At 45.5% G+C, this 57671-nt stretch carries 43 protein-coding genes, 9 tRNA genes and 3 rRNA genes (2 of these 55 only partly in view); 25 read left to right on the top strand and 30 right to left on the bottom strand.

Annotated features, from left to right (window positions below; translation table 11 throughout):
• The 8 genes from HQN60_RS02515 to HQN60_RS02480 form a co-directional block, all read right to left on the bottom strand.
• Nucleotides 1-606, bottom strand: the 5' portion of a protein-coding gene (locus HQN60_RS02515; RefSeq protein WP_254456668.1) for a B12-binding domain-containing radical SAM protein. The gene continues 1389 nt to the left of window position 1, outside the view; only the first 606 of its 1995 coding nucleotides appear in the window; the start codon lies at nucleotides 604-606; its stop codon lies off the left edge, out of view.
• A 563-nt stretch (nucleotides 607-1169) separates the two neighbouring features.
• Entirely contained in the window at nucleotides 1170-2489 is a 1320-nt protein-coding gene (locus tag HQN60_RS16350; protein ID WP_173532200.1) for a methyl-accepting chemotaxis protein, read from the bottom strand.
• Nucleotides 2490-2789: 300 nt separating this feature from the next.
• Nucleotides 2790-2874: transfer RNA gene (locus HQN60_RS02505), tRNA-Leu, on the bottom strand.
• A 55-nt stretch (nucleotides 2875-2929) separates the two neighbouring features.
• Nucleotides 2930-3003 (bottom strand) — tRNA-Cys (locus HQN60_RS02500).
• A 47-nt stretch (nucleotides 3004-3050) separates the two neighbouring features.
• Nucleotides 3051-3126, bottom strand: a tRNA-Gly gene (locus HQN60_RS02495).
• Between the two features lie 36 nt (nucleotides 3127-3162).
• Nucleotides 3163-3238 (bottom strand) — tRNA-Gly (locus tag HQN60_RS02490).
• 37 nt (nucleotides 3239-3275) lie between these two features.
• Nucleotides 3276-3351: transfer RNA gene (locus HQN60_RS02485), tRNA-Gly, on the bottom strand.
• 46 nt (nucleotides 3352-3397) lie between these two features.
• Nucleotides 3398-3473: transfer RNA gene (locus HQN60_RS02480), tRNA-Gly, on the bottom strand.
• Between the two features lie 228 nt (nucleotides 3474-3701).
• On the opposite strand from HQN60_RS02480, the gene nadA reads away from it, so the two are divergent.
• Entirely contained in the window at nucleotides 3702-4616 is a 915-nt protein-coding gene (nadA, locus tag HQN60_RS02475; RefSeq protein ID WP_173532199.1) for a quinolinate synthase NadA, read from the top strand.
• A 359-nt stretch (nucleotides 4617-4975) separates the two neighbouring features.
• On the opposite strand, the gene HQN60_RS02470 is transcribed toward nadA, so the two are convergent.
• The 13 genes from HQN60_RS02470 to HQN60_RS02410 all read right to left on the bottom strand — a co-directional run bounded on the left by HQN60_RS02470 (nucleotide 4976) and on the right by HQN60_RS02410 (nucleotide 17430).
• Nucleotides 4976-5467, bottom strand: a complete 492-nt coding sequence (locus HQN60_RS02470) for a type II secretion system protein (protein ID WP_254456667.1) — start codon at nucleotides 5465-5467, stop codon at nucleotides 4976-4978.
• A gap of 4 nt (nucleotides 5468-5471) precedes the next feature.
• Nucleotides 5472-5846 carry a type II secretion system protein gene (locus HQN60_RS02465; protein ID WP_254456666.1) on the bottom strand — a complete coding sequence of 125 codons (375 nt, stop codon included), beginning with the start codon at nucleotides 5844-5846 and terminating at the stop codon, nucleotides 5472-5474.
• Entirely contained in the window at nucleotides 5836-6309 is a 474-nt protein-coding gene (locus tag HQN60_RS02460) for a type II secretion system protein (RefSeq protein WP_173532196.1), read from the bottom strand. Before HQN60_RS02460 ends, HQN60_RS02465 begins: the two co-directional genes overlap by 11 nt.
• Nucleotide 6310: 1 nt before the next feature.
• Nucleotides 6311-8311, bottom strand: coding sequence for a secretin GspD/PilQ domain-containing protein (locus HQN60_RS02455; protein WP_173532195.1), 2001 nt, complete (start codon nucleotides 8309-8311; stop codon nucleotides 6311-6313).
• Between the two features lie 11 nt (nucleotides 8312-8322).
• Nucleotides 8323-8856, bottom strand: coding sequence for a hypothetical protein (locus HQN60_RS02450; protein ID WP_173532194.1), 534 nt, complete (start codon nucleotides 8854-8856; stop codon nucleotides 8323-8325).
• A complete protein-coding gene (locus tag HQN60_RS02445; protein ID WP_173532193.1) occupies nucleotides 8856-9380 on the bottom strand; it encodes a hypothetical protein in 525 nt (174 codons plus the stop codon). Before HQN60_RS02445 ends, HQN60_RS02450 begins: the two co-directional genes overlap by 1 nt.
• Complete coding sequence (locus tag HQN60_RS02440) at nucleotides 9380-9982, bottom strand: hypothetical protein (protein WP_173532192.1); 603 nt, start codon at nucleotides 9980-9982, stop codon at nucleotides 9380-9382. The genes HQN60_RS02445 and HQN60_RS02440 overlap by 1 nt, the downstream gene beginning before the upstream one ends.
• Entirely contained in the window at nucleotides 9979-10779 is an 801-nt protein-coding gene (locus HQN60_RS02435) for a hypothetical protein (RefSeq protein ID WP_173532191.1), read from the bottom strand. Before HQN60_RS02435 ends, HQN60_RS02440 begins: the two co-directional genes overlap by 4 nt.
• The gene (locus HQN60_RS02430; RefSeq protein WP_173532190.1) at nucleotides 10760-12412 is read right to left on the bottom strand and encodes a GspE/PulE family protein; all 1653 of its coding nucleotides are present in this window, start codon (nucleotides 12410-12412) and stop codon (nucleotides 10760-10762) included. The genes HQN60_RS02435 and HQN60_RS02430 overlap by 20 nt, the downstream gene beginning before the upstream one ends.
• Entirely contained in the window at nucleotides 12409-13587 is a 1179-nt protein-coding gene (locus HQN60_RS02425) for a type II secretion system F family protein (RefSeq protein ID WP_173532189.1), read from the bottom strand. The genes HQN60_RS02430 and HQN60_RS02425 overlap by 4 nt, the downstream gene beginning before the upstream one ends.
• A 3-nt stretch (nucleotides 13588-13590) precedes the next feature.
• On the bottom strand, nucleotides 13591-14019 hold the full coding sequence (gene gspG / locus HQN60_RS02420; RefSeq protein ID WP_173532188.1) for a type II secretion system major pseudopilin GspG: 429 nt from the start codon (nucleotides 14017-14019) through the stop codon (nucleotides 13591-13593).
• Nucleotides 14020-14282: 263 nt separating this feature from the next.
• Complete coding sequence (locus HQN60_RS02415; protein WP_173532187.1) at nucleotides 14283-16256, bottom strand: glycosyl hydrolase family 18 protein; 1974 nt, start codon at nucleotides 16254-16256, stop codon at nucleotides 14283-14285.
• A gap of 580 nt (nucleotides 16257-16836) precedes the next feature.
• Entirely contained in the window at nucleotides 16837-17430 is a 594-nt protein-coding gene (locus HQN60_RS02410) for a superoxide dismutase (RefSeq protein WP_173532186.1), read from the bottom strand.
• Between the two features lie 169 nt (nucleotides 17431-17599).
• Here HQN60_RS02410 and HQN60_RS02405 point away from each other — a divergent pair, with 169 nt between their 5' ends.
• Nucleotides 17600-18520: a CobD/CbiB family protein gene (locus HQN60_RS02405; RefSeq protein WP_173532185.1), complete on the top strand. Its 921-nt coding sequence runs from the start codon at nucleotides 17600-17602 to the stop codon at nucleotides 18518-18520.
• Between the two features lie 3 nt (nucleotides 18521-18523).
• Nucleotides 18524-19171: a fumarylacetoacetate hydrolase family protein gene (locus tag HQN60_RS02400; protein WP_173532184.1), complete on the top strand. Its 648-nt coding sequence runs from the start codon at nucleotides 18524-18526 to the stop codon at nucleotides 19169-19171.
• Nucleotides 19172-19330: 159 nt separating this feature from the next.
• On the opposite strand, the gene tsaD is transcribed toward HQN60_RS02400, so the two are convergent.
• Nucleotides 19331-20347: a tRNA (adenosine(37)-N6)-threonylcarbamoyltransferase complex transferase subunit TsaD gene (gene tsaD, locus HQN60_RS02395; protein ID WP_173532183.1), complete on the bottom strand. Its 1017-nt coding sequence runs from the start codon at nucleotides 20345-20347 to the stop codon at nucleotides 19331-19333.
• Nucleotides 20348-20523: 176 nt separating this feature from the next.
• Here tsaD and rpsU point away from each other — a divergent pair, with 176 nt between their 5' ends.
• The 5 genes from rpsU (at nucleotide 20524) to HQN60_RS02370 (ending at nucleotide 25476) form a co-directional block, all read left to right on the top strand.
• Entirely contained in the window at nucleotides 20524-20736 is a 213-nt protein-coding gene (gene rpsU / locus HQN60_RS02390; RefSeq protein WP_157670867.1) for a 30S ribosomal protein S21, read from the top strand.
• A gap of 205 nt (nucleotides 20737-20941) precedes the next feature.
• Complete coding sequence (locus HQN60_RS02385) at nucleotides 20942-21382, top strand: GatB/YqeY domain-containing protein (protein ID WP_173532182.1); 441 nt, start codon at nucleotides 20942-20944, stop codon at nucleotides 21380-21382.
• 48 nt (nucleotides 21383-21430) lie between these two features.
• Complete coding sequence (dnaG, locus tag HQN60_RS02380) at nucleotides 21431-23341, top strand: DNA primase (RefSeq protein ID WP_173532181.1); 1911 nt, start codon at nucleotides 21431-21433, stop codon at nucleotides 23339-23341.
• 102 nt (nucleotides 23342-23443) lie between these two features.
• Nucleotides 23444-25384, top strand: coding sequence for an RNA polymerase sigma factor RpoD (gene rpoD, locus HQN60_RS02375; protein ID WP_173532180.1), 1941 nt, complete (start codon nucleotides 23444-23446; stop codon nucleotides 25382-25384).
• 15 nt (nucleotides 25385-25399) lie between these two features.
• Nucleotides 25400-25476, top strand: a tRNA-Ile gene (locus HQN60_RS02370).
• A 288-nt stretch (nucleotides 25477-25764) separates the two neighbouring features.
• Here HQN60_RS02370 and HQN60_RS02365 read toward each other — a convergent pair.
• Nucleotides 25765-26643, bottom strand: coding sequence for an HDOD domain-containing protein (locus HQN60_RS02365; RefSeq protein ID WP_173532179.1), 879 nt, complete (start codon nucleotides 26641-26643; stop codon nucleotides 25765-25767).
• A gap of 889 nt (nucleotides 26644-27532) precedes the next feature.
• On the opposite strand from HQN60_RS02365, the gene HQN60_RS02360 reads away from it, so the two are divergent.
• Both HQN60_RS02360 and HQN60_RS02355 read left to right on the top strand, forming a co-directional pair.
• Complete coding sequence (locus HQN60_RS02360) at nucleotides 27533-28729, top strand: autotransporter strand-loop-strand O-heptosyltransferase (RefSeq protein WP_173532178.1); 1197 nt, start codon at nucleotides 27533-27535, stop codon at nucleotides 28727-28729.
• Between the two features lie 16 nt (nucleotides 28730-28745).
• Entirely contained in the window at nucleotides 28746-32114 is a 3369-nt protein-coding gene (locus HQN60_RS02355) for a hypothetical protein (RefSeq protein WP_173532177.1), read from the top strand.
• A 216-nt stretch (nucleotides 32115-32330) separates the two neighbouring features.
• Here HQN60_RS02355 and luxS read toward each other — a convergent pair whose 3' ends face one another.
• Nucleotides 32331-32843, bottom strand: coding sequence for an S-ribosylhomocysteine lyase (luxS, locus tag HQN60_RS02350; RefSeq protein ID WP_173532176.1), 513 nt, complete (start codon nucleotides 32841-32843; stop codon nucleotides 32331-32333).
• Between the two features lie 602 nt (nucleotides 32844-33445).
• On the opposite strand from luxS, the gene HQN60_RS02345 reads away from it, so the two are divergent.
• The 7 genes from HQN60_RS02345 (at nucleotide 33446) to HQN60_RS02315 (ending at nucleotide 41889) form a co-directional block, all read left to right on the top strand.
• Nucleotides 33446-34979: ribosomal RNA gene (locus HQN60_RS02345) — 16S ribosomal RNA — on the top strand.
• Nucleotides 34980-35043: 64 nt separating this feature from the next.
• Nucleotides 35044-35120 (top strand) — tRNA-Ile (locus HQN60_RS02340).
• Nucleotides 35121-35127: 7 nt separating this feature from the next.
• Nucleotides 35128-35203, top strand: a tRNA-Ala gene (locus HQN60_RS02335).
• A gap of 360 nt (nucleotides 35204-35563) precedes the next feature.
• Nucleotides 35564-38456 (top strand): 23S ribosomal RNA (locus HQN60_RS02330).
• 226 nt (nucleotides 38457-38682) lie between these two features.
• A 5S ribosomal RNA gene (gene rrf / locus HQN60_RS02325) occupies nucleotides 38683-38796 on the top strand.
• Together the 16S, 23S and 5S rRNA genes with 2 tRNA genes alongside form the textbook arrangement of a ribosomal RNA operon.
• A gap of 613 nt (nucleotides 38797-39409) precedes the next feature.
• Nucleotides 39410-40738 (top strand): APC family permease, encoded by a 1329-nt coding sequence (locus tag HQN60_RS02320; protein WP_173532175.1) that lies wholly within the window; start codon nucleotides 39410-39412, stop codon nucleotides 40736-40738.
• Nucleotides 40739-40803: 65 nt separating this feature from the next.
• A complete protein-coding gene (locus tag HQN60_RS02315; protein ID WP_173532174.1) occupies nucleotides 40804-41889 on the top strand; it encodes a calcium:cation antiporter in 1086 nt (361 codons plus the stop codon).
• Between the two features lie 133 nt (nucleotides 41890-42022).
• On the opposite strand, the gene HQN60_RS02310 is transcribed toward HQN60_RS02315, so the two are convergent.
• The 6 genes from HQN60_RS02310 to HQN60_RS02285 all read right to left on the bottom strand — a co-directional run bounded on the left by HQN60_RS02310 (nucleotide 42023) and on the right by HQN60_RS02285 (nucleotide 48424).
• Nucleotides 42023-43243 (bottom strand): EAL and HDOD domain-containing protein, encoded by a 1221-nt coding sequence (locus HQN60_RS02310; RefSeq protein WP_173532173.1) that lies wholly within the window; start codon nucleotides 43241-43243, stop codon nucleotides 42023-42025.
• Nucleotides 43244-43311: 68 nt separating this feature from the next.
• A complete protein-coding gene (locus HQN60_RS02305; RefSeq protein WP_173532172.1) occupies nucleotides 43312-45213 on the bottom strand; it encodes a chemotaxis protein CheA in 1902 nt (633 codons plus the stop codon).
• Between the two features lie 29 nt (nucleotides 45214-45242).
• A complete protein-coding gene (gene cheZ, locus HQN60_RS02300; RefSeq protein WP_173532171.1) occupies nucleotides 45243-46001 on the bottom strand; it encodes a protein phosphatase CheZ in 759 nt (252 codons plus the stop codon).
• 38 nt (nucleotides 46002-46039) lie between these two features.
• Complete coding sequence (cheY, locus tag HQN60_RS02295) at nucleotides 46040-46429, bottom strand: chemotaxis response regulator CheY (protein WP_173532170.1); 390 nt, start codon at nucleotides 46427-46429, stop codon at nucleotides 46040-46042.
• Between the two features lie 68 nt (nucleotides 46430-46497).
• Nucleotides 46498-47445 (bottom strand): chemotaxis protein, encoded by a 948-nt coding sequence (locus HQN60_RS02290; protein ID WP_173532169.1) that lies wholly within the window; start codon nucleotides 47443-47445, stop codon nucleotides 46498-46500.
• Between the two features lie 28 nt (nucleotides 47446-47473).
• Nucleotides 47474-48424, bottom strand: a complete 951-nt coding sequence (locus HQN60_RS02285) for a chemotaxis protein (RefSeq protein ID WP_173532168.1) — start codon at nucleotides 48422-48424, stop codon at nucleotides 47474-47476.
• Between the two features lie 196 nt (nucleotides 48425-48620).
• Here HQN60_RS02285 and HQN60_RS02280 point away from each other — a divergent pair, with 196 nt between their 5' ends.
• The 8 genes from HQN60_RS02280 to HQN60_RS16420 form a co-directional block, all read left to right on the top strand.
• Nucleotides 48621-49796, top strand: coding sequence for a sensor histidine kinase (locus tag HQN60_RS02280; RefSeq protein WP_173532167.1), 1176 nt, complete (start codon nucleotides 48621-48623; stop codon nucleotides 49794-49796).
• 96 nt (nucleotides 49797-49892) lie between these two features.
• Nucleotides 49893-50198 (top strand): STAS domain-containing protein, encoded by a 306-nt coding sequence (locus tag HQN60_RS02275; RefSeq protein ID WP_173532166.1) that lies wholly within the window; start codon nucleotides 49893-49895, stop codon nucleotides 50196-50198.
• Nucleotides 50199-50203: 5 nt separating this feature from the next.
• Nucleotides 50204-51931, top strand: a complete 1728-nt coding sequence (locus HQN60_RS02270; RefSeq protein WP_173532165.1) for an ATP-binding SpoIIE family protein phosphatase — start codon at nucleotides 50204-50206, stop codon at nucleotides 51929-51931.
• 114 nt (nucleotides 51932-52045) lie between these two features.
• The gene (locus HQN60_RS16345; protein WP_173532164.1) at nucleotides 52046-53215 is read left to right on the top strand and encodes a methyl-accepting chemotaxis protein; all 1170 of its coding nucleotides are present in this window, start codon (nucleotides 52046-52048) and stop codon (nucleotides 53213-53215) included.
• A 36-nt stretch (nucleotides 53216-53251) separates the two neighbouring features.
• Nucleotides 53252-53617 carry a response regulator gene (locus HQN60_RS02260; RefSeq protein WP_173532163.1) on the top strand — a complete coding sequence of 122 codons (366 nt, stop codon included), beginning with the start codon at nucleotides 53252-53254 and terminating at the stop codon, nucleotides 53615-53617.
• A 24-nt stretch (nucleotides 53618-53641) separates the two neighbouring features.
• A complete protein-coding gene (locus HQN60_RS02255) occupies nucleotides 53642-55780 on the top strand; it encodes a chemotaxis protein CheW (protein WP_173532162.1) in 2139 nt (712 codons plus the stop codon).
• Between the two features lie 6 nt (nucleotides 55781-55786).
• Nucleotides 55787-56257 carry a chemotaxis protein CheW gene (locus HQN60_RS02250; protein WP_173532161.1) on the top strand — a complete coding sequence of 157 codons (471 nt, stop codon included), beginning with the start codon at nucleotides 55787-55789 and terminating at the stop codon, nucleotides 56255-56257.
• Between the two features lie 10 nt (nucleotides 56258-56267).
• Nucleotides 56268-57671 carry the 5' portion of a methyl-accepting chemotaxis protein gene (locus HQN60_RS16420; RefSeq protein ID WP_373281538.1) on the top strand. It continues 1371 nt past the right edge of the window, so 1404 of the gene's 2775 nt are visible here — the first part of the coding sequence; the start codon lies at nucleotides 56268-56270; the stop codon falls past the right edge of the window.

The following is a 57671-nucleotide window of genomic DNA, read 5'->3' as shown; positions in this document are numbered from 1 at the left end:
AAAGCGTGAATCCACGGCTTCGCGGATTACATCGGCGATATCGTTTAAATACAGCGTACCCAAATGTCGCGCGCGGTCTTGCATGCCGAGCGCACCAAATGCCCACGCTAGCGGATCGCCCCCCTCATCGTCGACGTAGGCATCGAGCTGGGCAAAACGCTCGCCCTCAGGCAAAAAGTTACGGCTGCAAATGCGGTGGCCGATGGTGGAATCGCGGCCCTGCAAAAACGCCATGGTCGGAGTAATGGTGCTGAGGTAGCGATCAAACGTCGCGTCAAATAGCGCTACCTGTGGCGTGCGTTTTTTGGGCGGAATTTTGTCGATCTTTTTGCGAATGTCGAGCAAACCGTCTTTGGAAAAAAGCTTGAGCATCAAGGCCAGTGCCAGATCGCTTTGCTGCGCTTGAACACCTTGCGAGCGCAAAAAGCCCGTTAAATACGCGGTGGAAGGATAGGGCGTATTCAATTGCGTCATCGGTGGGATGATAGATAAAACGCGGGCGGTATCGATCTTGCTCATATCAGGCCTAGAGTGGGTATCTGCTGCTAAATAAGGTATATCAAAATCTAGCCGCAAATACCCAAAGGTATTGGCAACTAAATCCATCAGAAAACAAAAAACCCCAGTCGCCATCGCGGTCTAGGGTTTGTGAGCGTTTGCTTTCTTGCTGCGCTGGTGCGGTTTAAATCGCTGCACATTCAGCCAGCTAGAGCGCGAATTCTACCTTGTTATCCGCCGAGTGTATTGATTTTGGTCGGATTTTCTATTGAACAATAATAACGCTTGAGGTTCTGTTTTTTATCATCGTATTCAGCGAGTATTTGCCCGGCGGCTATCCGCGAGCTGCCGACGGCGGAATTTGGCCGGTGCTGGCGATTCACGACAATCCTTTAAATGCTTGTCGAGGATTTTTAGCGACCAGTGCTTGGTCACTGAAGATGATTTAAATCGGGTGGTTCATCATTCATCGATGAGGGATAACATTGGCTTGGCTGATCGGTGAGTAGGCAAGAAATAAGGGCTTAGCTTTTCCGCTAAACCCTTCATCTTCATTGTGGTGCTTGGAGATTGCGTTTTATAACCGCCGCAATGGTGGCAAGTATCCGGCTGCAAACACCAGCATGGCATCGACGCTAGTTCGTCATCGATGCCATGATCGCGCCACTGGCTTACTTGCTCTGCCTGACAAGGCTTTCTACATCCAGCGTTGCGGCGCTGGTTCTCTCGGCTAGTTTTCGGACTTCATCGGCCACCACGGCAAAGCCACGGCCAGCTTCTCCTGCGCGGGCGGCTTCGATGGCCGCGTTCAGGGCCAGCAGATTGGTCTGATCGGCAATCGATTTAATGGTGCCGACAATGGTGGCAATTTCGGCAAGGCTTTTTTCTAGACTCTGCCTTTGCGTGCTTTCACCGCTTAGCGCTTCGGATTTCTTTTCAGCATCAATGGCAGCCAATGCCCCCACCACGCGTAATGGCGCGCCATTGCTGTCACGGCGGGTTTTGCCTCTAGCGCGAAACCAGTGGTATTCATTGTTTTTACACTTCAGGCGGTATTCGATGTTGTAGGGGGTGTTGCCGGTTTTGTCGTTTAAATGCGCGGCAAATGCATCTAGCACGCCTTGCTTTTCATCCGGGTGTAAGCGGCTGGCCCAGCTATCCAGTACATCTGGAAACTCGTTAATCGAATTAAAACCCAATAAAGCCCTGAATTGCTCTGACCACCAAAAGGCATTTTGCGGATTCACTGGGTTATCCACATCGACTTCCATATCCCACAAGCCTTCAGATAGCATTGCGCTGCTTAGCTCGAATCGGGTCAATGTTTTACTCAGCTCGGCCTCGTTTTTTTTGCGCAGGGAAATCCCCTCCAAAGAGCCGGCCACTCTAAGCGGTACGCCTTCGCTATTACGCTGTGTCGCGCCTCTTGCCCGGAACCAGCGATATTGCTTATCTTTGCATTGCAGGCGGTATTCAATGTCGTAAGGGGTGCGCCCGCTTTTGTCATTTAAGTGATCAGCAAAGGCCGTGAGTGTGGTGTCTTTATCTTCTGGGTGCAAAAGGTTGGCCCAGCTCCCCAGTACATTCGGAAAATCTCGCTCATCGGTAAACCCGAGTAAACGCCTGAAGGTCGGTGACCACCAAAATACATTGGCAGGATTAAGCGGATCTCCTGCCACGACACTCATATCCCAAAGCCCTTCGCTTGATGCCTGATTCACCAGATCAAAACGTTTTTCTAAAGCACTGTACTGCGTTTTTTCCTTGGCTAATTCTTCCTGCAATGCGCTTACTTCATCATGTAAAGCGCGTTTTTCATGCAGGGCAGCAGAAAGCGCTTCGCTGTTTTTATGCCAGATTCGATGTAATTTATCGCCAATGGCACGCCACTTCTCATCGCCATCCATCGTCCAGCGTGGCATATCGCCACGTAAAGCCGCTTCGGCCGCGCTGTCTAGTTGGCTAATTAACCGATTTTGCTTAAAAAACATAGTGCACCTCAATCAATATCCCGACCCAGACGGGATTTGTATCAATCTAGTGCATCGCAGCGGTAGCTCTAAGAAAAAAACAAATATTTTTACATTATTAGTAATTAATTGTTTGCTGTATTGTATTTATTAATCTAAATAAAAGCGGTTTTTGTAAGTTTGTCCGTGAGTCAATAGACGGTGACATTGTGCTGCTGGTTTCTAAGCCAATGTCCAAAGAATGTCCCATGAGAGGGGGAGACTAATACTTAGGCAAAAAAAAAGGGTCTAGCTTTTCAGCTAAACCCTTGATTTTATTAGTGGTGCTCGGAGCGGGACTTGAACCCGCACACCTTTCGGCGAGGGATTTTAAGTCCCTTGTGTCTACCAATTTCACCATCCGAGCGCTGTGCATTACTGCTTCAGCATTTCTTAAAGTCCGATATCTCGTACTTTAGTATTGGAGGCGGAGGCCGGAATCGAACCGGCGTAAACGGCTTTGCAGGCCGCGGCATAACCATTTTGCTACCCCGCCAGGGGTGATGCTGATTAATGAATAACAACTTCATTAATCTTAAAATCTGGAGCGGGATAAGAGACTCGAACTCTCGACCTATACCTTGGCAAGGTATCGCTCTACCAACTGAGCTAATCCCGCATCGATACTGCTGATGCTGTGTACTACGCCATTTTTTGGAGCGGGATAAGAGACTCGAACTCTCGACCTATACCTTGGCAAGGTATCGCTCTACCAACTGAGCTAATCCCGCATCGATACTGCTGATGCTGCATACTACGCCATTTTTTTGGAGCGGGATAAGAGACTCGAACTCTCGACCTATACCTTGGCAAGGTATCGCTCTACCAACTGAGCTAATCCCGCAGCCTAAACTGCTGTTACTGTACTACGCCATTTTTTTCTTTTTTTTTGGAGCGGGATAAGAGACTCGAACTCTCGACCTATACCTTGGCAAGGTATCGCTCTACCAACTGAGCTAATCCCGCATCCGTGTCTGCAGATCGATGTGATTTGCAGAGGAGGCGAATTATGGACAAGGGCGACGAGGCTGTCAAGAGGAACTGCAATATTTTTCTACTCAATTGCGAAATAATCGTGCTTGCCCCTGCATTTCTGGCAAAAAAGCGGGCGGCAAGCATGGTAAGATTCGCGTATTGATGACGGTGTATTGATTGCATCGCCTTTATTTTTGTAGCTTGCTTAAGGATAGTCCCATGCCACGCGTTGTGACGCTTGCTCATTATTATACCCAGCCTGAAATCCAGCAAATGGCGGATAAGGTTGGCGATAGTTTGGAATTGTCGTTGTTTGCTCGCGATGCCGACGCCGATATTATCGTGTTTGCCGGTGTGCGTTTTATGGCGGAAACCGCCAAAATTTTGAACCCAAATGCCAAAGTGATTTTGCCCGATGCCGGTTCAACCTGTTCTTTGGTGACGCAAACCGATGTGAGCGCGCTAAAAGCTTGGCGTGAATCGTATCCTGATCATGTGCATGTGTCGTATATCAATAGCTCGGCTGAGCACAAAGCGTTGTCGGACTGGATTGTTACCAGCCGTAATGTGGACGACATCATCGCGCATTTATATGCCGAAGGTAAAAAAGTGATTTTCTCGCCAGATCGGAATATGGGCGCGTATTTGAACTTCCAGCATGGCTACGATATGCCGTTATGGTCGGCGGTATGTGAAGTGCATGATAAGTTTAACCAAGCGGCGCTCGATGAAGCGTTTGCTGCGTGCACCACCGCCAAATACTTGATTGCCCATCCTGAAAGCCCGTTGCCGGTGCTGCAGCAAGCCGATTACGTCGGCTCGACCTCTGGCATGCTCAACTGGATCAAGTCGTTCGACAAAGAGCCCGATGCGGTGATCTTCGTCGCGACCGAAGATGGCATTTTGTACAATATGCGCTTAGCGCGTCCCGATCTGAATATCGAGCAAGCGCCGATTTACGCCGGTTGCCAGTGTAATTCTTGCCCGTATATGAAAATGAACACGATTGAGGCGGTGAAACGTGCTCAAGCGGGGCAGGGTACCGAGATTGATTATCTCTCTGCCAGCGATATGGCAGCAGCGCGCTTACCAATTGAGCGGATGTTGGAATTTTCGCAACGTTATTACGCCTAATAGGGTATTGGCCGCTAGGCTATTTAGCTTAATGGCTGGCGGTCAATACACATTGGTGTTGGGCGATATTCAGGTTAGGTGTTGATTGTGCTTAGAGCTTCTCGGCATTCCCTCTCCCTTGATGGGAGAAGGTTAGGGTGAAGGTGATACAACGAAGTGCGTTTTAAGCTCAACACCCCCATCCCAGCCTTCCCCCATCAAGGGGGAAGGGGCCGCAGTCGATCTGTTTTAACGCGTGAAATTTAAAATATCATCGCCAAATCAAAGTCGAACCGAGCTGGGGATATAGTCATTTGCCGCTGTTGATGTAGTGTCAAGCTGACGCGTTTGCGTCGATTTTAGCTTGAGGCGTGAAGGGGTTATTTTCGGCCACCACCTTGATTCGGCCAGTGGGCAAAGCGCCAGTCTTGGTAGGACTTGGCGTCTTTAAAATTGGCATTCTCATTGATAAATTGATCGTTTTTGAGTGGTTTTTGCAATGATGGACTTTGCACGCCCATAAAGCTGCCACCGGGACCACCAATCATCAGCCAATCGCCGCCAGTAATGGGGTCTTTATACGCTTTACGCAGATAGCGTCGAGGGAAGGGTACTCGCGGGTCTTGCACTAAATCTTGCAGCGTTTTGGGGTATTGCAGGCCAGCGGCGCTGTTTTGCTCGCTGTACTGCTTGATGGCGAGGCGAATTTCATTGCCAACGCGCATCAGTTCTTCTTCTTTACTGCGCTGAATGCGGTTTTGCCACGCCTCACCAACTTGCGCGAGGTAAATCCCCATAATCAAGACCAACATCAAGGCCCAGACATAGGCAAATCCTTGCTGTGCACGATGCGGCTGGCGGAGCGTCGTCACGCGCTTACCAAGTGTTGTACTGGGTGCCATCTTTGGCTGTGCCTTGAGCACCACTTTTTAAATCGTAGACGCCAGTACCGGTTTCAGGCGGCACAATAATCCATGAATCACGGCGACTCGTGATCGGATCGAGCGGCGCTTCGCGCAAATATTTACGGCTGACCAATTCGTCCAGATTATTTGGGTAGCGGCCAGTATCGGCAAAAAACTTATCAATCCCATCACGCACCGCGACCAGATTGTGCTTGAGCACGGTTTCTTGCGCGCGGTCGGTTTGCTGAAAATAGCGCGGCACCACCAGCGTCAATAAGCTAGCCATAATCGCTAGCACCACCAAAAGTTCAATCAGCGTAAAGCCTCGGCTTTGCTTACCACTCACGATATGGCACTCCATTTAAACCCGTTTGCGTTGAAATCGAGTAGATATCATACACGTCGCGGCCTTCAGCTGGCGCTTCGGGTGGACTGGCATAACTGCGTAGTCCCCAAGTTTGGGCATTGCTTTTACTGGGGCAATCGCAAAATGGGTCACGCGGTAAACGGCGTAAAAAATAGATTTTTTTCCCCGCTGGGTCTTTTAAATCTTTCGCGCCTTCCACCAAAGTGTCTAGCGTGGGCGGAAAGCCCGATTCATCGAGTGATTTATTCACGCGCCCGGCATCGACCGCCGCTTTGTATTGATCGATGCCATTACGAATTTGCCAGAGCGCTCGGCGTAAATCGTCTTCACGATTGCGCGTTGCTGCCACTTGCGACAATGGCAATGCCACTGTCGCTAAGACGGCCAGAATGGTTAACGTCACCATCAATTCAATCAGCGTAAATCCAGCAGCAAACCGCATCTTATCGACGACCCATGCCGCCACCCCGTGGGACAGGTGTTGCGGCCGGCGTGGCTTCAGTTGGCGTTGCCGGCGCAGGTTGTTGCTGCGGTTGCGGCTGTGGCTGCGCTTGTGGTTCTGGCGCTGGTGCCGGTGGAATATACGGCGCTGGCGAGCCACCTTGGCTATTGATTAACACCGTCGATGAATTACGCAGGCGTAATGGGTCGGTGCTGATACTGCCTTCGGTACCGCTTTCAAAATTGGTGATATACGACGATGGAATTGGCAACGATCGCACGACTCGTGGCGTAATCAACAAAATGATTTCGGTTTTGCTTTTCTCGGTTTTATTGGTACCAAAAATTCGATCCAGCACTGGTAAAGAACTCAGGAACGGTAAGCCAGAGCCGGTTTCGGCTTCTTGGCGCGACAACAGCCCCGCTAAGACTTGGGTTTCACCATCACGCGCACTCATATTGGTTTCGGCACGGCGAGTACCAATTTGGTAAACCAACAAGCCTGATTTGGTCGGGATGGTTTTAACAATATTGGACACTTCGAGCGTGACTTTCACGCTGATCTCATTATCAATGGTGAGTACCGGCTCAACATTCAGTGTTAAACCCACGTCTTGATAATTGACGTTTTCGGTACTGGTGCCATTGGACACCGTGGTAGTGACCACCGGAACGCGATCGCCAATGAGAATTTTGGCTTTATCGCGGTTTTTAACCCGAATTTTCGGATTGGCCAAAATATTGGTTTTGCCCTTGCTTTGCAAGAAATTGGCCGTCACTGTTGGCGAGCCTAGATTAACCAGTACATCGCCTTTATTCAGATTACCAATTTGATCGAGCGTGACCGAGCCGGCAATTTTGGTGTTGTTGGTGGTGGTCGACGTCGTGATATTGCCGACGGTATTGGTCGTAACAGTAGGTACCGCGCCGATTGCATTGCCATACACCGTGGCACTGATCGAATTCGGGTATTGAATACCCAGATCGAGCACGTCGCTATTGCTGACTTCAAGCACTTCGACATCCATCAAGACTTCAGATTGCGGAATATCTTGCGCCGCGATCAAGCGCTCGGCCACCGCAATGGCGTCGGGGGTATCGCGCATCACCAACATCGACAAACGCTCGTCGATATACACGTCACGCGTTTTGATCATTTGTTTGATCATCGACAGCACTTGCTTAGGGTCGGCATTGGACAAATAGAAGGTGCGCATCACCATGTCTTTGTAGTCGCGATCTTTATCTGGCCGTTTGGGATAAATCAGAATGGTGTTGTCATTGAGGATTTTTTTATCCAGTTGATTGGTCGCCAAAATCAAATTGATCACGTCTTCCACGGTGGTATCGCGGGCATAAATCGTGGTTTTTAAATTGGGGGCGACGTCTTTATCAAAGATAAAATTAACCTTACCAATGCGCGAAATAATATCAAACACGCTCATCATGCTTTGATCGCGAAACTGCAGCGAAATCGGGCTTTTCAGTGCTTGCGCTAAAGCCGGGCGCAGATTGACTTCACGCGCTTTACGGCTTTCTACTTCGTTGCGTAGTACTTGTGCTTGCACATTGCGTGGGTTTTCCGCCAAGATTTGCAGCACTAAATTCAGCGATTCATCCGGGCGGCTGTCTTTGATTTCTTGTGCGTATTTGAGCATTGAGTTATGGCGAATGCCGATCTCAATCAAACGAATGCCTTCACGCGCGCGATCGTTATTGCTCTCCCAGCTTAAAATTTGCTGGTAACGACTCATCGCCAATGCGGTATCGCCGCGTGAACGCGCTTGATCGCCTTCTACTTGTAAGCGCGCCAAATACTGCTGCAAATTGCTTTGATACGCCATTTTCAGCTTTAAATCAGCAGGGCTACTGGCCATTTGGGCTTGCAATACTTTGAGTGCGGCCTCTGGGTTGCCTTCGTCTTGGATCAGGTTTTCCGCTTTATAGCGCGCCATATCGGCGGCGCAGCCCGCTAAAAAGGCCACCGAAATGATTGAGGACATCAGTGCTCGTTTCACAGTGCGCCTCCCATTGACAGGGTTTGTTGCTGATTGAGCGGTAAAAAAGTAAACGTCAGCATAGTGGGACTCATTTTATCGAGGCGGTAATTGCCAAGTAGGCTTTCGCCCGGTTGTATTCGGCCTAAAGTATCGCATTGGCTACAGAGCACGATGGATTGCCCTTGCGCTTCAACGACAATGTATAAGCTGTTTTTTTCTAGCCATGTCGCGGTCACTACAAACGGCAATGGCGGAGCCACTGGGGTTGGTGTCGGGGTGGGCGCAGGGGGCTTGGTCGGCGGCGGTGGTGGAGGAACCCATGATTGCTTAGGGAATAAATCGGCAATGCTGACGCCGGATGCTGTGGCACTGGCTTGGCTGGCGGCCGTATTTGGCATTGAGGCGCCGCGTATTTCTGCCGCGAGCGCGCGCCGCGCGGCAGGTTTTGCCGCGCTATCTAATTCAGGCTCGGTACGGTCTTGCCAAAAGGTATAGGCAGTGATGGCTAAGGTGGCACCGAGCAGGTATTGCATTGGACGAGAGAGCATTAATGGGCCTCCGTCAAATACGACAGCTGAATTTGCAGCGCGACTTGGTCGTCTGAAATTTGCTGGCGTTGCAGGTTGACGGTTTCAATGCGCACGCCGGGTATGGTTTGTAGTTCCAGCATAAAGCGGCGAATTTGCATATAGCGCGCATTGGCTGGAAATTGCAGGCTGTAGCGCTGCAATTTACCATCGGCTTCGACTTGATTTTTGTAATCGACTTGCGTGATCACGATTTGATTTTTGGCAGCAAGCTCATTGAGGGCACGTAAAAAAAAGGTAAAGGTATCGCTGCGATTAAGCTTAGGCAGCGCATCGCTAACGCTGCTGGCAACAGCGGGAACGCGTAATTGTTGAAAGCGCTGGGCTAGCGCATTTTCTCTATCGATTAAATCGCGCTGGTATGGTTTTAATTCTTGGGTATAGAGCAGCAAGGCAAAGCCCAATAAGGCTAAGCCGGCAATACCCAATATGCCCGAGTAACGAGGGATGAGGCGTAAATACCAAAATAATTGTGCTTTAGTCATCAATGCACTCCCGATGCGGCACTGGCTGAATGCACACGGCTGGCGGTACTGGCCGCGCTGGCATTGTTGTTAGGTGCCACGCGATCGGCCAGCCATAACACTTCAATCGCCGCGACGGCGGGTCGATGTGGGTCGCCAATTTTTAAGCTATTGCGAGCGAGGGTGACGTGCTTGGTTTCTGGCGCGGCTTCAAAGCGATCGACCAACAGTAAGACGTCATTGAGTGATTTGGCCTCTAAATCCATTTTGATATCGCGCTCAACGGTGGCGATTTCCAGCCGGCTAAAAGCGATTTCTTTTTCCCAAACGCGCTCTAACAAATCAAATGCCGGGGTATGGCTGAGTAATTGATCACGACGGATTTTTTCCACCTTGGCCGAAACCGGCGACGCATTAAGTTCGGCTTTGATTTTGCTATCGCGCTGCTTGATCCGCAGTGCGATGCTGTCTTCTTGCAATTCGAGTTGATTTTTTTGTTCTTTGGCGACGTCAATTTGCGTCATGACCCACAAAACAGCAATCACCCCAAGCACGCACAGCAATAGGCCTAGCCAAGGTGTACGGGTCGGTTGTAAGTTAAAATCCAGTTGCAGTTTTTTCATTGACTGGCATCCCCGGCAATAAACAGCGGCTGCACGGCGCCGAGCCATTCAAAGTCAAAATCAGCCGATTTAACACTGCGCAGCGTGAGTTCTGAAGAGGTGAGATAAATATGCTCGGGTAAAAACTGCCCGCTTAAAACGGCAGCTTCTCGCACCAAGGCGGCGAGCGATAAGGTTTGATTTTCCGGGCTGTCATGGTCGAGCTGGATGGGCAAAGTAATAATGCCTTGCCAAGCATGCTCACGATAAAAACCAATTAAGGCATAGCCTTGCTCTAAGATTACCAAGGCATGTTCTGCGTCTTTTAATTGCCGTTGATGTTGATTGACTGCCGTGGTGAATAAAGGCTCGATTTTGCCGAGCTTCATTTTGCTGGTGCGACAAAGCTCTAGCAGCGTTTGGTACAGGCCTTCATCAAAAGCGGCGGCAATGCGTGGCTCGCCATATCCGCCTGGCGCAATGCGAATCCGCCACGATTCACTACTCACGCCATAATGTTGGGCCAGTAATAATCGGGCATAGCTTTCCCAATCGCGCTCATGATTTAAACCGTCTTGCCAAGGTAAACACACATAGCGCACCCAAGGCGAGCCTAAAATCAGGTCGACTTGATCGTATCCCAATTGGCCACGCGGTACTTGATTGAGTAGCTCTTGAAAGCGATTGACCAGTAGATCAGATGAAGCATCGAGGCTGGCACGCTGGCGCGCCAGTACGCTGCCGCTCCAATGCCGACTGGCAATCCGAATGCGCTGTTTGCTAAACCATGCACAATGCTTAATCAACAAAGGTGACACGGTTGATTTCCTGTAAGGTGGTTTCACCGCGGGCAACGGCGTTAAGGGCAATTTGGCGCATCGAAATAAAACCATTGCTCAGGGCAATTTTTTTGAGCTCGACCGCAGGCGCGTGTTTGGCAATCGCTTGTTTGAGTTCATCATCCAGTCGCAATACTTCGGCAATGGCTTTGCGGCCTAAATAACCGGTATTGCGGCAAGCGGGGCAGCCGCGACCTTTGCGAAAAGTCCAAGTGCTGACTTGTTGGCGGGTTAAGCTCGATGCCGCGAGTAATTCCAGCTCGGGTTGATCGTCGCCCACGCAGTGCGGGCAGACTTTGCGAATTAAACGCTGCGCGACCACGCCAATCAGCGCGTCGACAAAGCTATTGGGTTCAACGCCCATATGAATAAAACGATCAATCACCGAGAACGCATTGTTGGCATGCACCGAGGTCAGTACCAAATGGCCGGTCAGTGCCGCTTGGACTGCGATATTGGCGGTTTCGCCATCACGAATCTCGCCGACTAAAATCTTGTCGGGGTCATGGCGCAAGATCGAGCGCAAGCCACGGGCAAAAGTAAGGCCTTTTTTGTCGTTCACAGGAATCTGCAATACGCCGGGCAGTTGATATTCAACCGGATCTTCAATGGTGATGATTTTTTCTTCACCATTATTAATTTCAGAGAGCGTGGCATACAGCGTGGTCGATTTACCCGATCCGGTTGGCCCGGTCACCAGTAGCAAGCCATAAGGCTCATGCGATAGTGAGCGAATGGCCGCCATGGTTTGCGCTTCATGGCCTAGCGTTTCAAGACGCAATGCCTTGAATGTATCGCCGCCGCTTTGTTTATCCAAAATCCGCAACACGGCATCTTCGCCATGAATCGATGGCATGATCGACACGCGAAAATCAACTTCGCGATGATTCACTTTGGCTTTAAAGCGTCCGTCTTGGGGAACGCGATGTTCAGAAATATCCAATTCGGCCAAGACTTTAATCCGCGACACGACTTGTTCGGCCATTTCAACGCCACTAACCCCGCCGGCATGCAGCAAAACACCGTCAATGCGGTATTTAATCGTCATGCCTTGTGGCGTGGTTTCCATATGGATATCTGACGCTTTGGCTTTGAGGGCGTCATAGAGTGTGGAGTTAACCAGTTTGACGACGGGTTTATCATCTTGCGATAACGTCGTTAAATTGATCTCGGTAATGCCTTCTTTGCTGCTCTCTTGGTTTTCACCGACCGCCATTTGATCCATTGCGCGGTGCGATGTTTCATATTCATTAAAGTACTGCTGCAAATCATCAAATAGCGCAAACGCCACGCGAAAAGCGACGCTGATTTTTTGCTGTGCCCAGTTGCGAACGACTGGGCTAAATGGGTCTGATAAAATTAACACATAGCCATGCTGCGGTATTTCCGCCAACAGACACTGGTGAGCGACGGCATCGCCAAAGGCGAGCAAATCATAGCGTGGCTTGAGTGCTTTAAGTTCTAGTGAGGTAATGGCTGGCAGGCCAAGGTAGCCGCTGACTGCAAGTAGATACGCCTCATTATTTAGTCCGAGCGACTGTTGCAACAACACCGGTAAAGGCTGGTTGCCGCTGGTGGCTCGCAAGTGCTGAATCAAATCGAGCGTGATCATTGCATATTCCCGGCCAACTCAAAAATCGGCATATAAAGCAAAAAGACGATGCCACCAATCAATATCCCAATCAGTAACATCAAAATGGGCTCGAACAAACGCGTAAACATTTCAATCGCCCGATCGAGTTCTTCATCACAAAATTGCGCAGCGCGCTCGATCATCGTCGCCAGCTCACCGCTTTGTTCGCCCACACGCAGTAGCCGCTCCGACACAGGCGTGGTCAGGTTGTATTTGGGGAGCGTATTGGAAAGTTGTTGGCCTGATTTGATGTCGATAATGGCTTGCGACAGCGCAAAGCGCATGGTGTTTGGCAATAATTGCGCCGCTAATTCCAGTGCTGCGACCAAATTTAAACCGCCAGAAAGCAACAGCCCCACGGTGCGATAAAAGCGAGTTAACGCAAATAAACGCCGATATTCTTCCAGTCGCGGCAGCTTCCAAAATAAGGTCAGCAAAATCGTTTGAATCGCTTGCGTGCGAAACGCCATCACAATAGCGATTAAGCTGGTGATGATCAGTAAAAATATCGCTTGGCCATGCTGATGCACCAAGTCGCCCCACCACAGCATCATTTGCGCGGCGAAAGGCAGGTTTTTCATTGAGGCGTAAATTTGGCTAAATTTGGGAATCACATAAAACAGCAAAAACAGCATAATGCTGCCGCCAATGCCAATCACCACCATGGGATAAACCAAGGAGGCGACGACCTTTTTTTTGACGGCGCTTAAGCGCGTTTCGTAATGATGATAACGTTTTAAGGCGTCGGCTAAATGGCCGGTTTTTTCTGCCGATCCCACGCTGGCAATATACAGCGGCGGGAATAAATTTGGCATTTGCGCCAGTACTTTAGATAAAGGTAGCCCTTGGTATAAACCTTCAATCATGGTGGTCAGTACGGTGCGATTTTGATCGTGGCTGCTTTTTTCTTTCAGCGTTTCCATCGCCTCAACCAGCGTCAGACCCGCTTCTAGCAGTGCAATCAGCTCTTGGGTGAACAGTGAAACTTGAAATTCACTCTTGCCCAATGACAGGCTGAAGGTGCGTTCAGCCTTACAACTTACCAATTGCAAACCTTGCTCTAACAGCCGCGCGCGCAGGTCGTCCACGTTGGCGGCATCCAGCGTCATCTCGCGCAGTTGGCCTGCGCTTAAGGCTTTGACTTGGTAACGCATGGTTTACCAGTAGCTGATATCGGCGTCTTCGCCGCTACCGCCCGGTTTACCATCTAAGCCATAACTTTTTAATTCGTAGTCATGGCCATTTTCACCAGGGATAGTGTAAATGTAAGGCTTGTCCCAAGGATCGTTGGGTACATCCTTCATCAGGTAAGGGCCGCTCCATTTGCCTTCGTCAGCCGGCTTTTTGGTTAAGCTATTGAGGCCCAATTCAGTACTCGGGTAGCGGCCGGTATCGAGGCGATATTGATCTAATGCCCCAGCGATGGATTTCATTTGACTAGCGGCAGTTTTGGTTTTGGCTTTGCCAACTTCACCAAACAGTTTGGGGCCGACATAGCCAGCAAGTAGCGCAATAATCAGAAGTACTACGAGTAATTCTAGTAGCGTGAAACCATTTTTTTTATGTAAGAAATATTGCGTTTTCATCTTCAATCTCGGTCTAAGTTTTATCGTGCGAGATGCGCTGGATTGATTCCCTATAGAGCCACATGCTAAAGCTTAAAGGCCTCTGGAGCAAGGATTTTTATGGGGTTGTGCGGGCGGCGAAGGCTTGTATTTACTTGGTTTGCAGCGGTTTTTGCATCATTTCATTAGGCGTTTGAAATTTGTTTGTTTGGTGTAATTATTGCGGATTTAGCGATAAAAAAACCCCACTTAAAAAGTGGGGTTCAATCTTTACAAGCTTATTTTTATTTGTTGATATGCGTCATTGCTTCAACCAGTTCACCGTTGGCGGTGTCGCCGTCGGCTTCCCAGCTAAAGATACCGCCCAGACCCATTTTGTTTGCATAGTCAGCTTTCAGTTTGATATCACGAGGAGTGTCGTAAGACCAGAATGTCGAGCCATCAAAACGATAGGTTTGTTGCGTAACTGGATGAATATACTCAGTACCTGGCGCGTTTTTCAGTACTTTGTAGTCTTCGATACCGGCTTCGTACGTGCCTTTAGCAGCACCGGTTGCGGTTTGATACAGACCATTGTTCACGTTTTTCACGCCAGTCCAACCACGACCGTAGAATGGAACACCGATATGCAATTTCGCCGCTGGTGCACCACGGGCAATCAGATCTTTCACGGCTGCGTCAGTGTAGTATTTGCTGACTTTGCCCGTTTTTGGATCCACTGTGCGTGGGCTAGCTGGATCTTGGTACAGATTTGATTGGAAGTCGGTTGGACCTTGTGCATCCCAGCCGCCGTTAAAGTCGTACGACATGATGTTGATCCAGTCGAGGTATTTGCTGTATTCGGCTGGTTCTGTCGCGGCAATTTTATCATCGCCGGCACCAATGGCGACGGTCAACAAGTATTTCTTGCCGGTGGTTTTGCTCAACTCATCCAATTGTTTGCGGAATTCTTGCATTAACAAGTTGTTGTTTTGCTTGTCGGCAGCAGAAACTGTGTTCGTGCCAATACCTTGTACACCTGGGTATTCCCAGTCGATATCAATCCCGTCAAATACGTCGGCAGCGGCGTAGACCGTTTTGCCAGTTGTTGGATCAACGTAAGAACCACCGGCATTTGAGCCTGAATCGAATGGAATATTACCTTTGATCCACACGTCGATACACGAGCTAACTAAAGCTTGGCGTAGTTCTGGGGTGGCAGCCGCCGCAGAGAACCATTTCGACCAAGTCCAGCCACCCAATGAAATAAGTGCTTTCATGTTCGGGTTTTTGGCTTTCAGTTTTTTCAACTGATTTAAGTTGCCTTTGAGTGGGCCAGCTTTGCCTTGGCGAGGATCATCCCATTTATCCCAACCGTATTTATCAGCAACGCCATCCACTGATTCACCAGCACCAAAGCCTTTTTGGTAAACCGCCCATGCATCACCACCGTCTTGTCCGCCGGCTTCGAGTTTATTTACGGTTGCATCGCAAACGTATTTGCCGCCACGGTTATAGATATTGGCGAATGAGTAGTTCAAGAACGTCAACTTGGCAGCTTGACCGCTGTCTTGCATGTTTTTCAGGTAGAACTTACGACCGTAAATTGACCATTCTGCAAAGTAGGTACCCACTTGTTTCGCACCAGTCGGTGGAACAGGTGTTGCAGACGTTGTTGGCGTTGCAGTTGGCGTTGCAGTTGGTGTTGCAGTTGGTGTTGCAGTTGGTGTTGCAGTTGGTGTTGCGGTTGGTGTTGCGGTTGGTGTTGCAGTTGGTGTTGCAGTTGGTGTTGCAGTTGGTGTTGCAGTTGGTGTTGCAGTTGGTGTTGCGGTTGGCGTTGGTGTTGCTGTGCTCGTGCCACATGCGCCCATATCTTGCCAAACATCATTGCTGCCTGGCGCGTTGCCTTGAGTCCACCATTTTGCTTTGTAGCTACGGTTGTTGTAGCTCACTAAGTTGCCACCGGTGTAAACGGCGCTTGAATTCCATTCAGCGCTAGTGCAAGCGCCTGGTGCAGTGCTTGGCGTTGCGGTAGGGGCGGTCGTTGGTGCTGTGGTCGGTGCTGTGGTTGGGGCAGTACCGGTTGCTTCCCAAGGACCCCATTGTTCTGCACCAGGTACATTGCCCTGAGTCCACCATTTTGCTTTGTACTCTTTACCTGCATAAGTGACGACGGCGCCACCAGAGTAGGCGGTTGCGCTATTCCATGCATCAGCAGCAAAGGCGCTGATTGAGACAAAGGCAATGGCTGCCGGGATTGCGGCTAAACGGAAGTTCATTTGATATTTCCTCTCATCCATCATTTGTTTAGTAAGAATTTCAATTGCACCGTGAGGCGCATGGTCTTCAAAACAGGGTTTGACCCGAGTGCACTGCGAGTAGCCCCTGTTTGTTCTTGGTTTTTTGGCTCGTACACTCGGCTCATTGCTGACGCTGGATTTTGTTTTGCTTAATACCAGTCGTTGCACGTAATCTTTGCAGCGAATTGCAGTTGCTTTCGCGGCTGTTACGTTTCGTAGCGCTAATTTCTCAAACTACATTTGTCTTGTCAACTCGGTGAATTGATTTAAAAACAGTTTAAATTCATAGTCTTAATTTTTAAGTAAGCAAAACAAAGCTGTTTGAAATAAATAACAGTGCACATCATGAAATGCTAATTATTGCGCTGCAACTTGGTGCGTGAGGGTTATGGCTAATGCCTTTGAAATATAAGGAGAAATACCAATTTGACTTTTCGTGCACTGTTTTTGCGCTTGGTTTAGAGGGTAAATCGTGGGCGAAAAAAAAAGACGATCGAGTGATCGTCTTTTTTAAAATCTGTATACAAAAGCTGACATATCGCTCAGCTGTTGCTTATTTTTATGCGGCTAAACGTGCAGCAACGACATTCCAGTCAACCAGTTTCCAGAAACCTTCGAGGTAGTTAGGACGGCTGTTACGGTAATCGATGTAGTAAGCGTGTTCCCAAACGTCACAGGTCAACAGTGCTGTTTCGCCGGTAGTGAGTGGGGTGCCTGCTGCGCCAGTATTCAAGATGTCGAGTGAACCGTCGGCTTTTTTAACCAACCAAGTCCAGCCTGAACCAAAGTTGCCGGCTGCTGAGGTATTGAAGGCTTTTTTGAATTCATCAAATGAGCCCCATTTAGCGGCAATGGCATCTGCCAATGCGCCAGCAGGTGCGCGATCTTCGCCTGTTGGGTTAGGTGCAAAGCCAAACCAAAAGAAAGTATGGTTCCAAGTTTGTGCGGCGTTATTATATAAACCACCTGCAGGTGCAGTTTTTACAATCTCTTCTAGCGACTTGTTTTCGTTGTCAGTGCCTTTGATGAGGTTGTTCAGGTTGGTAATATAAGTTTGGTGATGTTTGCCATAGTGATAAGACAAAGTTTCAGCTGACATAAATGGCGCTAAAGCATCTTGTGCGTAAGGCAGTGTAGGAAGTTGATGTTCCATTTGTTTCTCCGGTTGAGGGTGGTATTGACGATATGGCACTGTGGCGTGCTTTTTCAAGAGCTGTCTATATTGTTTCTGCTCGCAAGGGCTCTATGTTATCTTTGAAACATAAAGTATGTACGGCTATGAGCTGATTTTTTTAGCTTGGGCGCAATTTAGGATTAAGTTTATGAGTATTTTGTCTTTGATTTTAGCTTTGCTATTAGAGCAACTGCGGCCGATTAGCAGCCGTAATCCACTGTATTTGGGTTTTATTCGCACCGCCAATGGCATGGGGCGTAATTTAAATGCGGGTGAATATCGCAATGGGGTATATGCCTGGCTACTCGCTGTGGTGCCGCTGGTGGCGATTACTGCGGGTGGGTATTGGTTTTTGCTGCGGTATAACGTGTTTCTAGCGATTGCTTGGGATGTGTTGATTTTATATTTTACGATGGGCTTTCGCCAGTTTAGCCATGCCTTCACCAAAATCTCAAAAGCATTGCAGGCCGATGATTTAAATACGGCGCGCAGCATGCTGGGGGATTGGACAGGACAATCGACTTCAGAGCTCAATGAAGATGAAGTAGCGCGTTTGACGATTGAGCAAGGGGTGATTGATTCTTATCGCTATGTGTTTGGCACTATTTTTTGGTTTGTCGCTTTGGCGTGGATTGCCGGTCCTGCTGGTGCTGTGGCTTACCGTGCGGCGTGTTTATTGCAGCAAAAATGGGGTGGGCATGGTGATGTGTTTGGCCGCTTTGCCGATGGCGTGATGGATATTTTGGATTTTATTCCGATTCGTTTGGCGGCGATTTCATTTGCCGTGGTGGGTAATTTTGAAGACGCAGTTTATTGCTGGCGCTCACAGGCGCAGCAATGGATGGATCAAGATTACGGTATTTTGTTGGCTTCCGCCGCTGGTGCTTTAGGCGTTCGTTTAGGCGAAGCGTTGCATCAAGATCATACGGTGAAATATCGCCCCGAATTAGGTGTTGGCGAGTCGGCTAATCCTGATTACTTAACCAGCGCGGTGGCGCTGGTGTGGCGAGCGGCGATTTTGTGGTTGGCGGTGATTTTGTTATTTAGTATTTCTCAATGGGTGGCGTAAGCAATGGCTGAGATTCAACTGGGTGCAACGGCATGGCGAGTAAATAATATTTATTGTGTGGCGCGCAATTTTGTTGCCCATGCCAAAGAAATGGGCTCGGCGATCACTGAAGAGCCGATGGTATTTATTAAACCCAATTCAGCGGTGGTGCAGCCGGGGGCCGCGTTAGTGTTGCCGTCATGGTCCAATGAGGTGCATCACGAATTAGAGCTGGTGGTGTTGATTGGCCAAGGCGGCGCGCATATTGCGAAGGCTGATGCGCTGGCGCATATTGCTGGCTACGGTTTGGGCTTGGATTTGACCGCGCGCGATGTACAGGCGCTGGCGAAAAAAAATGGCCAGCCTTGGACTTTGGCCAAAGGCTTTGATGGTGCTGCGGTATTGACTGATTTTGTCGCTGCGGACGGGATTGATCCGACGCAGCAGCAATTTACGCTGACGATTGATGGTGAGCTGCGCCAGGCGGCCGATACGCGCTTAATGGCATTTGACGTTGCCACCTTGATTGCGTGGATTTCCAGTAAGTTTACTTTGCAGCCCGGCGATCTGATTTATACCGGAACCCCAGAAGGGGTTGGGCCGATTCGTTCGGGGCAAACGCTCAATCTGGCGTGGCCCAATCAGCTTGAGCAGTCTTTTGTCGTGGCGTAATTGCAGTCATCACGCCGCCAATAATGAAAAACCCGCAATAGCGGGTTTTTTTATGGGTATATTAATCTCAGCTTTTTGATGTATTGCTTAGAGGGTAATACCCTCGATTAGCGACAGTGGCTTGGTCGGCGCAGCGAACAAACCAAGCGTGAATAGATGCTAGTCGGCGCTGGCAAGGCTGGCTAAGTCCCAGCGTGGTTTGACAGCAAAAGAGCCGGCAACTTGTCGCTCGCTGAGTCGCTGTGCGCCAGCATAAGCAATCATCGCGCCATTGTCGGTGCACAATTCAAGTGGCGGATAAAACACCGTAAAGCCGCGTTTTTTGGCCGCATCATCGAATGCAGCACGCAATTGTCGATTGGCACCCACGCCGCCGGCGATGACCAAACGCTTCATGCCGGTTTGTTTGAGTGCTTTGAGTGACTTTTTAACCAGCACTTCAACAATGGCTTCTTGGAAGGCCGCGCAAATATCTGCCCGAGTTATATCGTCCAGCGGCGATTGTTGGGTGACTAAATTAAGTACTGCGGTTTTTAAGCCGGAAAAACTCATATCTAAGTTCGGCGTATGCAGCATGGGCCGTGGCAAAGTAAAGCGCGTTGCGTCGCCAGTATCGGCAAGTTTGGACAGCGCCGGGCCACCGGGATAACCCAGACCAATTAGTTTTGCCGATTTATCAAACGCTTCACCCGCCGCATCATCAACAGTTTCGCCGAGTAATTCATAGCGCCCAACACCGTGGACTGCCATCAATTGCGTGTGCCCGCCCGATACTAATAAAGCAATAAATGGAAATTCAGGCGCAGGGTCGGCTAAGCAAGGCGATAATAAGTGTCCTTCTAAGTGATGCACTGCAATCGTTGGCTTGCCCAGCGCAAACGCCAGTGCATTGGCGACCGATGCGCCAACCAGTAAAGCGCCGGCAAGACCGGGCCCTGCGGTGTAGGCAATGGCATCAATGTCATCGAGCTGCTTGCCCGCTTGTGTCAAACAGCTTTCAGTTAAAGGTAGTACGCGGCGAATATGGTCGCGTGACGCCAATTCAGGCACAACACCGCCATACTCGCTATGCATGGCGATTTGGGTATGCAGTTGGTGGGCCAACAGGCCTGCATCGGTGTCGTACAGCGCAACGCCAGTTTCGTCGCAAGAAGATTCAATGCCTAATACCAGCATGGCGCACTCATTATTAGATGATCAATCTGCTTATATTAACGGGCAAAGATGCAACACGAAAGGGGCTGATCTCTATTCCTTTTGACAATTCAGAATTTATACCGGATAATCGCACCCTTTCCCGATCTTTGGTCTTTAACGAGGCTAGAGTTTAAAAGTTTACTAGGATTCGACTAATGCCTTCCGTACGCGTTAAAGAAAACGAACCGTTCGAAGTAGCGATGCGCCGCTTCAAGCGTTCTGTTGAAAAGACTGGCCTCCTCACCGAACTTCGTGCACGCGAATTCTACGAGAAGCCAACTGCTGAACGTAAACGCAAGCTTGCTGCCGCTGTAAAGCGTCAACACAAGCGTCTGCGTAGCCAACAATTGCCAGCAAAACTCTACTAAGAGTTAAGCTAGCTGTTGTTTGTACTTAAGGTCGCCTAGGCGACCTTTTGTTTTTTCTGCACTTAGCGTTGTCATTACTAAGCGGTGTGAATTGATTTTGACGATTTCGGTCCAAATTGAAGCTAAGGAATCGCAAAGCGTGTTGGTCGCGCGGCGTGAAGACGTACAACGTTTTGTTATGACTGCATCAAATTAAGGACGTGTGATGACTTTAAAAGCCCGAATTACTGCTGATATGAAAACAGCAATGAAAGAAAAGCAAGCTGATCGTCTTGGTGTTATTCGTTTATTGCTTGCTGCGATCAAGCAGCGTGAAGTGGATGAACGGATTGAGCTGGATGATGCCGCGATTACCGCCATCATCGACAAAATGCTCAAGCAGCGTAAAGACAGTATCACGCAATTTGAAGCCGCCGCACGTCAAGATTTGGCAGATAAAGAAAAATTTGAAGTGGCGATCTTGATTGAATATATGCCGCAACAACTCAGCGCTGAAGAAATTGGCGCTATTGTCGACGCCGCGATTGCAACGCATGGGGCAACTGCTGCTGCGATGGGTAAAATCATGGCCGAAATCAAGCCCCAACTCGCCGGCCGTGCCGATATGGCTGAAGTGAGTAAACTCGTTAAAGCGCGGATGGCTTAATCGCATGGCCTTTGCGAGTCTATTTTTTTGAAGGTGTGCTGAGTTTAAATGGCGCGAATTCCCGATGATTTTATTCAGGATTTATTGAACCGCGTTGATATTGTCGACGTGGTCGAGCGCTATGTGCCGCTAAAAAAGGCTGGCCAAAATTACATGGCCTGCTGCCCGTTTCACAAAGAAAAATCGCCTTCTTTTACGGTTAGCCAAACCAAGCAGTTTTATCACTGCTTTGGTTGTGGGGTGCATGGATCGGCGTTAACTTTCATCATGGAGTTGCAGGCTTTAAGTTTTCCTGAGGCCGTTAGGCAATTGGCAGAATCGGTTGGCATGCAAGTGCCGGTGGAAGATCGGCCACAATCGGAAGAACAAAAAAAAGTACCCGGCATTTATGATGTACTGAAAGTTGCGTTTGATTTTTATCGGGCGCAGCTCAAAACCGCACCTGCGGCAATTGAGTATTTCAAGCGGCGTGGTGTTGAGGGTAAAACAGCGGCTAAGTTTGGCTTAGGGTATGCACCTGGCGGCGATGATTGGCAGCCGCTTAAGGCGGTATACCCCGATTATGACTGGAATGTCACTTTAGCTGAGGCCGGCTTAGTGATTGATAAAGAAGAATCAAAGCGTCGCTACGATCGTTTTCGTGAGCGCGTAATGTTTCCAATTATGAATCAGCGTAGTCAGATCATCGGTTTTGGTGGTCGTGTGATGGGGCAGGGTGAGCCTAAGTATTTGAACTCACCTGAAACGCCAGTATTTAGTAAGGGCCGGGAGTTGTATGGTTTGCCACAGGCGCGTACCGCAATTCGCGATCACAACCGAGCCTTGGTTGCCGAAGGCTATATGGATGTGGTGATGCTGCATCAGCATGGCATTGAGTACGCTGTTGCATCGCTAGGTACGGCATGTACGCCTGAGCATATTCGTAAATTGCTTAAATTGGCCGATGAAGTGGTGTTTGGCTTTGATGGTGATAAAGCCGGTATCAAGGCTGCATGGCGAGCGCTAGAAAATAGCCTACCCGAAGTGAAAGACGGCAAAGAGCTAAAATTTTTGTTTTTGCCTGCCGAGCATGATCCGGATTCTTACGTGCAGGAATTTGGTCGTGCCGCATTTGAGTCGTTGATTGATGAGGCGGCATTGCCTTTGTCGCAGTACTTATTAAAAGAATTGTCGGCGCAGGTTGATCTAACGATGGAAGAAGGCCGGGCGCGTTTAGTACATATTGCACGTCCCCATCTTGATCAATTGATACAAGCCCCCATATTAAAGTTAATGCTCAGTAAACGGTTGGCAGAAATGTGCCAATTATCCACTGCCGAGTTTGCGTCGTTGACTGTTGCTCCGTCGGTGGATGTGCCGGTTTTTCCGGAGATGTCCGCAGACACTGCGTTTGATTCTGCGCCAGTTTATGATGCGTGGCAGGGTCAAGGCCAAGTAAAGCGGCCTTGGCAGCCACGTTCTAATGGCGGTTTTAAGCGCGGAGCAAAAGGTAAATCTTGGCGAGCAGAAGAAGATCGGCCACGCTTAAAGCCCGCCGCTCAGCACGACCCGTTGTTGCGTGTTTTGCAGTTGGTTTTATTCCGTCCGTCGATTTTACAAGGGCAGGATGAATGTGAATTGGCTTGGCCTAATGAGGGATTCAGTGGTTTGGTGCGTTGTGTATTGATGCGCGCTCGATTAGATGTCGAACTTCTAGGTGCTGAATTGGTCGAACGTTGTCAGGATCTACCGGGGTTTGCACGATTAGCTCCGATATTGAATGAATCACATCATTTATTTGATAAGTTTGACCAAGACGAATTGCTCATTGAAATTTCTAACTCATTGATGGCTGCTACGCAAAATTTTTCGCTAGGGTCTACACTAAGTCGGAAAGAAGAGCTTGATGCGCTCTCGGCCAGTCGCGGTTTGACTGATGAAGAATCGCAAGAATACTTGACGCTTTTGTTGCGTCGCTAGCTAAGTGAAGGGGTCAAATGGGCTCTTCACTTCCGATGTCGGGGACAAAACCCTTCGATGTCTGGTATAATTCTCGGTTTTGCTAGACACCCAAGCAGAGTCATGGCAGCAGATCAAAAACTAAATAAAGATAATCTTGAATTAAACGGCGGCAAACAGGCCGAGGAAAAACTCGACCCTGAAGAACGCAAAGCCAAATTTAAGACGCTAATCGTCCTCGGTAAGGAACGTGGTTACCTCACGTACGCCGAGATTAACGATCACCTCCCAGAAGACATGTTGGATGCCGAGCAAATCGAAGGCATTATCAGCATGATCTCCAATATGGGGATCCAAGTCTACGACGAAGCTCCTGATGCTGAAGATCTGTTGATGTCCGACGCGCCTGCCGCGGTGGCAGATGAAGATGCAGCGGAAGAAGCTGAAGCTGCTCTGTCTTCAGTCGATGCTGACTTTGGCCGTACAACGGATCCTGTCCGCATGTATATGCGCGAAATGGGAACCGTTGAGCTCTTGACGCGTGAAGGCGAAATTGAAATCGCCAAACGCATCGAAGACGGCTTAAAGCACATGATCACGGCCATTTCGGCATGTCCAACGACGATTGCTCAAATTATTGATTTGGTCGAACGTGGTTTGAATGATGAAATTCGTATTGATGATGTCATCGACGGCTTTATCGATCCAAACGCGGTTGAAGAAGAAGAGACTGCGCTAGATTTGCCTGATCCTGATGCCGTGCTCGAAGAGAGTGACGGTGATGATGAGGAAGAAGCCGAAGATGATGGTGGCGCCGCAGCTGCTAGTGCCAATCTAGAGCTACTAAAAACTCAAGCGCGTGAACATTTTGAAGTGATTAACGACCTTTACGGTCGGATGCTTGAAGCATTGATTGATCACGGCACAGCATCACCAACCTATATCTTGCTACAGCAATCGATTGCGATTGAGTTCCAGAAAATTCGTTTTTCTGCTCGTCAAGTTGAATCGCTATGCGATGTATTGCGCGGAATGGTCGATGATATTCGCACGCATGAACGCCAAATCATGGATTTATGCACGCGCCGTGTCGGTATGCCACGTGATTATTTCATCAAAAATTTTCCTGGGCGTGAAACTGATTTGACGTGGGTTTCGGAAGAAATCGCGGCAGAAAAAAGTTACTCCGGCATCATGTTCCGTTATAAACACGCGATCATGGAGCAACAGCAAAAACTCAACGAACTGCAAGAGTCAGCGCGTTTGAGTATTCGTGAGTTGAAAGAAATTAGCCGCCATATGTCGACGGGTGAAGCTAAGGCCAAACGCGCAAAGCGCGAAATGATTGAAGCCAACTTGCGTTTGGTGATTTCTATCGCCAAAAAATACACCAACCGTGGTTTGCAATTCCTTGATTTGATTCAGGAAGGCAATATCGGCTTGATGAAAGCAGTAGATAAATTCGAATATCGCCGTGGTTATAAGTTCTCAACATATGCCACATGGTGGATTCGTCAGGCGATTACTCGCTCGATTGCTGACCAAGCACGCACGATTCGTATTCCGGTACATATGATCGAAACGATCAATAAGATGAACCGTATTCAGCGCCAGATTTTGCAAGAAACAGGTAACGAAGCAACACCTGAAGAATTGGCTGAACGCATGGAAATGCCGGAAGACAAAATTCGCAAAATCCTTAAAATCGCCAAAGAGCCGATTTCAATGGAAACGCCGATTGGTGATGATGATGATTCACACCTCGGTGATTTTATTGAAGACGCTAATAATATGGCGCCTGCTGATGCTGCCGTTTATGCCGGTTTGCGTGAAGCGACCAAAGAAGTGCTTGATACCTTAACACCACGTGAAGCCAAAGTGCTACGCATGCGTTTTGGTATTGATATGAGTACTGATCATACGCTCGAAGAAGTTGGTAAACAGTTTGATGTAACGCGTGAGCGGATTCGTCAAATTGAAGCCAAGGCTCTACGTAAGCTGCGTCATCCAACTCGTTCAGAAAGATTGAAGAGTTTTATTGAAAATAACGCCAGCGAACAGTAGAATAGCAATCCTTTCGGGCCTTTAGCTCAGTTGGTTAGAGCAGAGGACTCATAATCCTTTGGTCCACGGTTCAAGTCCGTGAAGGCCCACCAGTAAAATCAAGGACTTAGCAGCAATGCTAGGTCCTTTTTTTTGTTCAAACTATTTGAACTGTTCCGGATAGCCAGTTTGTCGCTAGCTAATAAAATAGCACTATCATCGGCGGTCGATTTTGCTGCAGAAAATAGGTCTATTCTATTTGTTTACGAAATTCAATAGAATTTAAAACGGTTACGCATTTACACAAAGTATCGGTTTTGCGGGTTACTCGAGTGACCTCCGTTCATCTAATAATTTGTGCGTGCTCAATCTGGTCTTGATTCAGTACGCTACAACATACCCTAACTCGCATCATTCTGGCGCGATTGCGAAACGACATCCCTTAGCTCATCAAGTTCATTTAATTCAATCCCAAAATGCTCTAGAGCTCGCTGGAAGTTTTGCGCACCCACCTCCAGATCAGGCTCGCAATCCATCTCATCGGATAAAAATTCGGCGATATGCGTGACTGCAATCAATGAAACCGCACCACCAGGCAAGGATTGATCGGGTAAGTCGTACACATCTGGCTCATGATGGAATCGAATCGCCAGTCCCACTAAGGGTGCTAGCCCCCAGTTTCGGACCAATAAAGAGCCAATAATTGGATGTGTACAAGGGAAGTATTGATCTTCTGCGCTGATGAGCATGCGTCCATTATTACGACACTCTGTAATCAGCGCGGGATATTCAGGAAAACGTTGCATCATCAACGGCTGACCCGCATTATGAAACAGGGCATAGGTATAGGCCGCATCAGGTGCAACACCAAACTGGCGCTTGGCAATCATGCCTGCTGCTAAAGCAATGCTAGAGGCCTTAATCCAAAATTGATTTACAGACTCACCTGATATTCCACTCATTGAAGACTTTAGAGCCGTCGCAATTATGACGCATGAAATATTACGCATCCCTAGGCGCTCAATAGCCTCCAGCACACTACTGGTTTGCTTACCGACTCGAAATAATGGCGAATTTGCCAATCGCAACGAAGCTGCTGCCATTCCTGCGTCAGCCGAGATTGACTGTGCCAGCGTTCGAATATCAGGATTATCTTTCTGTACTTCCGCCAAGACCTTGGCAACAATAGCTGGACAAGAAGGTATGTCAATAATTGAAAATACTTTGTCGATTTCAGCACTGGAAATTTCAGCGGGTAACGCCGTGGGGCTTAATGACATTGCACATCCTAGTATGTAGTTTCGACGTAAATATAAATAGTACAAACTCAGCAGTTACAGACATTCATTATTGGTCAGATACAATTTATTTGTACTAATTACTGACTTTTTTTGACAGCTAAATTTCATTTTGTCGATAAAAATTTGGGCTATTTGCCTGATGTCTCAATGAATGGGCGATGTGCTACTCATCATGTTACCTGTAGTGCCGTGGGCCACTCACATTGACGCATTGATTTGAGATGCTTCAAGTTAGGTGAATTTTTGATTGTCGGAACACATACCAAATCAAGAATGAGACTTCGTTCAAAGAGTGCTTTGGCATAGATTTGAAATAATTTGGGCCGCACCTGATAACTAGTGGCCTTTTATATTTCTAGTTTCAGCATCAACACCTGTCGTAAAAATCCCGTGATTTCACACTTTGTGCGCTGAGGGATTTGGTGGTTTCAATAGCTCGCTTGAGTCGGTAATCCCCCAATCAAATACTTGGGTCGGACGATCTGGAAAAGTGGTTGGGCTATCATCGGTGTAGCATGCTAGAAACCAAAATACGCTGTTTGAGTTATTAAGCGAGCGGGTGATGGTGGGGGACTTTGATCATCAGGTTGCGGAGTTGCAATGCAACAATCTTAAGTAGCTTCATGTAACTGAGAACACTAATGTCGGTGAGAATGGGTTAAATCCATCTGGGGTTTGGGGTAATTTATCTAAAGCCTCGTGCAGGTCCACCAGTAAATTAAAGCTCTTAACGAAAACGCTAGGTGCTTTTTTTGCATTTAAAAAATGCTTGTACTCCTTCTGTTTGCAGTGGTTTAGCTTATTTATCGCAGCAACGGCTTCTTACTGGTCTATGCTAAAAAACTATTTTTAAATTTTAGCTATTCAGATGAATGCTCCTTTATCTTCTTCTGTGCATTTGACTTGTTTTGTTCCTGCAGTCAATCCACCAACTCAGTTGTCTGAATCTAAGATTTTCTTTGATTTTAATGATGGTGCGCGTGTTCAGTTGCCCGATGGCGAGTGGCGAGTGCGGTTATCTGATTTGCAAACCCATAATATTTTGTTTGAAACGCAAATTGGCGCAGGCATGGTCATGAGTAGTAAGAAGTACTTTGTTCCGTTTCATATAGAGGTGTGGAACAAAGATCAAAAAATCTTGGATCATCGCTTGAGTTTGCAAGACCAGCCTGTTTTGATTCAGTTTCCGGTGGGTACTTTAGGGGATGTGTTGGCTTGGTTTCCTTATGCGGCACGTTTTGCTGCAGAGCATCGCTGTCACCTTACCTGTTCAATGGCTGCAAATTTAATTCCTCTTTTTGCTCAAGCAAATCCAACGATTCGTTTTGTTACTCCAGAAGAAATTAATACGTCTGAGTTTTATGCGACTTATTACTTGGGTTTGTTTTTTGGTGATGATGAACATTATTATCAACCTGGGGATTTTCGTTTGGTTGGTTTGCATCGTACTGCTGGGCATCTATTGGGGGTGGATCCTCGAGAGGAGCCTGCACAAATTACATCACTGGAAGCTCCTCGGCGAATTGTTGAACCTTATGTCTGTATTGCGGTGCAAAGTTCTACGCAATGCAAATATTGGAATCATCCAACCGGATGGATTGAGGTTGTGAAACACCTGAAGGAACAGGGTTTGCGTGTTCTGTGTATTGATCAAAAATCATGTCATGGCAGTGGCTTAACTTGGACCACGTTACCCCATGGCGCAGAAGATTTCACGGGTGATTTGCCGTTGCTGGAGCGGGCGGAATTAATTCGCCATGCTGAGTTTTTTGTTGGACTATCAAGCGGGCTTGCTTGGTTGGCGTGGTCGGTAGCAACGCCTGTCGCTTTGATTAGCGGTTTTACTCATCCAATTAATGAATTTTACACCCCTTATCGTATTTTCAATCATCACACTTGTAATAGTTGCTGGAATGATCCTCGACATAGTTTTGATCATGCGGATTTTTTTTGGTGTCCTCGGCATAAAGATACCCCTCGGCAATTTGAATGCACGCGCTTAATTACACCGTTGCAAGTGATCGATACATTAAATCGTGTGCCACGGCGAGCTTTAATCGTCTAAGTGAAAGAGGTAATCAATGAAATTTCGCACTCAAAACTTGCGGTATGGCCTTCGTCGTTTTTCCAGATCGATTTTTCTATCTCGTTTACTGTTCGTACTATTGATACCTTCATCGTTGGTGCAGGCATATACCACACCAGTAACGAGTACTGTTTCTGGAGAGACGGTCGATTCAGGGACTCAATACGTCATCGATGGTGGTGTGGTGAGTAATAGCTTAGTTACGACGCCAGCGACACAAGAGGTTTCGTCGGGAGGCGTAGTGAGGTCGTCACACATCGATGGCAAACAAATTGTTTATTCTGGCGGGCTGTTACAAGCCAATGATGTGGTGGGGAGCCAGTACGTGAATTCTGGTGGGCGAGCAGATCAAAGTAACATTACCGGCCGACAGTATATTTCTGCGGGAGGGGTGGTGAACTCCGCTTTAATTAACACGGGCTATCAATATAACGCTGGATTAGCCAACAATACAAATATTGTTGGGGCTGGTGTTCAGTTGGTGCAGAGCGGCGGACAAGCAGTACAGACGGTGGTAAGTAATGGGTATCAAGGAGTGCTATCAGGTGGTTTGGCGACAACAACGACAGTGATTTCTGGTAGCCAGGTTATTTCGGCCGGTGGTGTGGCAACGAATACCACCGTTTTATCTGGGAGTAATCAGTACGTCTCTAGTGGAGGCCTTGCATCTGGTACGCAGATAGTTTCTGGAACGCAAAGTGTTTTTGCTGGTGGTTCGGCGACGAATACTTTGATCGAAAAAAATGGCGCGCAGAATGTTCAAGGCTCGGTGACTAATACGGTTATTTCGGGGGGCTCCCAAGATATTCTCGCCGGTGTGGCGAGTTTAACGACTTTAAATGCAGGAGCAGATCAGCTGGTTGCTGGGGGTTCTGCGGTATCTACGACATTAAATGGGAATAGTAATCAAGGAATTCTGTCTGGTGGTGTCGCAAAGCAAACCATTCTTAATGATAGTAGTCAGGATGTTGGCGCAGGTGGGCAAGCATTTGACACTACGGTTGGCAGTGGTAGCGATCAAACAATAGAAGGTATTGCTACGCGGAATGTGATTGATCAAGGCGGTAGACAGTTTATTAGCGCGGGCGGACTTGCGAAAGATACATGGCTTAATGGCGGCACTCAGCAAGTTTTGTCTGGTGGTCTTGCATCCGCAACAACAGTGACTGCTGGTAGTCAAAGAGTAGAGTTCGGTGGCGTTGCTAGTGCGACTATTTTGGGGGCTGCTGATCAAGTCGTGCTGGGGCGTGCAAATAACACGGTGGTTAATGGTGGACGTCAGTTTATTGAGGCTGGCGGCATTGCCAGTGGCAATACATTGAATGCTGGCACGCAGCAAATTGCATCGGGTGGCCGAGTGATTGATACGCAACTGCTCTCCGCAAGCCAATTTGTTTTGTCTGGCGGGGCTGCTGAAAATACGAGCATCAATTCGGGCGGACGGCAGACTGTATCGCTAGGCGGCATCGCAACAGGGGTCCATTTGAATGGCGGACGGATGCTCAATAATGGCGGCACAGTGAGTGAGCTAAATATTTCAGGTAGCGGCGGGCAAGCTTGGTTGGCGGCGGGAACTTTGGCTGGTACAACAATAGTCTCGGGTTCGAATAATCAATTGATTTTACAGGGCGGTAAAGTTGATGGAACGTTAACGATTACTGGTCGTGATAATCAGATTGATTTACTTCGAACTGATCTTTCCAGTATGAACAACTTGCGCGATAGCACTGGGTTAAATCAATTATCACTTTTGAATGGTGCTGTTATTTCTGCAGCAACGATTGTCGATGGTCGTTCGCTTACGAATGTGCTTGATTTACAAAATTGGGGTGCAATTAATATTCATCGCGGTGCAACCTTGGTGATGGCAGGTAATCTGGCTTTAGCAAGTAATGCAACGTTAACGAATTCAGGTACTTTGAATGTGCCTGTGAATGCGCAACTGACTGCCGGATTGAATAATGCGGGGACGATTGCTTTAGGGGGAGGAGGGCAATTTTCTACTTTAAATGTCTTAGGCCCATTTCAAAGTACCAATGGTCTTTTAGTTGATCATGTTTCAGCAAATCTTGAAAAGTCATCGATGTTGCAAATTGACGGTAACTTATCTGGAACAACACGTGTTCAATTTAATAACGATGGCTCCTCAGGTCGACTGGGGGAACAAATTCGTTTTGCTCAATCATCGATCAATACGTTGACACGGGGCGATACTTTTATTGCGGCCAACCCAGTTGGGTCGCGCAATATATATGATGTTCGCTTAAAGGGAAGTCCATATGTATGGGAAATTGTGCAAAAAAATGAAAATGGACGCTCGAGTTGGTATCTACAGTCGCCATTTGCCCCTGTGGTGCCTGATGCGAATGCTGGGCAGCCACAGCCGCCACAGCCGCCACAGCCGCCAGTCCCTATTGTGCCTGTATCTCCTGATGTATCTCCAACATTAAAACCCGATCGTTTGTTACCAGAAATTCCAGCGTACGGTGTTTTGCCTGCGATATCCGATATTATTTTACGTAGTAATTTAAGCGCTATAGAACAACGTTTAGATGTTATCCCTAGTGTAGCTAATGATCTTTGGATGAAAATCGATGCCACTCACTTAAGACAAAGTGCAGATTATGGCTTTTCATTTGATGGTTGGGGGAGTTCTGTAACGATAGGTATTGATCGAGATGGTCAGCTTGATGATAGTAAGTCGTGGCGGGGCGGGGCTTTTTTAGCTTGGAGTCACAATCAACTCAATACCTCTGGAGAGGGGGCGCTTATTCATTCACGTGCTAGTGCTGATCTGGATATTAATAGTTTTCAAACAGGCTTATATGGTCAATTGGAAAAGGATGGTTGGTATGGACGTGCTATTGCTTTGCTCGGGTATGAGCGTGCAAAGGTTAAAACAGAAGATGCCTATAGCAATACCTTGACGGCACCTATTTGGGCAACGAATCTTGGCGTCGGGAAGGTGTTTGAAGTATTTGATAATTGGACGCTCGCACCACAGCTAAATGTTGGATACGCAAATTTTAATTGGGATTTACAAGATGAAAGTATTAAAGGGCGCTTTGAACAAACTTCACATTGGTATGGTGGGGCAAGTATTCGAGTTGAGCGGAGAATAAATACAGAAGAAAATATTTGGCTTCGCTCTGGTGTTACACATCAATTTGGCAGTGATAGTGCACTAAAGTTAACCGCTCCCAATCTGTATTTACCTGCGGCAGGGCCAAGTACGACGTGGCAAATGCAATTAGGGTATAGCAAGCAGACTAACTGGGGGAGTTACTATGGTTTACTCGGCGGCAGTTGGGCTCGAGGTCAGCAGCTAGGCAAGGCTGAATTGGGATTGCAATGGAAGTGGTAGTACGGTGTGCACGCTGCTGGGGGGGGTTAAGCAGATATGCACTGATTGATATTTATCTTTTAAGTGGCAAGAGTCTAAGTGATAGTCGCTTAGGCTCTTGCCGTTGTAATACGATTTAAGCTTACAAGCCATTGCTTAATAAATACTGAAAAAACACACAAATTAAATGGATTCAGTATTAGCAAGTCGTAACTTGAATGTTTATGTGCAACTTATTTAAGCATTTTTATCTAGCCATTCCGCTGACAGTTTAATCTCTTCATTGAGGTTGACGCCTACGCCGCGGCTAAGAATATCCTGAGCGATTTTTTTTGCTTCGTCTAATGAGTGCATCTCATAGGTACCACATTGGTAAAGATTAAGCTCAGGAATTTCAGATTGCTGAGCTACCTTAAGTACATCTTCCATGGCAGCTTGCCAAGCATTGACCACTCGCAGTTCATTTGGAGTGCCAATTAAACTCATATAAAACCCTGTGCGGCAGCCCATTGGGGAAATATCAATAATTTCTACACCATCCCCATTGAGGTGGTTACGCATAAACCCTGCAAATAAATGTTCAAGAGTGTGGATCCCTCGTTCAGATAATATCTCTTGATTCGGTATGCAAAAACGAAGATCAAAAACGGTAATTGCATCGCCGTGAGGTGTCGTCATTTTTTTTGCGATACGGACTGCAGGTGCTTTCATGATTGTATGGTCAACAGTAAAGCTATCTAGCAAGGGCATGGTGACTCCGGTGTTTTGTGGGTTAGACGGTTAGACGAATATCAAATGAGATTGTACTTAGCAATAAGGTCTATGTGGACATCCTTAGCCTTTTATTTCTTTGGTCCTCCCGAGCAGCAATTGAAGTCCGTCGTTGTTGTGCTGCAGCGTTGATTTCGTCGTATAGCGGCGAAAATGTTAGCAAATTTAGGGGCAAAAACGGCCAAATAAGCATTTGGCGCTATGTATATCCGTAATCAAGGCTTGGCATCGCTCTGTTTTTTTACGCTGCAGCAGAATTAATGTTGAAACTAGATCGTATGTAATTCAACAACTTAGCGCCTTTGTGTGGTTTTCTTTGCAACTGGGTGTTGACGGACTTTAGGTGGGTGGGTATAGTTCGGCCTCTCTGCTGCTGACACAGCAAACGAAACAAGCGGTTTTCCAGCTGGTTTCGGTGTCTAAGCCACTGATCTTTAACAAAATACAGCCGATGAGTGTGAGTGCTTGGTTTGCCAGTCAAACAAGTGCTTACACTCAAGATTTAAAAGAAATCTTGGTTTTTAACCAAGTGTTTCTTTGAGTAATGAGTACTAAGCCAAGTATGTAAATTCAGCTAGATTAAACGAAAGAGTTTGATCCTGGCTCAGATTGAACGCTGGCGGCATGCTTTACACATGCAAGTCGAACGGTAACAGGGTGCTTGCACCGCTGACGAGTGGCGAACGGGTGAGTAATACATCGGAATGTACCCAGTAATGGGGGATAACGCTTCGAAAGGAGTGCTAATACCGCATACGCCCTGAGGGGGAAAGTGGGGGACCGCAAGGCCTCACGTTATTGGAGCAGCCGATGGCTGATTAGCTAGTTGGTAGGGTAAAGGCCTACCAAGGCAACGATCAGTAGCGGGTCTTAGAGGACGATCCGCCACACTGGAACTGAGACACGGTCCAGACTCCTACGGGAGGCAGCAGTGGGGAATCTTGGACAATGGGCGAAAGCCTGATCCAGCAATGCCGCGTGCGTGAAGAAGGCCTTCGGGTTGTAAAGCGCTTTTGTCGGGGAGGAAATCCTAGTGGTTAATAACTGCTGGGGATGACAGTACCCGAAGAATAAGGACCGGCTAACTACGTGCCAGCAGCCGCGGTAATACGTAGGGTCCAAGCGTTAATCGGAATTACTGGGCGTAAAGCGTCCGCAGGTGGCTTGATAAGATAGACGTGAAATCCCTGGGCTCAACCTAGGAATTGCGTTTATGACTGTCTCGCTAGAGTATGGGAGAGGGGGGTGGAATTCCACGTGTAGCAGTGAAATGCGTAGAGATGTGGAGGAACACCGATGGCGAAGGCAACCCCCTGGCCTAATACTGACACTCATGGACGAAAGCGTGGGGAGCAAACAGGATTAGATACCCTGGTAGTCCACGCCCTAAACGATGTCTACTAGTTGTTGGGCTTTTCGGAGCTTAGTAACGCAGCTAACGCGTGAAGTAGACCGCCTGGGGAGTACGGTCGCAAGACTAAAACTCAAAGGAATTGACGGGGGCCCGCACAAGCGGTGGATGATGTGGATTAATTCGATGCAACGCGAAAAACCTTACCTGGTCTTGACATGTACGGAATCCTTTAGAGATAGAGGAGTGCCTTCGGGAACCGTAACACAGGTGCTGCATGGCTGTCGTCAGCTCGTGTCGTGAGATGTTGGGTTAAGTCCCGCAACGAGCGCAACCCTTGCCATTAGTTGCTAACATTTAGTTGAGCACTTTAATGGGACTGCCGGTGACAAACCGGAGGAAGGTGGGGATGACGTCAAGTCCTCATGGCCCTTATGACCAGGGCTTCACACGTCATACAATGGTCGGTACAGAGGGTCGCCAACCCGCGAGGGGGAGCTAATCTCACAAAACCGATCGTAGTCCGGATTGCACTCTGCAACTCGAGTGCATGAAGTCGGAATCGCTAGTAATCGCGGATCAGCATGTCGCGGTGAATACGTTCCCGGGCCTTGTACACACCGCCCGTCACACCATGGGAGTGGGTTTTACCAGAAGTAGCTAGGATAACCTTCGGGAGTCCGGTTACCACGGTAGGATTCATGACTGGGGTGAAGTCGTAACAAGGTAGCCGTAGGGGAACCTGCGGCTGGATCACCTCCTTTCAAGAGAAAGATTGGTAGATTAAGTACTCACACTCATCGGCTGTAGATTTGAAAGAAACGATATGGGTCAGTAGCTCAGTTGGTTAGAGCACCGTGTTGATAACGCGGGGGTCATAGGTTCGATTCCTATCTGACCCACCAGTATCACGGGGGTTTAGCTCATCTGGTAGAGCACCTGCTTTGCAAGCAGGGGGTGAACGGTTCGAGTCCGTTAACCTCCACCATTATCTGCTGTAGAAAATAGAATTCTATGTATTGCACGTTGTTATGTGCAGTGTATTTTATTCTGGTTTCTAAAATTAGAATGATTAGTCATTTAATGATTAATTAAATATCGCTCTTTAACAAAATAGAAGAAGTAATTAATTCCAATAAACATTGTAATGGAATTAGATTTGAGAATAACTGCTTGCAGTTGTTGTTGAGTTTAGTTTCAAAGTAAAAATATTGGGTTGATTGTATCTGTTCAGTTGTGCTGGTCTCATGCCAGTGTAACTGAACCGCAAGTGAAATGAGAACTCACTTGCAAGTCGCAAATACGATTTCAGTAATCTGAGATACGTTTTACGTGTTTGAGGTTATAGGATCAAGCGAATAAGTGCATCTGGTGGATGCCTTGGCGATGATAGGCGACGAAGGACGTGATAGCCTGCGATAAGCGTGGGGGAGCTGGCAAAGTGCTTTGATCCCACGATTTCCGAATGGGGAAACCCGGCCCTTTTGGGTCATCCTAGACTGAATACATAGGTCTAGCGAAGCGAACCCGGTGAACTGAAACATCTAAGTAACCGGAGGAAAAGAAATCAACCGAGATTCCCAAAGTAGTGGCGAGCGAAATGGGAAGAGCCTGTACGTGATAGCAGTAGACTTAATAGAATGGAATGGAAAGTCCAACCATAGTGGGTGATAGTCCCGTATATGAAAAGTCAATTGTGGTACTAAGCGTACGAGAAGTAGGGCGGGACACGAGAAATCCTGTTTGAAGATGGGGGGACCATCCTCCAAGGCTAAATACTCATCATCGACCGATAGTGAACCAGTACCGTGAGGGAAAGGCGAAAAGAACCCCGGGAGGGGAGTGAAATAGAACCTGAAACCGGATGCATACAAACAGTGGGAGCCCTTGAAAAATGGGGTGACTGCGTACCTTTTGTATAATGGGTCAGCGACTTACGTTCAGTAGCGAGCTTAACCGAATAGGGGAGGCGTAGGGAAACCGAGTCCGAATAGGGCGCATAGTTGCTGGGCGTAGACCCGAAACCAAGTGATCTATCCATGGCCAGGATGAAGGTGCGGTAACACGCACTGGAGGTCCGAACCCACTAACGTTGCAAAGTTAGGGGATGAGCTGTGGATAGGGGTGAAAGGCTAAACAAACTTGGAAATAGCTGGTTCTCCTCGAAAACTATTTAGGTAGTGCCTCATGTATCACTGACGGGGGTAAAGCACTGTTATGGCTAGGGGGTCATCGCGACTTACCAAACCATGGCAAACTCTGAATACCGTCAAGTGCGAGCATGGGAGACAGACCTGGGGTGCTAACGTCCTGGGTCAAGAGGGAAACAACCCAGACCGCCGTCTAAGGTCCCAAATGATCAATTAAGTGGAAAACGAGGTGGGAAGGCACAGACAGCCAGGATGTTGGCTTAGAAGCAGCCATCATTTAAAGAAAGCGTAATAGCTCACTGGTCGAGTCGTCCTGCGCGGAAGATGTAACGGGGCTCAAATTGATAACCGAAGACGCGGATATGACCATTTATGGCATATGGTAGAGGAGCGTTCTGTAAGCCTGTGAAGGTGTCTTGAGAAGGATGCTGGAGGTATCAGAAGTGCGAATGCTGACATGAGTAGCGATAAAGGGAGTGAAAAGCTCCCTCACCGAAAACCCAAGGTTTCCTGCGCAACGTTCATCGGCGCAGGGTGAGTCGGCCCCTAAGGCGAGGCAGAAATGCGTAGTCGATGGGAAACAGGTTAATATTCCTGTACTTGATATAAGTGCGATGTGGGGACGGAGAAGGTTAGGTTAGCCAACTGTTGGAATAGTTGGTTTAAGTGTGTAGGCGGGTGTCTTAGGCAAATCCGGGACGCTGTTAACGCTGAGGCATGATGACGATTCACTTAGGTGATGAAGTAACTGATACCCTGCTTCCAAGAAAAGCCACTAAGCTTCAGCTTATATTGAACCGTACCGCAAACCGACACAGGTGGGTAGGAAGAGTATTCTAAGGTGCTTGAGAGAACTCGGGAGAAGGAACTCGGCAAATTAACACCGTAACTTCGGGAGAAGGTGTGCCTTATAGGTGAAGAACCTTGCGTTTGGAGCTATATAAGGCCGCAGAGAAATGGGGGCTGCGACTGTTTATCAAAAACACAGCACTCTGCCAACACGAAAGTGGATGTATAGGGTGTGACGCCTGCCCGGTGCTGGAAGGTTAATTGATGGGGTGCAAGCTCTTGATCGAAGCCCCAGTAAACGGCGGCCGTAACTATAACGGTCCTAAGGTAGCGAAATTCCTTGTCGGGTAAGTTCCGACCCGCACGAATGGCGTAACGATGGCCCTACTGTCTCCTCCCGAGACTCAGCGAAGTTGAAGTGTTTGTGAAGATGCAATCTCCCCGCTGCTAGACGGAAAGACCCCGTGAACCTTTACTGTAGCTTTGCATTGGACTTTGAAGTGGTTTGTGTAGGATAGGTGGGAGGCTTTGAAGCAGAGACGCTAGTTTCTGTGGAGCCGTCCTTGAAATACCACCCTGACCCCTTTGAGGTTCTAACCTTGGTCCGTTATCCGGATCGGGGACCGTGCATGGTAGGCAGTTTGACTGGGGCGGTCTCCTCCCAAATTGTAACGGAGGAGCTCGAAGGTCGCCTAGGTACGGTCGGACATCGTACTGATAGTGTAATGGCAAAAGGCGGCTTAACTGCGAGACCGACAAGTCGAGCAGGTGCGAAAGCAGGACATAGTGATCCGGTGGTTCTGTATGGAAGGGCCATCGCTCAACGGATAAAAGGTACTCCGGGGATAACAGGCTGATTCCGCCCAAGAGTTCACATCGACGGCGGAGTTTGGCACCTCGATGTCGGCTCATCACATCCTGGGGCTGTAGCCGGTCCCAAGGGTATGGCTGTTCGCCATTTAAAGTGGTACGTGAGCTGGGTTCAAAACGTCGTGAGACAGTTTGGTCCCTATCTGCAGTGGGCGTTGGAAATTTGAGAGGGGCTGCTCCTAGTACGAGAGGACCGGAGTGGACTGACCTCTGGTGTACCGGTTGTCACGCCAGTGGCATTGCCGGGTAGCTAAGTCGGGAAGAGATAAGCGCTGAAAGCATCTAAGCGCGAAACTTGCCTCAAGATGAGATTTCCCTAGGGTTTTAAATCCTCTAAAGAGTCGTTCGAGACCAGGACGTTGATAGGTTGGGTGTGGAAGCGCAGTAATGCGTTAAGCTAACCAATACTAATTGCTCGTGAGGCTTGATCCTATAACCTGAAGCGCGTAGTGCGACGATGGATATAATTGACCCAAAGTAGGACGGTGTGAAAGCGCTGAACTACAAAAAATACTTAAATGGTGTTGATTGGTGTGTAGTATAATTACTTCTTCTATTGATTTTACGAGTTAGCGTTGTAGGTTGCGGTCTGAAAAGATAGCGGCTGAATGCGATAACTCTCGTGTAGCTCGAAAGAGTTGCACCAGACAGTTTAATGTCTGGCGACCATAGCGAGGTGGTCCCACTCCTTCCCATCCCGAACAGGACAGTGAAACACCTCAGCGCCGATGATAGTGCGGATTGCCCGTGTGAAAGTAGGTCATTGCCAGACTTCCCTATAGAGAAGCCCGATTCGAAAGAGTCGGGCTTTTTGCTGCGCGTCGTTTCGGTGCTGGAGTACAAATTGTAGATACCGATGTACTGTATCTCTTCCTAGCCCTTGCAATATATACTGCTGAGGAATATACCTTGGTTAATGTAACTTTGAGATGATGAACGTAGAATTTCTTTCATCCATACTCTAAAGTACATCTCTAAATGAATATGGCCTTTGCTATTTTTAATAATCGCCAGTCAAAACCAATATTACTCACGTCAGAAGCCAGTCTTCCTCATCTTCCATAATATATTCTGTTTTAAATTCTTGAAACATTAAGCGGTAATAAATTCATTCACAACCTTCATAGAAAAAGTGAGTAAATTTATTAAGGGCACAATTTCTCAATAAAAGACGCGTTCATGGAGCATGAGCGATATAGGTCGACAATAGATAAGCTCAAAACTGTTTTAAAAATTAGTGTTTTTTTACTGTTATTAAATTTATATCAGTGTAATACTATGTTGGTAAATAGAAAGAAAAATATGGGTAAATTGCGAAGTGGTGTACAACACATAAATTTTGACTAGACTAAACTCATGATGATCAAATTTTTTGAGGTAGATCAATGTCAGTAGATTCAAAGTTAAATAGGGCTAAAAATTCTGTAGCTAATAATAAAATCGGCTTTGTTAGTATTTTTTTATTAGGTATTAATGGAATTATAGGCTCAGGTATTTTTTTACTTCCTAACCAAGTATATGCAAAAATAGGTGCTGCTAGTATTGCGATTGTATTAATTGCATCGTTACTAGTGCTTGTTATCGCATTATGTTATGCCGAATTGGCCAGTAAATTTACTGAAAATGGTGCCGCATGGATTTATAGCTATAGAGCATTTGGGCGTTTTATTGGTTTTGAGGTTGGGTTTTATGCATGGATTTTGGGAATTATTATACTTTCTTCCGAAATAGCAGGTTTTTTGACAGCTTTAGCAGGTTTTTTCCCGTCTCTAAAAAATAATTATTTATATAATTTATCGGCGCTGTTAATTTGTGTTTTCCTTGTAGTTGTAAATTATTTCGGAGTTAGTTTGGCTAAGTTTTTGAATAATTTGTCCTCTGTTTCTAAATTAATGGTTATATTTTTATTTGTTGTTGTTGGTGTCTTTTATTTGGATATTAGTAATTTTCAGCCATTCATATTGCCTGAAGTTGTATCTAATGATTCTTTTTATACTTCAGTTGGTGCTGCACTTGGTGTTATATTTTATGCATTTACAGGGTTTTCTTTTTTGCCTATTGCCGCTGCACGGATGGAAAATCCACAGAAGAATATTCCGTTGGCTTTAATTTCGGTCATTATGACCTGTAGTGTTATTTATTTTCTATTGGTAGTTGTTTCAATTAGTGTTTTAGGATCAGATTTGTCTGTTTCTTCTTTACCTGTTGCAGATGCATTTTCAAAAATGGTCGGGAATTGGGGTTATAACTTGATTGTTATTGGGATGCTGATTTCTATAGGTGGTGTTATTTTAGCTTTTTCATTTAGTGTTCCATTAATTGCATCGTCGCTTGCATTGCAGCATCAGTTACTGCCTGAGTTTATAGGTAGAAAAAATAAATATAATCGACCCGTTAATGCATTAATGATTACTTTTGTTCTATGCTCAGTCTTGCTTTTGAGTGGTGATTATTTGTTTTTAATTTCGTTGGCTGTTTTTGCTTCTTTTATTCAATACGTACCAACGGCATTAGCTGTGCTTAAATTAAGGAATGATAAAAGTTTACCGGTTGGGTTTGTTATTCCTGGAGGGCCGAGTGTACCTATTTTAGCTATTTTGGCATCACTTTACTTATTATCTAGTTTTAATTTGAAGATTTTTATCTTTGGTTGTGCTGGATTAGTTATGGGCGCTATTGTTTATTTCTTTCAAAAAAAACGTGGTGGAAATTAAGTTATTTGATTGTTGTTAAATGTTGAGGTTGGCATTTATATTTTTAATGTTATAAGGTTGAGTAAATGATTAAATCGATAATACAATTACCATTTTGGACTATCGCAACACCATTCATTGGGTGTTTCTTACTTTTTGGCCAGTTGTTTGATTTTGGTGAATGGTATTTAATTTTATTATCGATTGGACTGTTGTTTGGTGTATTAGCTGCAGTACATCATGCTGAGGTCGTTGCACATCGCGTCGGTGAGCCTTTTGGAACTTTAGTTCTGGCTGCTGCAATTACTGCAATTGAAGTTGCGTTAATCGTAACGCTAATGCTTACTGGTGGAGAGGCTGCTTCTGCATTGGCGCGGGATACCATTTTTGCTACAGTAATGATTATTCTTAATGGTATTGTTGGATTATGTTTATTGGTTGGAGGGAATCGCTTTGGTGAACAGCGGTTTGGCATGTTGGGTGTTAATGCTTCATTATCAACTTTAGCAGCCATTGTAGTATTAACTTTAATTTTACCAAACTATACAACTACTGTTGCCGGACCAATTTATAGTTCAAACCAATTAGCATTCGTCGCATTAGTTTCTTTAGTTTTATATGGGACTTTTCTTTTTGTGCAAACGGTTCGCCATCGAGATTATTTTTTACCACAACAAGGTGTGAGTGATGAAGACATTCATGCTGTACCACCAACAACTAAAGTTGCGATCATTAGCTCTGTTTTATTGATAATTGGCTTAATCGCGGTTGTTTTATTAGCAAAATCAATTTCTCCAATGATTGAAGCTGGTGTCGCTAGTATTGGTGCTCCAGCAGCACTAGTTGGCGTCATTATCGCAGCAATTGTGTTAATGCCTGAAGGTTTAGCGGCATTACGTGCTGCAAAATCTAATCGATTACAAACCAGTCTAAATTTAGCATTGGGTTCTGCATTGGCGAGTATTGGTTTATCGATACCTGCAGTTGCAATTGTATCTGTTCTGAATGGTTGGCCTTTAATGCTTGGTATTGATGCTAAATCAACAGTCCTGTTGGTGTTGACATTGATTGTTTCAACTTTGTCATTAGGTAATGGCAGAACTACTGTTTTGCAAGGGTTAGTTCATTTAATGATTTTTGCTGTTTATCTTTTTATGACGATTTTTCCATGAAATCACAAGGCGATAATAGTTTAATTTCTAATTTTGTATGCTAAATAAATCATACTTTTAATAAAAAATGCTCGCTTAACTATTATGATAAGCGAGCATCGAATTATTAAATGTTTATTGGATTAATTTAAAATTAAACACCAAGCTCTTCCACCCAATTTAGGGCTTGTACATGAGATCGGTTAAGCATTTCTGGTGTTATTTGTAATTGCTCACATAGTCTTGGAACTTCAGCCATTTCTGGATCTTCACAGGCCTCAGCTAGCTCAAGGAATGGACCGTAAATTCCTGTATGTTCCATTAATGCATCAGTTACAGTTTCAGGCAAAATTAAGGTTTCTAAAATTTTGTCCATTGGCATATCTAGTAAGACATCCAGTAATGAAAACATACCAACGATAAATAAATTATCTTTATCCTGCCCATCAAGTAGATGTGAACCTAATAGTTCGACTAATCGACCGCGCGTAACTGCCGTTTTTAATAGAGCAGGAGGCGTACCTGTGTCCGCGCCGGCTGTAACGAGTAATAGCGTAAGCCAGCGGTATAGTTTTTGATATCCTAATATAGTTACAGCGTGGCGAAATGATTGAATCTCGCAAGAAAGTCCAAAGCCTGCCGAATTTATATAACGAAGAAGTTTGAATGAAAGAGCAACATCTCTTTTAAGTGCGTTTTCGATATCTCTAATTTCTGCATTGTTACGTAACATATTTAAAAGTTGTAAAATATTTGCGTAACCTGGGTTAATTACTTTTGCAGATAGAGTTTCTGGATGTGCAAAATAATAACCTTGAAAACAATCCATTCCTATATCAAAACACTTCGTGAATTCGTCTTTAGTTTCAACTTTTTCAGCTACCTGAAGTAATGGAAAACGACGTAATTCCTTTGATAAAGTAGGAACTTGTGACATGCCTAACTGTTGAATATCTAATTTAATATAATTAGCAAACTCAATCATGGATGCTGTTTGAGGTGTCAGAACAAAGTCATCTAATGCTATGCCAAAACCTTGTGCACGCAGATCTCGCAAACGATTTAATAAATCTTCAGTGGGTTGTGTGGTTTCAACAATTTCTAAAATTACGCGTTGAGGCTGTAATAACTCTAAAAAGTTACTTTCGAGCATTGATTCTGCGACGTTAATAAATGCTAGTTTATTACCAACTAGCCAATCTGTGCCCATATTGGATATTGTATTTACCAATACGTTTGTGCCTGCATGCATGTCACTTGAAAACTCAGCGGAGACTGCCTCTTGATTTAAGCGAAATAATAGTTCATAGCCAATAATTTGTTGCTGACGATTCAGTATGGGTTGACGTCCAATAAATGCATGTTCTTGCGTCATATTCTGGTAACAGGCTAAATGCCATGCTCCTAGTTCGTTGGAATAGTTTTATGTCAATTTTTATTAAATTAAACAAATTGCTCGATAAAACGAGAGGTTTTTATTGCTGAAGTTTCTGCTGTATCAGATGCCAGTAAGTCTTCCATATCAAGAACCAACACGATTGATCCATCCCCCGATAAGGTTGCTCCTGCGACACCTTTAGGACGGATATTTTGTAGCGGCTTAATGACTACGTCATCCCTGCCAATGAAACTGTCTACAGCCAGAATAAACGAATGCTCCGCTGATTGCATTAATACGCCAAACTGCGGTAGTTGAACTTCTTGCCAGCCAATTAAATTAGCTAAAGAGCGCACTGATAAAATTTCGTCACGAACGACGATCGTTGCTCTTCCTGATACTTCTTGTACATGTTCTTGACGAATGGTAATGATCTCTCTAACCATTGCGAGTGGAACTGCAAATGGCTGGTCGCATACTTTGACAACGAGTACCGGTAAGATTGCAAGGGTTAATGGCAGCGAAATAGTGAAGCGAGATCCCTCACCAACTGCGGATTGAATATCAACTCGCCCATTGAGCTTTTGAATGTTCGTTTTTACGACATCCATTCCAACGCCACGACCTGAGACACTTGAAATTTGATCTTTAGTCGAAAAACCAGGAAGAAAAATAAGTTGTAAACTTTGCTTGTCGTCCAGGCTATTTGCCGTTTCGATGTCAATTAAACCTTTTTCAATGGCTTTGCGACGAATTACATCTGGGCGCATGCCTCGCCCATCATCAATAATTTCAATTCGAATATGATCGCCCACTTGAGTTGCCGTTAGTTCAACAACGGCTTTGGCGGGTTTACCGCTAGCAATACGCTCTTCAGTGGTTTCGACGCCATGATCAACGGCATTACGCACCAAATGCACTAATGGATCATTAAGATCTTCAAGCATCGTTTTGTCGAGCTCAGTTTCTTCACCTGAAATCACGAGTTCAACGTCTTTCCCCATTTGGCGAGCCAAGTCACGAGCCAAGCGTGGGTATTTTTGGAATAAACGCCCGATTGGCTGCATCCGTGTTTTCATTACGGCATTTTGTAAATCACCAACGAGTAAGTCGAGCTGACCAATTGCTTCATCAAGCGCTTTGAGCGTAATGCTATCCATTTTTCCAGACATAATGTCTGCACGCAAAGTGGTTAGCCTATTTTTTGTAAGGCCAATTTCACCCGATAAATTTAAAACTTGATCCAAGCGAACTGTATCGATTCGGATGGTGGTTTCTTGAGTGGCAAGTTGTTGTGTATTGGCTTGAGGTCGAGCATTGGTTGTCGCAGCCGCAGGTTTTAAGCTCTGCATTGGCTCTAATATTGCAGCGCTTGGGGCCAAGACTTCGCTATGTTCTGCGCTGATTACTTCAATATCGCTTGATAATGGCTCACTAGTCACTTGAGTTGTTACCTCTTTTTCATCCAGTAAGACATCGTACAAATTTTTCCAGTCATGCTCTGGTTTACTTTCTGTGGAGACTAAAACTGAAGGTGCTGCTGGGCTTTCTAACACAGTAGAAGCATTACTACTTTTGCCTTCTAGCACATCGTCTAAAGCTTTCAGTAGCGCAGGATCTGCAGGTGCAGGTTGACGGCCCTGGGACATCTCGCCAAACATTTCACGAACGACACCCGTTGCGGCTAAAATTTCGTCCATAATTTCTGGATTTAGCGTGAGTTCTGCATTACGGAGTTTATCAAAGAGATTTTCTGTTCTGTGGCAAAGACTCACCATGGAGTCGACATTTAAAAAGCCAGCCCCGCCTTTAATTGTATGGAAACCGCGAAAAATATCATTGAGTAACGCTTTATCATCTGGGCGTTTTTCTAGCTCAACTAACTTATTATCGACTTCAGATAACAACTCTGAAGACTCAGTTAAGAAGTCCTGTAATAGGTCTTCCATTCCGCCGAAAACACTCATGATATACCCCTTATGCGCGGTAATAAGACTTAGAAACCGAGACTTTCCAAGAGGTCATCAACCTGTTCTTGGTTAGTAACAATATCGGTTCTTCCTTCTGTTGTGATAACAGGGCCATTTAATAGGCTATTTTCATCTGCTTTATTTGTTCCTTGCGGATTAAACATCAGCAGAAAATCAAGCAAATGACTTTCCATATCTTTTGCCATAGTCAAAACACGTTTGATTACTTGGCCAGTTAAATCTTGGAAGTCTTGTGCCATCATGATTTCAAGCATCTGTGTACTAACTTCGTCTGATTGTTTTGCTGTATTTGATAAGTGTGTTCTCGTGTTTTCAACTAATGACTTAAATTCATCAATACTAAGTTCTTTATTGAAAAATCGATCCCATTGTTGAGACAGTTTTTTCGAACTTTCTGTGATGTTATCTTGTAGTGGCTTGGCAATATCTAGTGCATTCAGAGTACGTTCAGCAGCTTGTTCAGTCATTGTCGCGACATAGGACAGTCGGTCTCTAGCATCAGGAATTGATGCTGCAGCGGATTCCAATGACTTATCTAAGCCAAGTTCACGCAAGGTGTCATGTAGTTTGCGTGTAATTTGACCAATATGTGAAAACATTGATTTGGCAGGTTCCGCCATCAATGACTGTGAGTCTTCTTGGCTGTTGGCGGAGTCTACCGAGGCTACTGGCGAGGAAATTTCTGCTTGGCTTGATTCCAAAATACTATCAAAAAGTGCCTCAAGGTCTGGGGAGTCCCCATTATTTAGTGCATTATCGCTCACAGTGCCTCCTACTGATTGTTATCATGTATTGTGAAAAATTATTTTGCCATGTTGACAAAAATTTTCTTCAGCTTTTCATCCAGTGTGGCTGCTGTAAAAGGTTTCACAACATAACCGCTTGCTCCAGCAGTGGCTGCCTCGATAATATTTTCTTTTTTGGCTTCTGCTGTCACCATCAATACTGGTAGATGTTTGAGTTGGGCATCGGCTCGAATCGCTCTTAATAATTCAATACCGGTCATATTGGGCATGTTCCAATCGGTTACGACGAACTCAAATTGGCCATTTTTTAATTTATGTAATGCAACTTGCCCATCTTCTGCTTCATCCACATTGGTAAATCCAAGCTCCTTTAGAAGATTTCGGACGATGCGACGCATGGTAGAAAAATCATCTACCACGAGAAAACGCATGTTCTGATCTGCCATAACTTCACTCCAGCTGCGTTATCGCAATTGATATACGCATATAATTATTTTGTTACGAAGACGTTGACTTAGCCTTGGCTGCTCAACATCGGGGAAAGAGTATCGGCTAAAATGAGCGCATCAAATTTAGCAACATAAGCATCGACACCTACGCTTGCACCCATTGCACGATTTGCATTAGATGAGAGAGAAGAGTGCATTACTACTGGAATTCCTTTAAAACGATGGTCTGATTTTATATATTTAGTCAGTACATACCCATCCATTTCAGGCATTTCAGCATCTACTAATATTAATTTTAGTTTGTCTCGCAAGTTTTCGCTATCATGAGTTGCTCTATTCGCTAAATTCTGTAGTTTATCCCACGCTTCTTTACCATTATTGGCTTGATGATACTTAATACCTATTTTATCGAGCACACCAATAATTTCTTTTCGAGCAACCATTGAGTCATCAACAAAAAACATAAATGTATCTGGATTGATTTGTGTTGGCGGTAGCTCTGGAATTAATGGTTCGCCAATCACGGTTGCTAAAATTTGTTCAACATCGAGAATGGAAACTAATTTACCATCAGGTAATTCAGTAATAGCAGTTATCAATGCTTGATTTCCAGCTAGCATTGTTTCCGGTGCACGTACTTTATCCCAGTCAACTCGAATAATACGATCAACATCGTGAACCAAAAATGCCTGAGTATGCTTTGAAAACTCAGTCACAATCATCGTGCTTGATGTATCACCGACAGGTTCCTCATGCGTTGCAATAAATCGAGCCAATGAAATGACTGGGATAATGTTCCCGCGCAAAGAAAGAACACCTTCAACACCATGCGGCATATTTGGCGTTTTAGTTATTTTGGGCGTTTGCGAAACTTCACGCACCTTAAATACATTAATTCCAAAAATTTCTCGTGTACCTAAGGAAAAAAGCAAAATTTCCATTTTGTTAGATCCGGCAAGCTTTGTGCGAGCATCGACGGTATCAAGTAAGTTAGTTTGTTGTGGTTTGCTCATAAGTCACCTCAGCCTGGTGTTTTTGCGATTATTCGCGACGCAAAAAATTTGTGATACTTTCTGATAGTTTATGGGGCTCAAATTTCGCTACATAACCATCAACCCCAACAGATTGCCCTAGCTTTTGATTTGAAAGTCCTGATAGCGATGAGTGCATCAAAACTGGGATACCTGCAAAACGAGGATCACTTTTAATTTGCTTGGTGAGCATGTAGCCGTCCATTTCTGGCATTTCAACGTCGGTTAATACTAAGTGCAACAAATCTTTAACCATTTTTCCTTGCACTTCAGCAGACTTGGCTAGCTTAAGTAAATCTTCCCATGCACGTTTACCATTTATTGCGTGCATATGATGTACATTCATTGCATCTAAAGTTTGTTCGATTTGGCTACGAGCTACTAAGGAGTCATCAGCAAAAAATACGGTTTTATGACTGATGCTTGAGTCACAAATGACTGCTGCAGTATCTATGATGTTGCTTTTTTGGGTCGTCTCAGCCAGCACTTTTTCAACATCGAGCATCATGACCAGCTTTCCGCTCTCTAATTCTGTTACCGCCGTGACTAGTCCCCCCATTTGCATGGTGAGCATATCAGGGGGAACTCGCATGACAGACCAATCTAAGCGTAAGATTGTATCGACAGCTTCCACTAAAAAGCCTTGTGTATGTCCATTGTATTCTGAGACAACCATAATCTCAGGTTTGCTTTCTGTCGCTATACCGGCGTATTTTGCTAAATCAATAACAGGAACCAATACTCCTCGTAAGCTAACCATGCCTTCGACTGAGGATGGCATATCAGGTGCCTGAGTGATTTCTGGCGTCCTCATTACTTCTCTAACTTTAAAGACATTAATGCCAAAAGTTTCTCTTCGGCCCGATCTTTGATCAAGGCCCAAAGTGAAGAGTAATATTTCTAATTTATTGGTCCCTGCCAATTTCGTACGGGCGTCGATATTTTTTAGAAGGTCTGACACGACTTTACTCCCAAAGGCTACGGGTGATTGAATATAGCATTATCGGCCTAGAGCTCTAAATATAAAGCCTTAAAACCAATTTATTTTAAAAAATCTTATTTTTCAAGTTGCTTACGCAATTTGTTTTTTTGCAGTCAAATTAGTAATCTAAAATCTTTATAATGCATAACTATGCTGACGACAAGAGTGTTACTTAATGAGTTTAAACCAAGAAGTCATTGATCCTAAAAATTTAGAGCAAGCATTTGCTTTATTTACAGCTGCATCAGAACAGCTATCAGTCGCTTATGCGGAATTACAAGATCAAGTTACCACTCTTACTGAGCAGCTAGAGGTAGCAAATGGTAATTTACGACGCGAGTTTGAAGAGAAGTCAGCATTGTCGCGACGTCTCAGTTTGCTGTTAGATCGATTGCCTGCCGGGGTTTTAGAATTAGATCAATGTGGTTATGTATTGACGCAAAATGCGGCGGCCAGAAAGCTATTAGGGCGTACTGATCATCGATTTAATTGGTTAGAGGTCTTAGCTGAGCAAATGCAGGCGACTGACGAGCCAGGCGTTTTGGAGTACCAAAGTGGAGATAATGCACGTCACCTGCTTTTGGAGGAGGTTGATGTGCCTGAAGAAGGGGTTCGACTGGTTTTATTACATGATGTGACTACCGCTACAGAAATGCGTCGTGCCTTAAGTCGACATCAGCGTTTGGTTGAAATGGGAGAGATGGCAGCGGGCTTAGCGCATCAACTGCGCACACCATTGGCAACAGCACTTCTTTATAGTGGGCACTTAGTTCGGGCTGAGCTAAGTGGTGAAGATCGCATTCGATTTGCACAAAAATCATTAGAGCGACTCCGGCATTTAGAGGTCCTGATTCAAAATATGCTGCGTTTTGTACGCGGACAGCAGCAGTTGACTGAACGTTTAGAGGTGGGGGGGGTATTGCTGGATGCAATTCAGCACGTGCAGCCTCAATTTGATGCTAAAAATGTAGCTCTGCTGTTGACCGGCTCGAATAGACCCGTTTGGGCCAAAGTAAATGCTAGAGAGTTTTCAGGTGCTATCGCTAATTTACTTGAAAACGCACTCCAAGCGTCAGTATCAGGGCAGCAAGTGCTCTGTTGTCTGTCTGTGGATGAATCTACATTAGAAATTGAAATTAAAGATTATGGTTGCGGTATGTCGGAAGCGACTTGCGTTAGACTGTTTGAGCCCTTTTTTACCACACGCAAAGATGGTACTGGTCTAGGTCTAGCAATTGTGAGAAATTTAGTATCTTCCTACGGCGGCGGGATTAGTGTTGAATCTAAGTTAGATTTTGGTAGTTCTTTTAAGATTCGCTTGCCACTAACGACAGCTACAACTAAGGTGTGAAAGTGGTTGAGAATTTATATTGGCACTTGTATCTGCCTGATAAATTCTCGGGTTTACTGTGAATATATTTACTACAAGTTATAAGGTTAATTACGTATGACACCTACCGTGCAGATTGAGGGTAACGTTGGCCGCGTCATTTTATCGGGGCAGTTTGATTTCAGTGCGCATAGAGAGTTTCGGCAGGTTTGCGAGTCTTTGATTGCAAATGCAGAAATAAAAGAGGTGCTCGTTGATTTTCAAAATGTCAATTATTTAGATAGTTCTGCACTTGGCATGCTTTTGCTTTTAAAAGAGAAAATATCGGCTGCCAGCAAAAGTCTAGCGCTCGTCAATTGCCGTGACACCGTGAAGCAGGTTCTTGAAATTGCATGCTTTGGTAAAATTTTCACCATTAGGTAATTTGCATGAAAATCTTGGTTGTAGATGATACTGAAGCAATTTTGCTGCTCATTTCACGCTTTGTAGAAGCCTTGGGTCATAAGGCGATATTAGCTAGAAATGGGGTGGATGCGATTGAGCAGTGTCGTTTGGAGCAACCAGATTTAGTTTTAATGGATGTCATGATGCCGATCATGACTGGCCCTGAAGCTGCGATTATTATTAAAGCAGAATCGGGAGAGCGCTGGGTTCCTATTGTTTTTGTTACGGGGATCGGTGAGGAAAATGCGCTTGCTGATGCAATTGAGCGAGGTGCGGACGACTATATCAATAAGCCAGTCAATTTCCGAGTTTTAGAAGCCAAGTTAAAAGCTTTTGGACGTACTTTAGAGCTCAATAGAAAGGTCAGAGAGCAGTCCGAGCGGCTTGCTGACTACTATGAGAATGCTGAAGAAGAAAAACGCGTTGTGCGGCATTTGATGGAGCAGTTAGTCAATTCGGAACGACTGTCAGATCCTCAATTGCAGTATTTGCTATCACCTGCCGAAAGTTTGTCAGGAGACTTAATCGCCTCTGCGCGTACCCCGGGGCAAGCATTGCATGTCATGCTTGCCGATGGGATTGGTCATGGCTTAACTGCCGCATTGAATGTACTGCCACTTACCCAGCCATTTTATAGCATGACTGAAAAAGGTTATGCGATCAGCGATATTTTATTAGAAATGAACGACAAAGTTCGGCAGGTTTTACCTGTTGGGCGTTTTGTCTGCGTTACTTTGATCTCTATTGATGAAACCACCGGATGTATCGAGGTCTGGAACGGCGGCATGCCTATGGTTTATCTAGTCAATGAACAAGGTGATGTGGTTTCTGAGTGCCGTTCTAAAAACTTACCATTAGGCATCATTCCTTCCCATTCTATGGATTTTTCTCCGGAAAGATTCTACTCGAATGGTACTGGCTATGTTGTCGCGTGTTCGGATGGTTTGATTGAGGCTAGAAATCAACAAGGTGAGGAGTTTGGCACGGAGCGTTTGCTGCAGTTATTGAAAGAAAAATCGAATTTAAAACCGATTGAATATTTCCAAGAAACCTTTCTCAATTTCTTGCAGCAAGAAAAGCATCATGATGATGTTTCTTTAGTTTTAGCTAGCTTTGGTGCCAATCCAAATCGTGATTTAAAAGTTAATCATCATTCGTCTGAAGATATTAGCCAGTTATTAACGGCTGATTTTGCAACAGGAAATCAAAGTACTTGGCGTTACAATTTGGTTTTAACTGCTGAAGAGCTGCGCTATGTAAATACGATTCCATTTATGATGACGTTTGTTAAAGAAATAAAGTCCTTGGCTAGCTCGCAATCAGATGTTTTTCTAATATTGACCGAACTGTTTGTTAATGCCGTTGATCATGGTCTACTTGGTATGGATTCTCGAATGAAAATGAATCCCGATGGTATGGAAAATTATTTAACAGAGCGGGTGCGGCGTTTAGCAGAACTTGAAGAAGGCCGAATAGAAATTGATTTGATGGGGGTATTACTGCGAGGGCATGAAATTTTACGCATTCGAGTGAAAGATAGTGGCGAAGGATTTGATTGGTCTCGTTCCTTACAAGGTGGCGAGGTCATTGATGCGGTTCCTGAGTTTACTTTTGGGCGTGGAATTTCATTGGTTAAAGCACTTGCATTACGTGTTAATTATGTTGGTATTGGGAATGAAGTCGAGGTTTATTACGCTCCTCAAGAGATTTAACGCTATTTAATTACGCGTTAATTTCAAAATTCTGTCTTTTACATTTTGTTGTGTCTATAAATAATCAGATTGGTCTTGGTTTTTTTTCTTGATTCATTTGAATTATGGATACGCATGTCACATCGTCAATTATTTTGGCCACTTCTTTTTGCCTGCGGATTTCCTCTCTGCTTGCTTTATTTAGAGCTAGATGTTCAGTGGTTTGCACTGCTGATGGCCGTCATTTTTCCTTCCAGTTTGTATGCATTATCTCTGTTTTTAAATCAAAAGCTTGGCTTGAAGCCAAGTGCTGACGTGCGTCACGATGCACCTCAATGTACTGATCAACAGCAAATTCATTTGGCAAGTCATGAACAACTGATCTTGGCCGAAGAAGAAATACAGCAGGTCATTGCCATCTATAGCGATGCAATACCTAATTTATTGGCTGGATTTACTTCAATGGTGGAAAAGTCTCGATTACAGCGTGATATGGTTGCGCGGCTGCTGCAAGCTGAGGCCGACCATAGTGGGCTTAATTTTCAGAAATTCGTCTTAGAAACCTCCGAAATTCTTTCCCGATTTGTTGATAGCGTGGTGCATAACTCGAGTGCTGCAATGAGTTTGGTCGATCAGATGGAGCAAATTGGTACACAAGTTAGCAGTGTTTTATCCGTTCTTGGTGAGATCGAAGGGATCGCAAAGCAAACCAATCTTCTGGCATTGAATGCCGCAATAGAGGCCGCGCGAGCAGGGGAGTCAGGGCGAGGGTTTGCAGTGGTTGCAGATGAAGTACGAACCCTTTCGATGCGCACAAATCAATTTAGCTCGCAAATTAGAGACAATGTGCAGCATATTCATGCTTCTGTTTCTGGTGCTGAAAACGCAATATTTAAGCTGGCCTCGCAAGATATGAATTTTTCATTAGAGTCCAAACTTCAAGTCGAGCATACCTTAGTCGAAATTCAAAATTTGAATCAAACCGTTGAAGATACCGTACAACGCCTTGGCCTTGTTGCACAGCAAGTTGAGCAACAAATTGACCAGGCTGTCTGTTCTTTACAATTTCAAGATTTAACGCAACAGCTACTGCTGCATGTGCAAAGCCGGGTCCATGAGGTGCAGGATATTTTGCAAAAACTTTCTGCAATTGACAGTGATTTGTCTATATTAAATTCAGACTCAGCAGGGGGAGTTGAAATTAAATCGGCACTTTATGCTCAGGCTATGCAGCTGAGTGCTGCGTTGCAACGTAACCCTGTCGCCCAACAAAATATGAATAGTGGTTCAGTAGATTTATTTTAATCGCTCTGCATTCTTTAAAAGTTAAGGGAAAACAAGATGGCTAAAAAAGTTTTGACTGTGGATGATTCAACGTCGATACGGCAAATGGTCGCCTTTACTTTAAAAAGTGCCGGCTATGAGGTGGTTGAAGCCGCTGATGGGAATGCCGGTGTGGCCCAAGCGAAAAATCAGCAGGTTGACCTAATTTTAACTGATCAAAATATGCCGGGCATGGATGGTTTAACTTTAATCCGTACTGTTCGTGCATTACCTCAATATAAATCGACCCCCATTCTGATGTTAACCACCGAATCAAGCGACGCCATGAAGCAAAGTGGGCGTGCGGTTGGTGCGACGGGTTGGTTGGTCAAGCCGTTTGACCCACAGAAATTACTTGAAGTGGTCCGTAAAGTCATTGGTTAGTTCATCAGTATTCAGGAGTAAGCAATGACCATAGATATGAGCCAGTTTATTGCGGTTTTTTTTGATGAGGCTGCCGAGCATTTGGCCAGCCTTGAAGCATTACTGCTAAAGCTTGACGTAGAAAATCCGGACCCCGAAGCCTTAAATGCCATTTTTCGTGCAGCGCATTCCATTAAAGGTGGCGCCGCTACTTTTGGATTTAACGACTTAACCGAAGTCACTCATATTCTTGAAAATCTGTTAGACCGGATTCGTAAACAAGAAACGCAGCTACGTCCTGAAATGGTTGATGCATTTTTGCGCGCCGGTGACGTATTGCAGGATATGCTCGCCGCCCATCGAGGACAGGGCGAAGCCGATGAAATAGCCATTGAGCAAATTACGCATGAATTAGCCAGTTTTTCCAATGAAGACAAACCCGCGATGGCCTTAAAAGGCATGTCTATTGAAATCGCCGCTGGTGAAATTTTTGACATCAACAATTTAATTGCTGGCCTAGCTCGGTATGGTGAGGTCTCCAATATTGAGCATGGTGATGATGAGCATCCATGGCGCTTGAATGTGGCAACAGAACAATCAGCTGAAAATATACTGGAGTCAATTACTTTTTTAATTTCACCCGAGCGTATTTGTATACAAAACGGGAAAAATAAAATTAATAAAGAAATTGAAAAAGTTGCTGATACAAGTAATAGCCAAGATGGTGCTTACGGTTTTTTTGAAGATGCTGCTGCGAGTGAGCCTGCTGTAAATGAAGGTTATGGATTCTTTACATCAGAAACAACGCCAGAACCCACTGTTCTCTTGGAAGACGGAGAAGGATTTGGCTTTTTTACTGCCGTTGCGGCCATTGTGCCTGAGCCCACCCCAATAGAAGCGCCGGTCATTCATGAGCCGTTAAATCGTCGCAGTAGTGATCGTACTGTAATGGAGAAGGGCGCAGAAAAAGCAACGGTCAGTGATAAATCAGATTCTTCAATTCGCGTGAGTGTTGAAAAAGTAGATCAACTTTTAAATTTGGTCGGCGAATTGGTCATCACTCAATCCATGCTGGCACAAAATGCATTATTGCTAGATCCCGTTGTCCATGAAAAATTACTTTCCGGTGTCGCTCAACTCGAACGTAATACCCGGGAATTACAAGAGTCAGTCATGTCAATTCGCATGATGCCAATTTCGTTTGTCTTTAATCGTTATCCACGCTTAGTTCGAGATTTAGCCAGTAAGCTCAATAAACAAGTTGAGCTACGTATGATTGGTGAGAATACGGAATTAGATAAAGGATTTATTGAAAAACTATCCGATCCAATGACGCATTTAGTGCGAAATAGCTTAGATCACGGCTTAGAAACACCAGAAGTTCGTTTGGCTAAAGGGAAACCAGCGCAAGGGAATTTGACGCTTAAAGCATTTCATCAGGGCGGAAATATTGTTATTGAAGTGAGTGATGATGGTGCTGGCCTGAATCGAGAGCGAATCTTATCTAAAGCTAGAGAACGTGGATTTAATGTTAATGACAATATGCCCGACTCTGAAGTATGGATGCTCATTTTTGAAGCTGGATTTTCTACCGCTGAACAAGTGACTGATGTTTCTGGGCGTGGCGTTGGTATGGATGTGGTACGAAAAAATATCCAATCTATGGGTGGCAGAATTGAAATTCAATCGATGACGGGAATTGGCTCAACAATGAGTGTGCGTTTGCCATTAACGTTAGCCATTTTAGATGGCATGTCGATTTCTGTTTCTTCTGAGCTGTATATTATTCCACTGACATTTATTGTTGAGTCTTTACAGCCAAGAATGGTCGATATTAAAAGTATGGCTGGTCGTGGCAGCGTTATTAATGTTCGTGGTGAGTATTTGCCGCTAGTCGCTTTATATGAAGTATTTAATTTACCAACCGAAGTGAAATCATTTGAAGATGGTATTGCGATTATTTTAGAAGCGGAAGGACAAAAAATAGCTTTATTTGTTGATGATTTATTAGGTCAACATCAAGTCGTGGTTAAAAATTTGGAAACAAATTACCGCCGAGTTGCCGGTGTGGCTGGTGCAACCATTATGGGCGATGGGCATGTTGCATTTATTTTAGATATCGCTATTTTAGTACAAATGGCCCAACAAATTACAACGCCATATTTAACGCAGATGGCTGCATAGGAGCAAATGATGTCAGATAATGAGGTCAACCGCGAGCTATTAGTTTTTGCCTTAGGCAAAGAAGAATATGGGATTGATATATTAAAAGTGCAGGAAATTCGTGGCTATGATGCGGTAACTAGTATTGCAAACTCGCCAGTATTTATTAAGGGCGTTATCAATCTTCGTGGGAATATTGTTCCTATTGTTGATCTCAGAATTAAATTTGGTCTTGGTAATGTTGTTTATGATCAATTTACCGTCGTTATTATTATTAATGTTTCACAAAGAACCATGGGCATTGTTGTTGATGGTGTTTCTGATGTTATGACATTAGCCAGCGATCAATTGCGTAGCGCTCCTGAATTTGGTTCGGCATTAGATACGGCTTATATTTTAGGTTTAGGTACTGTAGAAAATAGAATGATTATTCTGGTTGATATTGAAAAACTCATGACGAGTGCTGACATGGCGCTTGTTGAAGCTATTGCAGCATAAGGAGATTCCAATGAACAATATGACTTTACGTAAATTCCTGGTGTTGGGGTTATCTGTCATTGTTTTAGTTTTTATTGCTCTGGCATGCATTACCTATGGTGCAAGCGGCAAAACAATTTCCCAGACCAATTTACTAAAAAATCAGTATCTACCTCATTTGATTGGTGGTCAGGATTTGATGAATGAGGTGAATGGCGTTACCAGAGCATTGCGTAATATGCAAATTATTGGCTCTGCAACACCGGAAGATAAAGCAAAAGCGGATGCCGAATGGGAACGGGTATTAAAATCGAAAGTCGTTATCGATAAAGTTTTTGCAGAGGCGGAAGAAAATGCAAAAATAAATGACGATAAAGACGCCACTAAATATTTAGATAAAGTGAAAGAAAAGCATGCTAATTTTCTTGCCGCTCAGCTTAAGTACAAAGCACTGTTTGACTCTGGTGATATCGCAGGTTCAAGAATTTATGTCATGGGTGAACTACGAGATTCGTATAATGCATACCGTGATGAAGTATTAGAATTTATAAATATTCAACAGAAAAATGTGTTGGATGATGCTTCCGAACTGAACTCAAGTTCTGAGTCAATAAAATTATTAGTCTTGATTTCAGCAATTATTGGTGTCGTTTTAGTGATCGGTGTTGGCTGTTTATTATTACGTAAAATTAAAACCCAACTTGGTGGAGATTTAGAATCCGTTCAACAGGTGGTGGATAGGATCGCAAAGGGTGATTTAAGCGCCGAAATTTTAGTTGCTAATCATGATACCTCGAGCTTAATGGCCAAATTGCAACAATTACAATTAAAACTACGTGCAGCAGAAATTGCATCAGTTGAAAATGCACGTATTAAAACGGCATTGGATTCGGTATCAACTAGCGTGATGATTGCGGATGCTGATCGCAATATTATTTATTGCAATCGGGCCGTTGAGCGTTTATTACAAAATGCCGAATCAGACATTAAAAAAGATTTGCCTCAATTTAATGCCCGCCAAATTATTGGCACCAATATCGATGGCTTTCATAAAAACCCAGCGCATCAGCGCGGTATGTTAGATCGCTTAAGCAATGAGCATCGAACCAGTATTGTTGTTGGTGGCCGTACTTTTGCTTTGATTGTGAATCCTGTGGTTAATGAGAAAAGTGGTCGTGAAGGTTATGTGGTCGAATGGCTGGATCGTACTGAAGCACTTGCAGCAGAATTGCGTGAACAAGAGTTATCCAATGAAAGTGCACGAATCTTAGGTGCGCTGGAAGGTACATCGGCCAATGTGATGCTCGCGGATGTGAATCGAGTGATTGTTTATATGAATAAATCAGTGATTTCGATGTTGTCTGGTGTGCAAAATGATTTACGTAAAGTATTGCCTTCTTTTGATGTTTCTAAATTAATCGGTACCAATATTGAT

Source organism: Deefgea piscis (genome assembly GCF_013284055.1).
Classification (GTDB): Bacteria; Pseudomonadota; Gammaproteobacteria; order Burkholderiales; family Chitinibacteraceae; genus Deefgea; species Deefgea piscis.
This window is presented reverse-complemented; position numbering and strand designations above follow the sequence as displayed.

Coding starts and splice junctions, on each gene's coding strand:
- HQN60_RS16350 (WP_173532200.1), bottom strand. CDS start 2,489: ATGTTTTTTAAGCAAAATCGGTTAATTAGCCAACTAGACAGCGCGGCC.
- nadA (WP_173532199.1), top strand. CDS start 3,702: ATGCCACGCGTTGTGACGCTTGCTCATTATTATACCCAGCCTGAAATC.
- HQN60_RS02460 (WP_173532196.1), bottom strand. CDS start 6,309: ATGCGGTTTGCTGCTGGATTTACGCTGATTGAATTGATGGTGACGTTA.
- HQN60_RS02455 (WP_173532195.1), bottom strand. CDS start 8,311: ATGTCCTCAATCATTTCGGTGGCCTTTTTAGCGGGCTGCGCCGCCGAT.
- HQN60_RS02450 (WP_173532194.1), bottom strand. CDS start 8,856: ATGCTCTCTCGTCCAATGCAATACCTGCTCGGTGCCACCTTAGCCATC.
- HQN60_RS02445 (WP_173532193.1), bottom strand. CDS start 9,380: ATGACTAAAGCACAATTATTTTGGTATTTACGCCTCATCCCTCGTTAC.
- HQN60_RS02440 (WP_173532192.1), bottom strand. CDS start 9,982: ATGAAAAAACTGCAACTGGATTTTAACTTACAACCGACCCGTACACCT.
- HQN60_RS02430 (WP_173532190.1), bottom strand. CDS start 12,412: ATGATCACGCTCGATTTGATTCAGCACTTGCGAGCCACCAGCGGCAAC.
- HQN60_RS02425 (WP_173532189.1), bottom strand. CDS start 13,587: ATGCGTTACCAAGTCAAAGCCTTAAGCGCAGGCCAACTGCGCGAGATG.
- gspG (WP_173532188.1), bottom strand. CDS start 14,019: ATGAAAACGCAATATTTCTTACATAAAAAAAATGGTTTCACGCTACTA.
- HQN60_RS02415 (WP_173532187.1), bottom strand. CDS start 16,256: ATGAACTTCCGTTTAGCCGCAATCCCGGCAGCCATTGCCTTTGTCTCA.
- HQN60_RS02410 (WP_173532186.1), bottom strand. CDS start 17,430: ATGGAACATCAACTTCCTACACTGCCTTACGCACAAGATGCTTTAGCG.
- HQN60_RS02405 (WP_173532185.1), top strand. CDS start 17,600: ATGAGTATTTTGTCTTTGATTTTAGCTTTGCTATTAGAGCAACTGCGG.
- HQN60_RS02400 (WP_173532184.1), top strand. CDS start 18,524: ATGGCTGAGATTCAACTGGGTGCAACGGCATGGCGAGTAAATAATATT.
- tsaD (WP_173532183.1), bottom strand. CDS start 20,347: ATGCTGGTATTAGGCATTGAATCTTCTTGCGACGAAACTGGCGTTGCG.
- rpsU (WP_157670867.1), top strand. CDS start 20,524: ATGCCTTCCGTACGCGTTAAAGAAAACGAACCGTTCGAAGTAGCGATG.
- HQN60_RS02385 (WP_173532182.1), top strand. CDS start 20,942: ATGACTTTAAAAGCCCGAATTACTGCTGATATGAAAACAGCAATGAAA.
- dnaG (WP_173532181.1), top strand. CDS start 21,431: ATGGCGCGAATTCCCGATGATTTTATTCAGGATTTATTGAACCGCGTT.
- rpoD (WP_173532180.1), top strand. CDS start 23,444: ATGGCAGCAGATCAAAAACTAAATAAAGATAATCTTGAATTAAACGGC.
- HQN60_RS02365 (WP_173532179.1), bottom strand. CDS start 26,643: ATGTCATTAAGCCCCACGGCGTTACCCGCTGAAATTTCCAGTGCTGAA.
- HQN60_RS02360 (WP_173532178.1), top strand. CDS start 27,533: ATGAATGCTCCTTTATCTTCTTCTGTGCATTTGACTTGTTTTGTTCCT.
- HQN60_RS02355 (WP_173532177.1), top strand. CDS start 28,746: ATGAAATTTCGCACTCAAAACTTGCGGTATGGCCTTCGTCGTTTTTCC.
- luxS (WP_173532176.1), bottom strand. CDS start 32,843: ATGCCCTTGCTAGATAGCTTTACTGTTGACCATACAATCATGAAAGCA.
- HQN60_RS02320 (WP_173532175.1), top strand. CDS start 39,410: ATGTCAGTAGATTCAAAGTTAAATAGGGCTAAAAATTCTGTAGCTAAT.
- HQN60_RS02315 (WP_173532174.1), top strand. CDS start 40,804: ATGATTAAATCGATAATACAATTACCATTTTGGACTATCGCAACACCA.
- HQN60_RS02310 (WP_173532173.1), bottom strand. CDS start 43,243: ATGACGCAAGAACATGCATTTATTGGACGTCAACCCATACTGAATCGT.
- HQN60_RS02305 (WP_173532172.1), bottom strand. CDS start 45,213: ATGAGTGTTTTCGGCGGAATGGAAGACCTATTACAGGACTTCTTAACT.
- cheY (WP_173532170.1), bottom strand. CDS start 46,429: ATGGCAGATCAGAACATGCGTTTTCTCGTGGTAGATGATTTTTCTACC.
- HQN60_RS02290 (WP_173532169.1), bottom strand. CDS start 47,445: ATGAGCAAACCACAACAAACTAACTTACTTGATACCGTCGATGCTCGC.
- HQN60_RS02280 (WP_173532167.1), top strand. CDS start 48,621: ATGAGTTTAAACCAAGAAGTCATTGATCCTAAAAATTTAGAGCAAGCA.
- HQN60_RS02275 (WP_173532166.1), top strand. CDS start 49,893: ATGACACCTACCGTGCAGATTGAGGGTAACGTTGGCCGCGTCATTTTA.
- HQN60_RS02270 (WP_173532165.1), top strand. CDS start 50,204: ATGAAAATCTTGGTTGTAGATGATACTGAAGCAATTTTGCTGCTCATT.
- HQN60_RS16345 (WP_173532164.1), top strand. CDS start 52,046: ATGTCACATCGTCAATTATTTTGGCCACTTCTTTTTGCCTGCGGATTT.
- HQN60_RS02260 (WP_173532163.1), top strand. CDS start 53,252: ATGGCTAAAAAAGTTTTGACTGTGGATGATTCAACGTCGATACGGCAA.
- HQN60_RS02255 (WP_173532162.1), top strand. CDS start 53,642: ATGACCATAGATATGAGCCAGTTTATTGCGGTTTTTTTTGATGAGGCT.
- HQN60_RS02250 (WP_173532161.1), top strand. CDS start 55,787: ATGATGTCAGATAATGAGGTCAACCGCGAGCTATTAGTTTTTGCCTTA.